Source organism: Asanoa iriomotensis (assembly GCF_016862515.1).
GTDB lineage: Bacteria > Actinomycetota > Actinomycetes > Mycobacteriales > Micromonosporaceae > Asanoa > Asanoa iriomotensis.
The window spans coordinates 1-56,305 of the sequence record NZ_BONC01000029.1 but is presented as its reverse complement, the minus strand read 5'-3'; the positions used below and the strand labels follow the sequence as shown (position 1 = coordinate 56,305).

Below are 56,305 nucleotides of genomic sequence, written 5' to 3'. Positions count from 1 at the left end.
GGGCGCAGAGCTTGCGCGGACGGACGTGGCGCAGCGCGCAGCACTGGACGGCACGGACGCAGCGCAACGCGGGGGCGGGTTGGTTGGCACGGACTGAGCGGGGGCGGCGCAGGGCGGGACAAGGCCGAGATGCCGAGAGCAGGCACGCGCCGCCGCGGGCGGCGAGGCAATGACGGAGCACCCGGGCTCTGCCTCACCGCCGCCGGAAGGAAGCGGCACAGATGGCTCGACGTGGGCAGCCAAGCGCCAGGGCGACCGGGAGCTCGCCGGACCAGCATTGCGGAAGGTCAGAGATGGCGGAACAGTCCCCGGCAGGCCCGACCGTCCACGACCGGAGCACGCTCTGGCCTGGCCCCAGTCGGAGCGCTCGCTCGTGGCCAGTCGCCGACCCAGGCAGCGCGACCAACCGCGGGCGAACCCCCAACGAAGCCCAGCCAATGGACTGTGACCCACGACCAGGCACCGGAGTAAACCCGGGCCGAACTGAGTCAGGGCGGGGGAGGATGTTGTGAGTGCCGACTATAAGGGGCGCGCTCTTTGCGACCGGTCGGCACTCACAACATCCTCCCCCGCCCTAGACCGCAACCAAAGACAAGGGAGACAACCTCAGACCCGAGCCCGCCGAGCCAACCTCTCCGGATCAAGGATGATGATCGACTTCCCGTCCAACCGCAGCCAACCGCGCGAGGCGAAGTCGGCCAGTGCCTTGTTCACGGTCTCCCGCGACGCACCGACCAGCTGAGCGATCTCTTCCTGCGTCAGGTCGTGGGTGACCCGCAACACCCCGCCGTCCCGGGTCCCGAAGCGACCGGCCATCTGCAGCAGGTTCTTGGCAACGCGGCCCGGCACGTCGGTGAAGATCAGGTCGGCCAAGGCGTCGTTGGTGCGCCGCAGTCGGCGCGCCAGCACCCGCAGTAGCTGCTCGGCGATTTCCGGCCTGTTGTTGAGCCACGGCCGCAGCGCCTGCTTGCGGAGGCGGGCCAGGCGGGTGTCGGTGACCGCCGTGGCGGTCGCCGTGCGGGGGCCCGGGTCGAACAGCGACAGCTCGCCCACCATGTCGGATGGGCCCATCACCGCGATCAGGTTCTGACGTCCGTCGGCCGCACGCCGGCCAACCTTGATCTTCCCGCTCAGCACGATGTAAAGGCTGTCGCCGGGTTCGCCCTCGTTGAAGACGATCTCGCCCTTGCGGGCCTCGATGGTCTCCATGTCCTTGGCGAGCGCTTCGGCTGCCTCCGGGTCGACACCCTGGAAGATGCCGCTACGGGCCAGAACCTCATCCATCGCGCACCTCAGTTCCACGAATGGCGCGGAAACCGCGCGCAGTCAGTCTAGGCGTACGCATCGGCGAACCGGCCCGGCAACCCCCGGATCGTGATCAAGCCCGACCCCCGGTGGCCACCTGCCTTATCGTCAGCGCGTGCCGTTCAAGCCCATTCTTACCGCGCGTCAGGAGGACGGCGAAAGCATCCCCCTGCTGCTCTGGCGCCTACCCACCCCGATGCGCGGTATCAGCTCCGGCCCGCTGGGCGGCGGGATCGGCGACCGCGAATGGGTCATCAACGCGACCGTGCCCATGTCGTACGCCCGGAATGACCCACACACGCACCTGCGAGAACTTGCGAGCGAGTTGACCCTGACCGGGCCCGGTGTCGGTTTGTTGACCGGCGTCGACGTGACGGAACGGGTTGCCGCAACCGATGGTGCGGTCGAGGTGTGGGCCACCGTCGGCCTCGGCAAGCCCATCCTGGCCGCCGCGACACCGGCCAGCGAGATACCCCGCCAGCCCACCCCCGGCACGATCAATATCGTCGCCTTCCTCCCGGTCAGGCACAGCGACGCCGCCCTGGTCAACGCTGTCGCGACCATCACAGAAGCGAAGGCACAGGCCCTCTGGGAAATCGGCCTCGCCGCCACCGGCACCGCCACCGACGCGGTCACGGTGCTCTGCCCACGGGAAGGCCCCGAGGAGCCTTACGGCGGCCCGCTGTCGCGCTGGGGCTCGCACGCCGCCCGGGCCGCGCACCGAGCGATCAAGGAGGGCGCCACCAGGCCCAAGATCCCCTGGTCGGAGCGCTAGCCCATCCTACTCACGGAGGTATCCACGAGTGGCGCGAGAACGGTATGTTCCCCCGCGTGTATCCCCTCGACACGCCGAACAAACGCACCTGGCGTCCGGCCATCGTGGCCGGTGTCGCCGTCGCGGCGCTGCTCGGCGTGGCAGGCGCCGCCGTTGCCGCCGTCGCCAGAGGCGAGACCAGCCAGCCCGCCGTGTGGGTCGCGCCAACCCAGTCGACCCCGGCCGAGCAGGAGTCCCCGACCCAGGAGGCCGCCGAGGAGGAGGAAGCGATCTCGCTGTCCGCCACAGGCGACATCGTGATGGGCAACGCACCGAGCAGCCTCCCGTCCAACGGCGGCAAGGGCTTCTTCGACGGCGTCAAGCGCGACCTCGCCGCCGACCTCGTGATGGGCAACCTCGAGGAGCCGCTCACCGAGGACACCGGCCGGTCCAAGTGCGGGCCCGACTCGACCGGCTGCCACCAGTTCCGGGCGCCGCCGGGCTACGCCAAGCACCTCAAGGACGCCGGCTTCCAGTTGCTCAACCAGGCCAACAACCACGGCAACGACTACGGCGCGGACGGCTACAAGAACACACAGGACGCACTGGAGAAATACGGGCTGAAGCACACCGGCGCCGTCGACCAGATCACCGTGGTCGACGTCAAGGGCATCAAGGTCGCCGTCGTCGGCTTCTCCTCGTACCCCTGGAACAACAGCCTGATCGACATCGAGGCTGGCAAGAAGCTCATCGCCAAGGCCGCGAAGCAGGCCGACCTCGTCGTCGTCCAGGTGCACATGGGTGCGGAGGGTTCGGGCAAGACCCGGGTCAAGCCGGGCACCGAGATGTTCCTCGGCGAGAACCGCGGCGACCCGGTCAAGTTCGCCCGCTCCATGATCGACGCTGGCGCGGACCTGATCGTCGGTCACGGCCCGCACGTGTTGCGGGCGATGGAGTTCTACAAGGGTCGGTTGATCGCCTACAGCCTGGGCAACTTCGCTGGCGGCGGCGGCACGCTCCGCCGCGACGGGCCGCTCGGGCTCGGCGCGGTCCTCAAGGTCGAGCTGACCAAGGACGGCACCTGGGTCGACGGCGAGGTGGTCTCCACCTCGATGAACGCCGCCGGCAAGCCGATCACGGACACCGACGGCGACAGCCTGGCCATGATCAAAGACCTGAGCAACAAAGACTTCCCGCGTACGGGTCCGAAGTTCGACAACGCCGGCAAGATCACCCCACCGGACGCATAGGAACAGGCAGAAACAAGCAGGCTTGACTGTTTGTTTCAGCGCAGCCATGCTCAGGAAATGCGGACCCCGCAGCAGGAACGCAGCCGGGCCACCCAGGCGCGCCTCCTCGACGCGGCCGTCGACAGCCTGGTCGAGCTGGGCTGGGCCGGCACCACCACCACGGTGATAGCCGAGCGCGCCGGTGTCTCCCGGGGCGCCCAGCTGCACCACTACCCCACCAAGGCCGCCCTGGTCATGGCCGCCGTCGAGCACCTCGCCGACCGCCGGGCCGCCGAGATCCGAGCCGAGGCGGCCAGCCTGCCGACCGGAGCGCAACGGGTCGACCGGGTCATCGACATGCTGGCCGCCGCGTTCACCGGCCCGCTCTACGCCGCAGCCCTGGAGGTCTGGGTCGCCGCCCGCACCGATCCCGAGCTGCGCACCGCGCTGGTGCCCGTCGAGGCCCGGGTCGGCCGCGAGCTGCACCGTCTCACCGTCGAGCTGCTCGGCGCCGACGAGCGCCGCCCCGGCGTACGCGAATCGGTCCAGGCCACCCTCGACCTCATGCGCGGCCTCGGCGTCGCCAACCTGCTCTCCGACGACGCCGCCCGCCGCGCCGCCCTGCTGCGCGAGTGGAAACGCCACCTCGCCGCCGTGATCCGCGCCTGAAGGAGGCCCACGTGGTGGAGCTCGCCGACCTGCTCACCGATCTCGACGCGGAGACGGCCGCGGTCGACACCCTGTTGGCCGACCGGCCCGACGAAGACTGGGCGCGGCCGACCCCGAGCCCCGGCTGGACCGTCGCGCACCAGATCGCCCACCTCGCCTGGACCGACCGGGCCGCCCTGCTCGCCACGACCGACGACGCCCAGTTCGTCGCGCTGCTCGCACCGCTCGCCGACGACCCGGACCACCTCGTCGACAAGGGAGCCGAAGGTTTCCTGGCCCCGCCCGACGAGTTGCGGCAACGCTGGATCGCCGGCCACCGCGAGCTCGTCGAAGCGTTGCGGTCGACGCCGGCCGGCAAGCGGATCCCCTGGTTCGGCAACCTGCTCACGCCGCAGTCCATGGCCACCGCCCGCCTGATGGAGACCTGGGCACACGGCCTCGACATCGCCGAGGCGCTCGGAGCGCACAGCACACCGACCGATCGACTAAGGCACGTCGCGTTCCTCGGCTTCCGTACCCTCGGCCACTCGTTCCTGGCACACGGCCGGCCCGCACCGCAGACACCCGTCCGGGTCGAGCTGATCGCGCCGGACGGCAGCGTGTGGGCGTTCGGCCCGGACACGGCGACCGACCGGGTGACCGGCCCCGCCCAGGACTTCTGCCTCCTGGTCACCCAGCGCCGCAACCCCGCCGACCTGGCCCTGGTCGCCACCGGCCCGGTCGCGACCGAATGGCTCCAGGTGGCGCAGGCGTTCGCCGGCCCGCCCGGGGTCAAGCGGGTGGCGGGGGCCGGCCGATGATCCGCATCGGCAACGCCTCCGGCTTCTACGGCGACCGCTTCTCCGCCTGGCGCGAGATGCTCGACGGCGGCGACCTCGACGTGTTGACCGGCGACTACCTGGCCGAGCTGACCATGCTGATCCTTGGCCGCGACCGGGCCCGGGACCCCGCGCTCGGCTATGCCCGCACGTTCCTCCGCCAGCTCGAGACCACCCTCGGCACCGCCCTCGACAAGGGCGTCAAGCTGGTCACGAACGCGGGCGGCCTCCATCCGGCCGGGCTGGCGCAGGCGATCGAGACACTGGCGGAGAAGCACGGCCTGCACCCCCGCATCGGGTACGTCGAGGGCGACGCGATCCCGCACCCCGACGCGCTGACCGCCAACGCCTACCTCGGCGCGTTCGGCATCGCGGCCTGCCTGGACGCCGGGGCCGACATCGTGGTCACCGGCCGGGTCACCGACGCCGCGCTGGTGGTCGGCCCCGCGGCGGCGCGCTACGGCTGGTCCCGCGACGACTTCGACGCCCTGGCCGGCGCGACCGTCGCCGGCCACGTGATCGAGTGCGGCGCACAGGCGACCGGTGGCAACTTCAGCTTCTTCACCGAGTTGCCCGACGGCGCGCGCCGCCCCGGCTTCCCGATCGCGGAGGTCGCCGAGGACGGCAGCTGTGTGATCACCAAGCACCCGGGCACCGGCGGCGCGGTCACGGTCGAGACGGTCACGGCGCAGCTCCTGTACGAGATCGACGCCCCCGGCTACCTCGGCCCCGACGTGGTCACCCGGCTGGACACGGCCGTCCTGCGCCAGTTGGGCCCCGATCGGGTCGCGATCACCGGCGTCAAGGGCACACCGCCGCCACCCACCCTCAAGGTCGGCGTCGCCAACCTCGGCGGCTTCCGCAACTCGATGACCTTCGTCCTCTGCGGGCTGGCCATCGAGGAGAAGGCGGCCCTGGTCCGGGCACAGCTCGAGGACGAGGTCGGCAAGGAGGGCCTGGGGTTCACGCTCGCCCGCACCGACCACCCCGACGCGGTCGACACCGAGGCGGCCAGCGCCCTGCTGCACGTACACCTGAAGGACCAGGACCCGAAGCGGGCCGGGCGGGCGTTCTCGGCCGCCGCGGTCGAGCTCGCTCTGGCCTCTTATCCGGGTTGCACCTTGACCACCCCGCCGGGTGACGCCGCCCCGTTCGGGGTGTTCAGCGCCGACACGATGCCGCAGGACGGCGTCAACCACACCGCCGTGCTGCCCGACGGCAAGCGGGTCACGATCCGCCCGCCGATCCGGACGGCGGAATATCACGCGACCCCGCAACACCAGGCAAAGCTCAAGGACCTGGGCAAGACCACCAGGATCTCCCTGGGCGCGATCCTCGGCGCCCGCTCCGGCGACAAGGGCGGCGACGCCAACCTCGGCGTCTGGGCGCGCACCGACTCGGCCGCCGACTGGCTGCTCGGCTGGCTGACTGTCGACCGGCTCAAGGAGTTGCTGCCCGAGACGGCGCCGTTGACCGTCGAGCGGCACGAGTTGCCCAACCTGCGCGCGGTCAACTTCGTGATCCGCGGCCTGCTCGGCGCCGGCGTGGCCGCGTCGACCCGGTTCGACCCGCAGGCCAAGGCGCTGGGCGAGCTGTTCCGCGCCCGCGTCGCCGAGGTGCCGGCGAAGCTGCTGGACGCCACGTGACGTGCGACATGCGTGTCGCGCCCACCGAGACGCTCGTTACGGAGGTGGCAATGGCCAAGGACGTCTGTGAGGGGTGCGCGTGACTGTCATGGAGACCTCGGTCGACCCGCGCAACCCGTCCTATCTGGAAAATCGCTCGGCGATGCTGGAGCGCCTCCACGAGTACGAGGACGCGCTGGACGACGCGCGGGCCGGCGGCGGCGACAAGTACGTGTCCCGCCATCACGCCCGCGGCAAGCTGCTCCCCCGCGAACGGATCGAGCTGCTGCTCGACCAGGACGCCCCGTTCCTGGAGCTGTCACCGACGGCGGCCTGGGGCACCGACTTCCCGGTCGGCGCGAGCGTGGTCAGCGGCATCGGCGTGATCGAGGGCGTCGAGTGCGTGATCATCGCCAACGACCCGACCGTGCGCGGCGGCGCGATCAACCCGTACGCGTTGAAGAAGACCCAGCGGGCCGGCGAGATCGCCCTGGCCAACCGGTTGCCCCTGGTCAACCTGGTCGAGTCCGGCGGCGCCGACCTGCCAACCCAGGCCGAGATCTTCATTCCGGGCGGCGGTGTCTTCCGCGACCTGACCCGGCTCTCCGCGGCCGGCATCCCGACCATCTCGGTGGTCTTCGGCAACGCCACCGCCGGCGGCGCCTACGTGCCCGGAATGTCCGACTACACGATCATGGTGCGGCACCAGGCGAAGGTCTTCCTCGCCGGCCCGCCCCTGGTCCGGATGGCCACCGGCGAGATCACCGACGACGAGTCGCTCGGCGGCGCCGCGATGCACGCGGGCACGAGCGGGCTCGCCGACTACCTCGCCGAGGACGAGCGCGACGGCCTGCGCCTGGCCCGCCAGGTGGTCAGCAGGCTCAACTGGCGCAAGCTCGGCCCGAGGCCCCGAAACCCGCAGCCGGCGCCGCCGAAGCTCGACACCGAAGACCTGCTCGCCATCGCCTCCGCGGACCAGCGCACCCCGTTCGACCCCCGCGAGGTGCTGGCCCGGATCCTCGACGGCAGCGAGTTCGACGAGTTCAAGCCCGGCTACGGCGCCGCGCTGGTGACCGGCTGGGGCGAGCTGCACGGCTACCCGGTCGGTGTGCTGGCCAACGCCCGCGGCGTGCTGTTCTCCGCGGAGTCGCAGAAGGCCGCCCAGTTCATCCAGCTCGCCAACGCGACCGACACGCCGCTGCTGTTCCTGCAGAACACGACGGGCTACATGGTCGGCGCCGAGTACGAGCAGCGCGGCATCATCAAGCACGGCGCCCTGATGATCAACGCGGTGTCCAACTCGCGGGTCCCGCACATCACGGTCAACCTGGGCGCCTCGTACGGTGCCGGCAACTACGGCATGTGCGGCCGCGCCTACGAACCGCGGTTCCTGTTCACCTGGCCCAACGCGAAGTCCGCGGTGATGGGCCCGACCCAGCTCGCCGGCGTGCTCTCGATCGTGGCGCGGCAGGCCGCCGAGGCCAAGGGCCAGCACTATGACGAGGACTCCGACCAGGCCATGCGGATGATGGTCGAGCAGCAGATCGAGAGCCAGTCGACCGCGCTGTTCCTCTCCGGCCGGCTCTACGACGACGGGATCATCGACCCCCGCGACACCCGTACCGTCCTCGGACTCTGCCTCTCGGCAATCCACAACGGACCGATCAAGGGCGCCGAGGGCTTCGGCGTCTTCCGGATGTGAGGGCTTCGCCAATGATCCGCAGACTGCTCGTGGCCAACCGGGGTGAGATCGCCCGCCGGATCTTCGCCTCGTGCCGGCTGGTCGGCATCGAGACGGTCGCCGTCTACTCCGACGCCGACGGCGACTCGCCGCACGTGGCCGAGGCGGACTACGCCGTCCACCTGCCCGGCAACGCGCCGACCGCGACCTACCTGCGCGGCGACCTGATGATCGGCGCCGCGCGGAAGACCGGTGCGGACGCGATCCATCCGGGGTACGGGTTCCTGTCGGAGAACGCCGACTTCGCCGCGGCCGTCATCGACTCGGGGCTGACCTGGGTCGGGCCGCCGGCGAAGGTGATCGCCACGATGGGCTCGAAGATCGAGGCGAAGCAGTTGCTGGCCGACGCCGGCATCCCGATGCTGCCGACCTGGTTCGACCCGGACCGCGTCACCGAGTTCCCGGTGCTGGTCAAGGCGTCGGCCGGCGGCGGCGGCCGGGGCATGCGGATCGTGCACGACCGCGAGTCGCTGCCCGACGCGATCGCGTCCGCGCGGCGCGAGGCGGCGCTCGCGTTCGGCGACGGCACCGTGTTCCTGGAGCGTTACGTCGAGAGCGCGCGCCACATCGAGGTGCAGATCTTCGCCGACAACCACGGCACCGTGGTGCCGTTCGGCGAGCGGGAGTGCTCGATCCAGCGCCGCTACCAGAAGGTCCTCGAGGAGGCACCCTCGCCGGTGGTCACCGCCCAGTTGCGCGAGCAACTCTGCGCGGCGGCGGCGACCGCGGCCCGGGCGGTCGGCTACGTCGGCGCCGGCACCGTCGAGTTCCTGGTCGACGCGGTCGGCGGCGGCTTCTACTTCCTGGAGATGAACACCCGGCTGCAGGTCGAGCACGCCGTCACCGAGCTGATCACGGGCTTTGACCTGGTCCAGCTGCAGCTCATGGTGGCCGAGGGCAACCCGTTGCCGCTCAACGCCCCGCCGCCGATGCGCGGCCACGCCATCGAGGTGCGGATCTGCGCCGAGGACCCGGCCGCCAACTGGCTGCCGTCCACGGGCACCATGCACCGTTTCCACATCCCGGGGGTGGCCGCCGAGTTCAAGCCGCTCTCCGTGCCCGGTCTGCGGCTCGACGCGGGCGTGCGCGACGGTTCCGTGGTCGGCGTGCACTACGACTCGATGCTGGCCAAGCTGATCGCGTGGGCGCCGACCCGCGCGGATGCGGCCCGGTTGCTCGCCGGTGCGCTGGCCCGCGCCGAGATCCACGGCGTGACGACCAACCGCGACCTGCTCGTGCGTACGCTGCGGCACCCGTCCTACCGCGCCGGCGACACCGACACCGCGTTCCTCGAACGGCATCCCGAGGTGTTCGCGCCGCTGCTCTCCTCGGTCGACGCGGTGCGGGTGTCCTGCCTGGCCGCCGCGCTGGCGGGCGCGGCGGAACGACGCGGTGGCACGACGGTGCTCGGCACGCTGCCGTCCGGTTGGCGCAACGTGCCGTCACGATCACAGACCACCGTGTACGACGGCCCGGCCGGCCCGGTCGAGGTCGGCTACCGGCTCGACCGCTCCGGCGACCTCGTCAACTGGTGGGTCCGCGCGGTCGACCCGGACGACCCGGATCTCGGCGGGCTCGGCCAGCCACCGGCCACCGACGACCACCCGCCGGCGCAGGTCGTCTCGGCCACACCGGATGCCGTCGCCCTCGACGTCAACGGCATCCGGCTGATGTTCACCGTCCGCCGGGTCGGCGACGTGTCCTACGTCGACAGTCCGGAGGGCTCCGTCGCCCTGCACGAGCTGCCCCGGTTCCCGCTTCCGTCCGCCCGGCTGGCCGAGGGCTCGCTCGTGGCACCGCTGCCCGGCCACGTCAGCCGGGTCATGGTGGTGCCCGGCCAGCGGGTCCGCCCGGGCGAGCTGCTGATGACGCTCGAGGCGATGAAGCTCGAGCACCCCGTGTACGCGCCATCCGCCGGCTACGTGTCCGCGCTGCCGGTCGGCCCCGGCTCGCAAGTGGAAACCGGTGCCGTGCTGGCGGTACTTAGTCCCGAGTAACCCGCACCCGAGAGTCGGAGGCCACCCCTCATGAACTTCGACCTGACCCCCGAGCAGAGCGACCTGCGCGACGCCGTGTCGGCGCTCGGCCGCCGCTACGGCCACGAGTACTTCATCGGCAAAGCCAAGGCCGGCGAGCACACCACCGAGCTGTGGGCCGAGGCCGGCAAGCTGGGCTACCTCGGCGTCAACATCCCCGTCGAGTACGGCGGCGGTGGTGGCGGCATCACCGAGCTGACCATCGTCTGCGAGGAGCTGTCCGCGACCGGCTCGCCGCTGCTGCTGCTCGTGGTCTCCCCCGCGATCGTCGCGACGATCATCGCCAAGCACGGCACCGAGGCACAGCGCGTCGAGTTCCTGCCCCGGCTGGCCGACGGCTCGCTGCTCATCGCGTTCGCGATCACCGAACCCGAGGCGGGCTCCAACTTCCACCGGCTCGGCACGGTCGCCCGGCGCGACGGCGACGACTGGGTGCTCAACGGCCGCAAGTGCTTCATCTCCGGCGTCGACCACGCCGACTACGTGCTCGTGGTGGCCCGCACACAGGACGCCGCGAGCGGCCGGTTGATGCCGGCGCTGTTCCTCGTGCCCACCGACGCACCCGGCCTGACGAAGTCGCAGCTCGACATGGAGATCGTGTCCCCGGAGAAGCAGTTCCTGCTCTACCTCGACGACGTCCGGCTGCCGGCTTCCGCCCTCGTCGGCGGTTCCGCGGACGCGGGGTTGCCGGCGCTGTTCGCGGGCCTGAACCCGGAGCGGATCACGGTCGCGGCGATGAGCGCCGGCACTGGGCGCTACGCGCTGGAGCGGGCTTCGAAATACACCGCGACCCGGCAGGTCTGGGGTCGGTCGATCGGGGCGCACCAGGGCGTCGCGCACCCGCTGGCGCACGCGGCGATCCAGGTCGAACTGGCCCGGCTGATGGTCTACAAGGCGGCCGCGCTCTACGACGCGGGTCGGGACCTGGAGGCGGGGGTGGCGGCCAACATGGCCAAGTACGCGACCGCCGATGCCGCGGCGCTGGCGGTCGACACGGCCATCCAGGTGCACGGCGGCAACGGCATGACAACGGAGTACGGGGTGGCAACCCTGCTCGGTGCCGTGCGCGCCGGCCGGATCGCGCCGGTCAGCCGGGAGATGATCCTCAACTTCGTCTCGCAGCACGTACTCGGCCAGGAGAAGTCTTATTGACGGTGCCGCTAGTCTCGTCGGAAAGCGCCCGTAGCTCAGAGGTAGAGCATTGGCCTTCGGAGCCAAAGGTCGGAGCGTTCAAATCCTCCCGGGCGCGCTCATCGTCGCAGCAGCAGTCGCAACAGGTCCATGGCGCGCCGGCGCCGGCCCGCGTCTCCTGACCAGAGGTGCACCGCGGCCAGCGCGGTGACGACGATGCTCAGCGGGACCAGGCCGATAATCAGAGAACGCATCGCCTTTTCCTCTCGGTGGTGGCGGGATGCGTCCACATTGCCTGTCGGATCGCGTCAGAGTCCCGTGGCCGAAACGAGGTCTGACAGCTGACAACGACTCCTGACAACGGGCTCGTTTCCGCGTTCCTTGACACCCTTGCGATCCTTGTTCGTATGCCACCCGGATTGCCGGCCCCCCAGGCCGAGGATCCGAGCGCCCGACTGGCTGAGCTGCGCGATCGCCTGGCCGAGCTGCGGCGTGACTATCAGGGCCACACCTCGCTGCGGGAGATCGCGAAACGCACCGGCCCGGACGGCATCACCTACACCACTGTCGACGCGGTGCTGAAATGCGAGCGGTTGCCTCAGTTGGAGTCGTTGCGGAAAGTGGTGGCGGCGCTCGGCGGCGACAAGGCCATGTTCGAGGCTCTGCACACCGCGGCGGGTCAGCGCAGACCCGAGGTTCCGGCCAAGGCGCGCCCCGCCCACGTCCGGGTCAACACAGAGGCCTGGTTTCCGGTCCTCGCGCGCACGGGCGTCTCCGAGGGCCTGCTGCGCGGCTTGCCGGCCGGCGACGTCGAGCCGGACCTCGCGGAGCTCGACGCGTTCGTCCGCGGTTCACTGCCGGCGATCCAGCTCGACGTGCAGACCGCCTTTCAGTCCCGGGTGTTCAGGGTCGACTCGGCCGCCATGTTCTGGATCGTCATGCTGGTCGACTCGATCCTCACCGGCGACCGCGTCGGTGAGCGGCGGTGGCTGCTCAGCACGACCGACGAGGTCAAACGCCGGCACCCGGAGGAGTTCGAGCGCGTACGCGAAGTCTGGCAATGGACGTTCGACACGTACCTGCGCTCGAGCGCCGACGGCCTGCTGGAATGGTTCGTCGACGAGGCGATAGGTGCGGCCGGCGACGACCACAACCGGTTGTACCGCGGCCTTTCGTTGCTGCTCGACGTGGCCAAGAAGGACCCGCCCTCGGTGCAGCTCATCCGCGCGGCGCTGCAACGCCGCGACGACGAGCTGCGGGCCGACGGGGCTGGCCCCAAGATGCTCGGAAAGCTGCGGGTGCTCATCGTCGGCGCCGACCACGACCACTACACCGAGGGCGAGCTGGCGTTCCGCGACAAGCTCGTGCCCTTCCCGCCGACAGAGGTCCGTCCCTACGAGTTCCGCGCGATGCGGTATCCGCTGCGCGTCGCCGACGTCGAGGCGATCCTGGGTCGCCCGCTCGACGGCGGTCCGGCGCTGCCGTTCGTGCTCGACCAACCGCCGGGCGACGACGCCTTCCGCGGGCTGTCGCAGGAGCTGACCCGGATCATCAGCTCGGTGCCGCCCTTCGAGGACGAAGGGAAATGGCGCTGGGACATCCCGACCGTCGCCGAGTGGCTGACCCTCGCCGACTGCGTCGACCAGCCGTACCCGTGGGGTTGGGAACCGCCGACGCCGAAGCACGCCAATCTCAAGTGGACCGTCGAGAGCCGGCTGAGCCCGGTGGAGACGTTCCTCGAGGGGAAGACCAAGGCCGGCGTCTACGACTGCTGCGGTGGCGTGCACGAGATCGTCCGGGAGCTTCCGCACGAGCGCTTCGAGACCGACCAGCGGTTCGAGGCCGCCTTCCGGATCGCCGGTGGCTCGTACTGGACGCCACCCGCGTGGGTCGACTGTCAAGGTTTCCGGCGTCTGTCCAGACAGGTCCGTGGTGGGCCCCGCAGCACCGTCGGGATCCGCCTGATCGTCTATCGCGAAGCGGACGAAGAGCCGCGCTGGCGGTCGTTGAAGGCGTTTCGCGTCGCCCGTCAGTTCAGAGATCATTGATCATCATGGGTGGAGATGCTTGGATCCTCGAATATGAGGCTTCCTCGCTCTCCGGCCGGCTGGACCATGGCCGTCTTCGGCGTCCTCGCGATCATCATGGGCGTGGTCGGCCTGCTCAGCCCCGACACTCTGCTGAAGAGCCTGGGCTTCGAGGTGCTCGGCTCGCGACCGCCGGGTGACTACACGAAGACGTTCATGGCGGCGTCGTCGATGGCGTCGTTCAACATGGGCGTCTACTACCTGGTCGCCGTCGCCACCGAGTGGCGGCCGTTCTACCTGTTCACGGTCGTCTTCCGGCTGGTGACCTGCACGGTGTTCACGGGCCTGGTGGTCACCGAAGCCGCCCCGGCCCGGTTCTTCGGAGTCGCGGCATGGGAAGGACTCGGCGCGGTCGCCACGGGTGTCGCATTGTGGTTCGAACGAAAGCGGAAGACTTCGGTACCTTCTAACCCGTGAACGGCACATCACCTGGCGCACTTCCTCTGCCAGTTGTGCCTGGATTAACCGATTTGTCGGTGTTCGCGCGGGGCGGTTACGCGACCGTCTACCGGGCGACGCAGGCATCGGTCGGCCGCGAGGTGGCCGTCAAGGTCGAAAATCGCACGCTCGACACCGAGCGCGACCAACGGCGCTTCCTCCGCGAGGCGCGCGCCGCCGGCCGCATGTCGTCGCACCCGCACGTCGTCGACCTCTTCGACGCCGGCATGACCGAGGACCGCCACCCGTACCTGATCATGGAGCTCTGCGACGGCTCGTACGCCGAACGGATGAAGAGCTCCCCGCTGTCGGCAGCCGAATCCCGCGACGTCGGCGTCAAGATCGCTGATGCGCTGGCCGACGCGCACCAACTGGGCGTTCTGCACCGCGACGTCAAGCCGGCCAACATCCTCTACTCGCGGTTCAACGAGCCGGCGCTGGCCGACTTCGGGCTGGCGGTGCTCGCCGAGGTGCGCGACTCCTCGGTGACGCTGGAGGTGCTGACTCCCGCGTACGCCGCGCCCGAGATGTTCCGGCACAGCGAGCCGTCGCCGGCGGTCGACGTCTACGCCCTCTGCGCGACCCTCTACGCGATCATGCGCGGCAAGCCGCCGCGCTGGCGCGAGGACCGGGACCCGAGCCTGGTCACGCTGATGGAGATGTTCACGGAGCGGGTTCCGGACCTGCCGGGCGTGCCGCCGGCCTACCTGGAGTTGCTGCGGCAGGGCATGGCCAACGACCCGGCTGCCCGCCCGTCGGCCGAGGAACTGCGCGACCGGCTGGCCGGCCTGCAGATGGACGCCTTCGGCGCGCCGCGGCCGGTGTCAGGGGCCCCGGTCTCCGGCGGGCCGTCGCCGTCGCAGCCGGTCTCGGGTGGGCCGTCCGTCTACGTCGCGCGCTCCTACACGCCGCCGCCGGGCCCCGGCGATCATCCGACCGTGCCGGGCGCGAGCCGGCGCGGCCGCCGCCGCTGGTGGCTCGGCGGTCTCGGGATGGTCGCCGTGCTGGCGATCGGCGGCTTGACCATGTGGTACGCCAACAGGGCGCCGGACACGGACCCGACCGGCTCCCCGGAGCGGACCCAGAGCGTCACGCTCGGGAGCGAGCCGCTGAACGGGTGCATCGCGCTCCCGGCCGGCGGGCGGTGCCCGGAAGGCCTCGAGTGCTACAGCGGCGACGCCCGGCTGGTCGACTGCGCCGGCACGCACACCTGGGAGGCCTTCGCCGTCGGTGACGTGCCCACATCCCTGACCACTGTCAACCGGGCGACCCTGCGCGCGGACCCCTCGGTCCGCCAGCTGTGTGGCCAATCCAGCTTCGCGGCGGTGACGCTGCTGATGAACCCGCAGGGCTGGACGTTCGACGTGCTCCCACCCTCCGCCGCGGCCCTGGCAGCCGGCGACCGCACGTACCGCTGCCTGGCCGGTCGTGGCCCTGATGCCCTCGACGGACCCGCCCTGTCGCGTTAGGCGCCTAGCTGGCGGCGGACCTCGGCGGCGACGCGGCCGCCCTCGGCCCGACCGGCCACCGCGCCCTGGGCGGCCTTCATCGCCGGACCCATCTGTGCTTTGCCGTTGAACCCTTCCAGGGCCTTGCCGACCACGTCGGCGAGCTCGGCGTCGGAGAGCTGCTTGGGCAGGTAGCGGTCCAGCACCTCACCCTCGGCGGTCTCCTTGGCGGCCTGCTCTGCCCGCCCGGCGTCGGCGAACGCGGTCGCGGCCTCGCGGCGCTTCTTGGACTCGCGGGTGAGCACGGCGAGGATCTCGTCGTCGCTCAGCTCGCGCTTCTCCTTGCCGGCCACCTCGGCGTTGCCGATCGCGGCCAGCGCCATCCGCAGCGTCGACGTCGTCATCTCGTCGCGGGCCTTGAGCGCGGCCCGCATGTCGGTGGTGAGGACGTCCTTCAGCGTGCTCATGAAGCCACAAACTACCCTGGTGGCCATGCGAAAGCGCACGGTATACCGACTGGCGGCCGGCACGGCGATGGCCGGCGCGGCGACGTTCGCCTATGCGGCGCTCGTCGAACGCAACCTGTTCACCCTCCGGCGGTACGAGGTGCCGGTGCTGGCCACGGACGCCGAGCCGCTGCGCATCCTGCACCTCTCCGACCTGCACATGATGCCGGACCAGCGCCGCAAGCAGCGGTGGGTGGCCGCGCTCGCGGGCACCGACCCGGACCTGGTCGTGGTGACGGGCGACAACATGGCCAACCCGGGCGCCGTGCCTGGTGTGATGCGCGCGCTGCAGCCGCTCCTCGACGTGCCGGGCGCGTTCGTCTTCGGCTCCAACGACTACCGCGGGCCGGTCTTCAAGAACCCGTTCACCTACTTCGACAAGGACCGCGAATACGTACAGGGCGTGGAGCTGCCGAGCGAGGAGCTCCGCGAGGTCCTGGTCGGCGCGGGCTGGGCGGACCTGAACAACGCCCGCACGACGCTGAAGGCGGGCGGCCGCCTGCTGGAACTGGTCGGGGTCGACGACCCACACGTGGAACGCGACGACTACCCGTCGGTGGCGGGCCCGGCGTCACCGGCGGCAGACCTGCGGGTGGCCCTGACACACACCCCGGAGCCGCGCGTCCTGGACGCGATGGCCGAGGACGGCTTCGACCTGCTCCTGGCTGGCCACACGCACGGAGGCCAGGTCTGCGTCCCGTTCGTGGGCGCCCTGGTGACCAACTGCGGCCTGCCCCGCTCGATGGCCCGCGGCCTGCACCACTGGCCGGGCAGCAGCGCGTGGCTCCACGTCTCGGCGGGCCTCGGCACACACCCCACGGCTCCCATCCGATTCGCCTGCCGCCCGGAAGCGACTCTGCTCACGCTCATCCCCCGGTAGCCCGGGGATACCGAATTTGACCCGGGTGGGCGGTGGGCTAGTATTGCTCGGCACGCTCGGGGTGTGGCGCAGTTTGGTAGCGCGCTTCGTTCGGGACGAAGAGGTCGTCGGTTCAAATCCGGCCACCCCGACCATGTAAGACACCAGCTCAGGGCCGGTTTCCTCACCAGAGGGACCGGTCCTGAACTGCTTCCATGACCCTTCTGGGGAGAATTCTGGGAGACGATCTTTCCTCGTCATCTCCCCACCTCTCCCCGCCGGGCTTCCAGCAAGCGATCCAGGGCAGCGACCGGCGAACCTGGAGCGAACGTCAGCCGGGCGTCCAGCGCGCCAAGCCAGGCCGCCGTGAGGCCGTCGAGAAGCCTGACCCGCATCCCGGCGGTGACGTGCGAGTACCGAGCCTGAACCGATCCGTCCTCGTGCCCCATCCGCTCATCCATCAGCTTGGGCGGGGTGCCCAGCTCCTCCATCAGGGTCTTGTGGGTGTGACGGAGCCCGTGTGGAGTCAGCCCCGCCGCTATCGACACCCAGCAGGCGTCAGCTCGCCCGGACGCGTTCCGACCACGCACAGGGATACCCGGCCACGGCTCGGCGAGCACTGGGACAGGCCGCGCGACTTGTGGCGCCTTCCTCGGGTAGCGGCCCGACGCGGCCGGCTGAAACAACCAGGTCGCGAAGCCGTTACGCCGCCAATGCGCCGCCGGGTCTCCGGCCGGACCACCATGCACGTAGCCGAGATCGGCAGCAGCCGCTTCCACCCGCGCCCGGGTCGCCTCCGGCAGAGACTCCGGCCGATTCAACGCCGCCGAGACCGTCCCCACCGACACACCAGCCCGGCGAGCCACATCGACCAACCGCACGCCCGAGCGCCTGGCCGTCGAGTTGGCGACGCCGTAGCCACGGAAGGCGTAGGTCAGCCCATGGCAGGCGCAGGGCTTGGGAGCGACCTTGGCGACGTGGTCGGCGATGAGGCCGCTCAGCCACCCAGGCAGGTCGATCGTGCGGTGTGAGTCATCTTTCGGTGGGCAGCGGCGCAGCTCGCCCGTGTCGAGTTCATATAGCTGCCATTCGACGCGAACCCCGGCCGGGCGGAGGTACCTAGTTTCCAGTCCCACCAGCTCACCCCAACGCATCCCGGTGAACCCCTTAGTGATGATCGCGGCGAACTCGTCATCCCGACCGGAGAGCAGGGCTGCGCGTTCCGCGATGAGCAGGACGCCCAGTGCCGTTGTCACGACCTTCTCCGGACCCCGAGTGCGCGACCGACCCGCCCGCTTCCCCCGGCCGCGACGGCGCGACGCCGGGTTGGAGTCGCGCAGCCCTTCCTCAACCGCGTCAGCAAGGATCAGGTGCAGAGTCGACCGCCAGGTCTTGATGCTCGACTCGGCGTAGCCGGCGGCCCGCTCACGCTTCTCCCAAGCGGCCACGTCGAACGGCAGGATATCGGCCACCGCCACCCTTTCGAAGGTGGGCAGCAAGTGCTCCTCGATGTGACGCCGGTAGTTCTGCATGGTCGAGGCCGCCAGATCCAGCGCCGCATACCAGCGGTTCACGTACTCACCGAACGACACGCGGCGCGCCGCCGGGTCGCGCCGACGGGTGCCGGCCCGGACCTTGGCCTCAGCGTCGTTGGCCGCCTGCTCGGCCTCCCGGCGAGTGCGGAAGCGGAGCGTGGCGCCGGACGAGTCCTTGACGGTGTCGTACTTGCCAGGACCGACCTTGTACCGGCCACGCCAGTAGTCTCCGCGTTTTTCGGCGTACCCCATTGGTAGCTGCCTCCTTTCTTCGGTCACGCCGCCGCGTGCGGCGTACTGGTGCGGGCGCGACGTGGGATGCGTGCATTGAGCTGCACGACCGGCTCACCGTTCGTAGGAGTCGCCGGTCTGACCGTCTGTGGGCGGCGTGGGACCGAGGTAGATACGTCGAGCGGTTCGACTTCGAAGAGGCGGGCGATCTCGCTGATGTGCTCTTCGGTGAACCTGTAGCTGCCGCCGATCCAGCAGTACGGAATGCGCCGCCGCCTTGCCTGTTCCTTGACCCACCACACGGAGCAGCGCAACCGCTCAGCCACCTCGGCCGGGCGGTAAAACGTCGTCGGAGCCGACGTTTGCCTGTCCACGCTCGCTGGTTCCTCTCCGATCGGGTGTCAAGGCGGGTTTGACAGTGAATCGACTTACGCAGCCAGGGCTACTAGGTCCGTGCGGGCGAGTTGTTGATGTTCTCTAGCGAGCGCTGCGGATGTGTTGGCCATCAGGGCGTCAGCGGTCGTATGCCACCCGGCACCAACGAACTGAAGGAAGTTGACGACTAGGGTCGTCGGTTCCTCGCCGGGTTCGGTGACCTCGGGGCCGCTGTTTTGGACGCGTTGCCAGGTGGCGCGTTCGGCGCGTAGGACGGTGAAGGTGACCGAGTAGCGGCGGGACTTGGTGAGGAAGTGGCCGCCGAAGCCGAGCATGTGTGCCCAGCGTCGTAGGCGTCGCCAGTCGCTGGGCCGGCCGAGGATCCAGCACGCTTCTACGAGGCGTTCGGTGTGGGTGCCGTCCGGGTCGGCGTAGACGCCGATCGTGTCGTCGTTCAGGCGGCTGGAGGCGTGACCCGTGATCTCCGTCGACTTGGTGGCGTACTTCGCGAGGTACGCAGCGACCATGCCATCGGTGACCTCACCGTCGGCCGCGACGGTGATCAGTTTGGTGAGGGTCTGCGGACCCCAGGCGATCGGCCAACCTTCGGGTCGTGCCGGGTGGTCGCCGGTCGTGAACCCCACCGTCCCCGCTGCGTGGTCCACCGCCGCTTTCAGGTCGCCCGCGTCGAGTCCGGCCGGAGGCGGGAGGATCGCGTCTCGGTCGTCGGGGTCGAAGCCGTCAAGACGGATGATGGCGTGGAAGTGAACCGCGGCTCGGCGCTGCATCTCGGCGGCTTTGCCGAACGAGAGCCGGAACGGCGCCACACTGCGGACCCGGACCTTCCCGTCCCGCACGGTGACGACCTGGACGTCAGGAATCCCCCGCTCGCGGGCCAGCCGCCGCATGTACCGGTTGATCGCGATGGTGGTCCGGCGCCAGAGTTCCCCAGCCTGCAGGTTCCACACGACCTGGGCATCGTGGTCGTAGCAGTCCAGACACAACGGCGTACCTAGGGCGCGGTCACTGTCTGCGTGGCGGGCGAAGCAGACCAGCCGCCGGCCGTGTTCACACCACGCGGCGTCGCGGCGGGGGTGGCAGGGTTCCGGGCGGCAGTCGCAAGATGCCCGCCGCCCGCAGGTGTGGCGTTTGATGTGGCGGGTGTGGACCGGCCCGAACGACGGCGCGGTGAAGGTCGGGAACACGGCCGGGTGGGTGGCGACCTGCTCCGGCACGCCCTTGCCGCCGATCAGCCCGGACCGCACGACCTGGTACGCGTCGCCCTTGTACCGCTGCGAGCAGGCGGGGCAGACCGTCTCCCGCCGGTTCCCGCACGCCTTGTAGATCACCCCGTCCGGCATCGTCGCCGTCGACACCGTGGACAGGATCCGGCCGGTGTCGGCTTCCACCGTCGCGATGGCGCCGGCGAGGCGGACCGGGCGCACGCACGCCGCCGCCGAGCGAACGTGGTCAAGCCAGTCCGGGTAGTCGTCACGGACCGCCCGAGCGATGGCCTGCAAACGGACGTCGGTGGAGCGCACGTACCACGGCGGCGCCATGGTGGTTGGCTCGGCGCATGGGGCCGTACCCGAGACGTGAGTCTCGGGTACGACGGTCAGCGTCGAGACGGTCACCGGGCCGCCCGTGCGGGACGGTTGCCGTTGACGGTCGGAGCAGGTTCGGTCGGGCTATCGGGCAGCAGGTCCATCTGTGCGATGGCTTGAGCCGCTTCCTTCGATGTGATCCGAAGCTCGACGGCGAGCTTGCCAGCAGTGATCGGCGTGCCGTGTTCGGAGCGGTACGCGCGTGCCGCCTCGGTGGCCCTGTTGAACACGTCCGGTGATACGACCGGCAAGGTGAGCTGTGCAGCGTCGGGCGCGGAGACACGAGTGTCAGTGGCGGACGGTGCCAGCGCAGGTGCCGGGGTACCAGGACGTGCCTTGTGGGGTCGGGGTGGCGCGGTGCGCCGCTCGTCAACGGTCGCCGGCCGGATGGCCGTGCCAGCCGTCGGTGTCGGGGTGATCCGGGAAGCGACCTCGGCCGGAGTCGGAACCTGCGGCCGGGCCTCCGTCACCGTTGCCGGGACCGGGGTCGGTTCCGGGGTGGGCACCGGTTGCGGTGCCTGCCGGACCGGCGGTACCGGGTCGGTGACGGTTGGGGTCAGGGCCGGTCCGGCGTCGGTGACGGCGGGTGCGGCGGGTACGGATGTGGTCGGTGCCGGGGTCGGCGTATTGGCGCCTTCCCGGCGGATCAGGGCGCGCATGTGCACGGCCAGGGCAGCGACGGCAGGCGGTAGAGCGCCGACGATCGCGGCCAGGACCACGCGCCAGAGTTGGTCGGTCGTGGATGCGGTGTGCAGCAGGTGGTACGCCGACTGAGCGGCGATCCCGATACCAGCCGCACCGTAGGTGTTCTTCTTCGCGAACGCTGCGACCTTCGGCGGGACAGGGGACATCCACAGCACCAGCGCGACGACGACATAGCCGTCAACCGCGACGGGCATCAGCCACGCCAGCCGCAACACGAGATCGGCAATCGAGAGGGTTGCGGTGAAGCCGGCCAGTTCGGCCAGGGCGACCCAGGTGGTAGCGGACAGCCCGAACGAGGCCGCCAGCACCGCCCACGACGCCACCGACGCCAGACGCGGCTCACCGTGATTGTTTGTCGTTGTCATGCCGTGCCTCCGTTTCGGAGGTAGGCCATGACGCGGTCGTCGGTCGCAGCGGCTTCCTCAGGCGAGGTGAACCAGTTGCCGCAATCGTCGAACCAGCACTGATAGACGAAGGAGTCCGGAACGTTCGTGTAGTGGTGTAGGTGATCTGCGTGTCGGTGTGACGGTTCCGGCTTGGGTACCTGGTCGCCGACCGCGACGAACGCGGCGTTGTCCGGGCGCACCAAACCGGGCGGAATCTCGCCTTGGTGCCACAGGTTGTGGGTGACGATCTCCGTGCCGTCGACACGGCGGATGAGGAACCCGGTGCCGTAGCAGCCGTATCCCTTCGGGAAGACGGCGAGTTTCTCGCCGGGTGGCTCCGCACCGATGCGGTAATGGTGGCCATCGATGATCAGCCCGCCAGGGTTGGCGAACTGCTCCTGCCAGAACTCGCACGTGTAGCAGACACCAGCGGCGATCAGGTCCGGCCGCGTCGACCCGCACACCGGACATCCGATGACGGTCGCGGACGGCTCGACATGAGGATTCGTCGTCATGACGGCACCGCCAGCGTGTGGAGCAGGCCCTTAACCACCGCTGCGAGGTGTCGGAAGTTCCAGCGGTAGCCGCCGACGGTGACGGTCACCGAGTCGGCCGGGTCGTCATCGAGGTCCGCGAAGGCGATCTCGACGGCGGCCGGGGTGAAACGGACCGTGACCGGTCCAGCGGTGATGACGCGGTCGCCGTCATAGACGAACGCGCATGGCTGGACGTGAGGGTCGGCGAGCAGCAGCTCGTAGAGGGTTCTCGCGTTCTCTGCGAGCGCGGCCCGCAGGGCTGGCGACATGGTCATGCCGCACCCCCACCCGGCTTGCCGCCGCTGGTTGCGTCCAGCGGGCAGAACGACAGGACCGTCGGGTTGTTGAGCCCCTGCCGGTCAAGGAATGCGGTCAGTTCACGGACATCTGTCATGGAGGTGATCGGCTTGGGCCAGGTCACCTCGCAGTTCCCGACGCCGAGACCGGCGCCGGCCTGGTACATGTAGGAGACGAAGTAGCGGGTCTGGGTCATCGGTTTCCCCTTCCGTTCGACGGGTGGTGCACAGGTGTCGGGCGGAAGGGGGTCGATCCCCTGGCCGCCCGGGTGGTTGCCGCAGCAGTGGCGGCACGGGTGGCAGGGGTGATCCCGCATAGCGGGCAGCGACGCGACGCGCCGCCTTGTCGTTTGAGAGCCCGCTCCAGTGAGCGGGTGCCGGGCCAGGTCCGCGCGAGGGTGAACCCGATGCCGGCTGCGCTGATGACTGCCATGAGGCGGGCACCGCGACCGGATGCGTGGTCGGCCAGGCGTGCGGTCAGGTTCGTGGTCCAGCCGGTGTAGTGACCGGCGTGGCCGTACGGACGGTCGAAGTGGAGCAGATACACGGTCCCGGTAGCGGCCATCACGCACCGCCGGGAACGCTGATCGGGAACAGGGACGGTGGCCCCTGCTCAGGCGGACGGTTCGGGTTGAAGGTGCGGCGTGCGGTCGCCCCAGGTTTGCGGGCCGACCGGGTGCCGATGAGGTAGTCGAGCTGGTCACCGGTCAGCCGGCCGATGGCTTTCTGGTCTTCGGCGCGCCGCCGGTAGAGCAGCGGCCGGGCGGTGGCCAGGGTTGGGCATTCGGTGATGTTGTCGGTGTAGCGGAACCCGCAGCCGGGGCACACGGATCGTGCCGGGCGGCCCGGGTGATGGTCGGCGAACACCTCGGCCAACGTCGCGACCGTGACGAGCTGCCCGGCCTGGACCAAACGCGCGTCCATGGCGCCGGGCCGGTCAGGACGCTCGCCGAAGCGGGCTTGTGCGGCCTGCCGGGTGACGCCGAGTCGTTGGCCGATCTCGTCCCACGAGTAGCGGTAGGGCGGCTTGCGGAGGCTCACCACGGCGAGCCGGGTAACCGCGTCCACCTCGGAAGCGAGGTCTGCCAGTGACTGCAATGCTTCGACGTCGCCGGCAGAGACACGGCGGCCGTAGGCCCGCAGGATCCGCCGCGCGAACGCGTCGAACTCCGTCGTTTCCGTGAACTGCTTGGCCCGCTTGCGGGTGCTCCGCGGCTTGCTGGTCCGGTCGGTCATCGTGCACCGCCTGGGTCAACGTCGCCGTTGAGGGCCTGCCCGAACAGCCGGTCAGCTTCGTCGGGGTCGGTGACCTCGACGGCCTTCCACTTGTCGCACAGGCCGCATCGGTAGACCCGTTCCACCCGAACGCCGTCGCCAGGGAAGCACGACGCCGACGGCGACAGAGCGTTGTCTTCCGCCATCGGGGCACCGCAGCAGACCGGTACCGACCGCTTCCGCTGGATACGGTCCCACTCGTCAGCGGCGCCGTAGAAGGCGGCGATGACGTGCGAGACGTTGCGGGCCGGGTCGTCGTTCCAGCCGCCGACGAGTTCCTCGAGGTCCTCGCCGTAGCCGGCCGCCAGAGCGTCCGACGGGTCGGGGACGTCGAGGTGCATCACCAGGTAGTCCGCCAAAACGCACACCGTGGCCTCGAACGCCTCGGCACCCTTAGGCGCGTCAGCGTCGATGACCGAGGTGCCGTAGACGGCCATGCGGATCGCGCCGAGGGCGCAGGCCGCCGGGTACGGCGCGTCCGGGTCGGCGAACATGTCGCCCTGGTGCCAGCCGTGCCGGCGCAAGTAGCACGCCGCAGTACGCAGCCGGATCGCCGGGGTGGCCGTGGCCGGGTCGGGGTCGACCTCAGTGAACTCCTGGACGGCGTAGCCGTCCTGGTCGATCCAGCCCAGGTAGCCGGCCTCGCGCAGGTCGAAGAACCTGCTGTCCGAGGGGGTCTCCGGTGCCCTGTCCCAGCGGCGGAACGGGGTGGCCGAGGTCTGCTCGGCCTGGTTTTGGGTAGGCTGCATCGCAGCTACCTCCCTTCCAATTTGTGGGGAATCGGTGGCTGTTAGGCCGGACGGTCGGCGACTTCTTGGCGGAGGTGGGCTGGCCGTCCGGGCGGGATCAGTGCCAGTGCTGGACGATGGTCACGCAGCGGTGACCGCCGACCGCCAGGCCCGCGAGCGCGAGGATCGCGACGGGGATGCTGAGCAGGCCGAGGCCGAGGGCTGCGGTCATGTTGAACAGGAACCACACGACGCCGCCGATGACGGCCAGGGCGCCGAGCCCGAACACGATCCCGAAGCCGAGCCAAAACCGGCGGACCTTACGGTCCCGCTCCGCGATCACGGCGCGGCGCTGGAGCCAGCGGGCGTAGACGATCTGGTCCCGCTGACGCTTCGCGATCAGCTCCCGCTCAGTCAGCGTCTGGAGGTCGCCGCCGCCCGTGGCTGGGTCGATGTAGTGGATGATCCGGACTGCCGCCGGCTGCTGTACCGGCAGTTGCTTGGCCATGAGTGGCCCTCCCTATGGGTTGGTTGGTCAGGCAGCGTCTGCCGCGCCCGGCTGCTGGCCGGTGTCGGTGGCAGCCTGGCGGTTGACGGTGGTGCGGAGAGTGGCCGCGTAGCGGGCGATCGCCGCGCAAGTGGCGTCGTCCAGGTACGCGGTCTTGACGAGCTGTGGGGTGCCGCCCTCGGCGATCAGCAGACCAACACCCGGGTTGGTGGGGCTGATGCTGTTGGCTGTCCAGCCCTGTTGCGCCCAGCCGTGTCCGAGGACAATGTCGGAGCTTGAGTGGCTGGTGCACCGGCCCGCGAACCGCCACGCGAACAGATCCCGCAACGAGGTGGGGATGATGTCCGAGGACGGTCGCTGCGTCGCCGCGATCACGATGATCCCGACCGCACGACCCCGGGCGACCAAGTCCCGCAGCAGCGCCGCGAACTCTTCGCGATCCTGCTTCTTACCGACCGTGGCCGAGAAGTAGGCGATCTCATCGATCGCGACCACGTACGGCATGAACGCATCGCCTGCGGCGACTTTGCGTCGTTCGCAGTCGACTAGGTACGCGTACCGGCGGTCCATCATGATCTGAAGCCGCTTCAACAGCTTGTTCGCGGCGTCCAGGTCAGGGCCGACGAACCCGCCCGGTTCGGCGCAAGCCCGCCATTGCCCGAGCTCGACCAGCTTGCCGTCGAGCAGGACTAGCCGGCAGTCCAACGACAGCGCCGCGTGCGCGACGACCGCGTTCAACAACGCCGACTTGCCCGCGCCCGGCTCGCCGCCGATGAGCATGTTCCGGTAGATCAGCGGCACCCGGACCGGCTGCCCGAACTCATCGATCCCGATATGCACCGGGTCGAAGATCGACAGGACCGGGCCAAGAGTGACCGGCTGGCTTCCCGGTCCGGTGTCAGCGACGAGCGTGGGCATGGCGGTCACGCCGCCGGCCGGGACTCAGCCGCCGAACCCGCCGTGTTGGCCGGGGTGGCGGTGTTCCAAGGGTCGTCCGGCACCTGATCCGGGGTGAACCCGTCGGAGGCCCGTGCCCGGTTCATCTTGGTGACCTTCGCCTGAGCGAACTTCAGTGACGGGCCGATCTCGTCCACGTCGAGTTGGAACATCGACCGCTTCTCGCCGGTGTCCTTGTCCTCCCAGCGGGACAGGCGCAGCCGCCCGTAGACGACCACCCGCGTGCCCCGGGTGAGGGACTCGGCCACGTGTTCGGCCATGTCCCGCCACGCCGTGCAGGTCAGGAACAGCGGCTCGCCGTCCTTCCACTGCCCCGACTCGCGGTCCATGAACCGAGGCGTGGACGCCACCCGGAACTTCGCGACGGCGGCCCCTGCCGGGGTGAACCGCAACTCCGGGTCATCGGTCAGGTTCCCGATCACCGTGATCGTGGTGTCTCCTGCTGCCATTACTGGCTCTCCTTGTCTCGAAACAGATCGGGTCCGGTGGAAGCGGTTCGGGTGGTCACCGTCGACCTGCCCGCGGCTGCTCCACCGGTTCGGGGACGTCGGCCAGGTCCAGGCCGACCGGGGACACCACCGCAGACAGCGATGGCCGGGGCTCGCGCACCTGCGCGAGCAGCGCCGCCAACGGAGACGGCACCAAGTTGGCCAGCGGGTCACGACGAGTCAGGTCCACACGGACCAGCGCCGCGAACCGTGCCGAGGCCCGGACCACGCGGGCTTCACCGGCCCAACAGGTCACAGCGACCTTGCCGGCCTTGCCCTCCAGGTCAGACAGATCCAGACCCGGGCGAAGCCACACCCAGACCCGCTCGCCGGCCGGAGTAGGCCGCGCCCACAGGATCAGCGGCAACGCACCCGATGACCGCGAAGCCGAATGCACGAGCTGCGCGAACACGACCCGCAGCCGGTGCCGAACAACCAGACACCACGACCAGGCCGACAACCGACGCCGGACCGGCCGCACCGCGAACGCGAGGACCAACACCGCCAGCACGATCGTGAGCGCAGACCACACGTTGACGGCCCTGACCAGCAGAGCCGGACCCACCGTCAGTACCGTCAGCGCCGCTAGCTCGAACGACCAGCGCCATAGCGCCCGCAGCACCGGCCAAACGAAGACCAGCGCCGCAGCCGCACAGCCACAGGCCAGGCCAGCAGCCAGGCCCAAGACCACCGCCAACAGTGGATGCCAGAACAACGCCGACACTGCGCCGGTCAGCACCGCCACCAACAGCGACACGCCAACGAAAGCCAGGCGTGCCCGCCTTGCGTACGCCGCAGACACCGGCGCCTCAACGACCGCGACCGTGCCCGGCCGGTCGAAGAGGTTCGCTCCTGCCACTTGCATCACCTCCAGTGTGACTCATGAGTCCCTTGATGGGACTAGATAGTCCGATGATATGGGGACTGTTGAGTCCCAGTCAAGGACCAATGAGTCCCGATGTGACCAAGGGGTCCCTTGGCTAGGACTGATACGTCCTACACAATGGGCAGGTGGAAATGGCGGAAGTCCTGCGTCGACGCAGGTCAGAACTTGGAATGTCACAGGCCGAGCTAGCCGACGCGGCCGGCGTCGACCGCCGGCAAATCCGGCGATATGAGGCCGGCGAACAGCAGCCCGTCCTGTCGGTCGCGGTCGCGATCGCTAACGCCCTGGACATCTCCGTAGGTGAGCTAGCGGGACTCGCGAGTCACCGCATCCACCTGTCGGGGGACTGGTGGGCTTCATGGCAGACCTTCAAGGACGGCGAGGAAATCGTCACGCTTCAAGAGGTGCGATTCCGGCAGGAAGGCGAGCGGATCGACGTCGAGACGACCACGCGGGGCCTCGACGTCGAAGAGGGCGGCTACCACTGGCGAGGCGAACTGCGGCTGTGGGACAACGAGATCGTCATGGGCTGGTATGCAGCCACCGACGGCGCCGTCCGGTCGAAGGGCACGATGTATTTCGTGCTGCACCCGCACGGTCAGTACATGTCCGGCCGGTGGGTCGGTCTCAGCTACGACGGCAGCGTGGTCACCGGTTGGGGCGCCATGGCTCGTGATCAGGAAACAGCGACTGCGACGATCGAGGAACTCAAGGCGTCGGAGGTGGCGCGTGCCTGAACAGGTCTGCGAGGTTGTGATTACGGCACCGGACCCAAACTGGCTCGCTTCGTTCGCTCGCGAGTTGGTCGACCTGCGGTTGTGTGCAGGCGGCCACACGATCAACGAGATCAGCTCTGTCTTTCGGTGGCGTGGCGAGGTCAACGAGGTGCAAGAGGCGAGGGTCGCACTGCACACAAGGACCGCCCACGTCTCCGAGATCGTGCGCCTGACGAACGAGCGGCATCCCTACGAAGTCCCCTGCGTCGTCGCATGGCCGATCGAGAGCGGCAACCCGACGTACATCTCGTGGATCATCTCGGAGACCAGAGAGCCGGGGTCGCAGTCATGACCGCCCATAAGAGTCGCGTGTGTCATTTCGTGATCGACTGCGACGACCTGGACGGAGCTGTTCAGTTCTGGTCGGCGGCGCTCGACGCCACGGAGGAACCCGTGGCGGACCAAAGCCGCCACATCTACCGACGGCTACGCCTACCGGACTCAGAGATCCGGGTCCTACTTCAGCACACGGCCGACGCCAAGTTGTCGAAGGAGCGCATGCACCTGGACCTGGAGGTGGAGGACGTCGAGGCTGAGGTGCAGCGACTTGAGACCCTCGGCGCGCGCCGCTACGACCACCAGCAGGCACGCGGGTTCGACTTCTGGGTGATGCGCGACCCGTGGGGCAACGAGATCTGCGTCTTGGAGCCTGTCTTCCCAGAACTACTCGACCGCAGGCAAGAACGGTAAGAAGCTCGCTGCCAACCAACCTTTGGGGTCAGTCCTCGCCCAACTCGGGCCGGTATTCCTTGATCCACGCTTCGACGTCATCCGTCGCCCAGATCTTCCCCGCAGCCAACTCGGCGACCGGGTCCGGGAAGTTCTTGTGACTCGTAATCGCATAGACGCGCTGGCGGCTGATCCCACCAAGCCGCATGCGGATCTCGTGCGACATCATCAGCCGCTCGCGCTTCCGCTTCGGTGCCATGACCCTGACCGTAGGCAGCCGTCACGAGGGCGTACGTCATCATGGCGAACGTCAACGCGACGTCTGCTCTTGACCTATGCTGTGGTCGTCCGTCAACGTAATGCCATGACATCGCAGCCTAACTGGGCACGTCGCGCCTCGGCGCCTCCGGCGTGGTCGCCGTGGCCGCTTCTGCATCAGCCGAGCCCCAGCCAGCCGCGGGCGCATCTGCCAGCACGCCCGATCTGGCTCTGCCAGGAGGACGGTCAGGAATGGCCCTGTAGAGACGCCAGGGCAACCCTGCTCACGGAGTACGGCGATGATCGCCCGGCCCTCTCTGTATATCTCGCAGGCCAGCTCTTCGAGGCGATGGCCGATCTCCACCGGCTGCGTCCCCACAAGCTGCCAGAACCCGCCGCAATCTTCGACCGCTTCCTGCGATGGGCTGACCCCCCGCCAGCAGACGCAGACGCTGAGTAGGCCGACGCCGAAACGCCCATTCCGGCGAACCAGAGCGTTCAAGGTGACACCGCGCCGTTGTGGACTTTGCGTGCTCTCGCGGCGGGAGCGTGACACTGGGTGAGCGCATCGGTACTCTGGGAGGCCCATCGCCCCCCGGTCGGAGTTTGTCATGCACCTGCGGAGTCGTCGCAGTCAGATGCAACAAACGATCTACCCAAGTGACCCATACACATTTATCAAGCACCGCTCGTATGCCCATTACTTAAACTGCTGGCTTCCCGTCTTTCTTCAGACGCGCGACACCGCCACGGTAGTCGACGCGTTTGCGGGCGCCGGAATATACAGCCAAGGCGACCCAGGTTCATCTGTGGTCGTGGCTAAAACTCTTCTTGGTCATTCACGACTCCAACGCTTTCGGGGAACCCTTCGTCTCCTCTCACTGGAGGAGCGACCCGATCGAGCCGCCGAACTGGAACGGCAGCGACAAAAGGTGCCGTCCGCTGCGCAACTCAAATGGCGGGTGCTGCCGCCCGGATCATTCGCCGAGAATGCCCAGAAGCTTCGTGACTACACCCATCGAGAAAATGACGGGGACCCGGTTCTTTGGTTGCTGGACCCATACGGCCCTGCAGACCTCGCGGCGGAGAGTGTGAGAGCGTGCCTAGATAGCGGGCCACGCGACGAGGCAATAATCTCGTTCTTCAGTAAAGAGATGCACCAGCGCAAGACTGTAAGCACGTGGCAAACCGCGATGCAGCGTCACTTCGGAACGAACTCATGGCGAACGGTGTTAGACCACCAATCCCAACCGGAGGGGATGACGGCCCTTGTCGAGGCGTACTGTTCCGACTGGCGTTCCACAGGCCTCTACGCTAGCTACTTCGCGATAAGAGTGCCGAATGAAACTGCGCGATACCATCTCGTCTTTCTCACGCACGCGGAACGGGGCCTTGAGTGCTGGACCAAGATGCAGCGCAGGATCGACCCAGTCTTAGGACGGGGCGCATCTCCGGCTTCCATCGATGCACCAACCCTCTTCGACGGCATTGCGATAACGTCGACAATGGTTGAGATACTCCGTGGCTATGCCGGGCAAGAGAAGACGTGGCAGCAAATGCGGATCGATGCAATGCAGGCGGGCCAATCCGATAGGCTCCTGCGGGCAGGCCTCCAGGAACTTCGCATGACGGGCTTGGCTTTCAGAGTCGAGCCGCTCGAAGCGACGACTCCGTGGCCCGAAGGATGCACCGTCAGATTCTACTCTGAAGCTGACCTCCGCGATGCGGACCAGGCCGAGTTCAACTAAACAGCTACTCGGGCAGGCATCTCATCCCAGGTACGCCCGTCCAGATTGCGACCAGCTTCCTTCGGCGTCCGACCGCCCCATTGCTTAAAAAAGAAGGGAACATGTCCCTGAGTGCACCTATCGCGCAGTTCCGCAACCCAGCGCACATCGACCGGGCGATAGTTGGGTCCGCTTTCGCCGCCGGCAATCACCCATCCAATACCGCTCAAGTCGATCTGACCGAGCGATGCCAAGAGGGGCTCGCAAGAGAGGAACCGGACCGCCGCCGGCACGCCACGCAACTCGTCAATCCGGTGCGCCTCACGGCTGGACTCGACCGAAACGCCCATCCACACGTTCTTTGGCCAAGGCAAATTGGGGGCGAGTCGGCGTAGGCGCCGAGCGCGCTTCGTCAGAACCTGAAAGGTGTGCTGCGGGCAGGCCTCCATGGTCTCAAAAACCTCCCGAATGAACGGCAGGGGCACTTTGCCGTGAAAGAGATCGCTCATAGAATTCACGAACACCAGGCGCGGTGCGCGCCACTTGCGGGGAATGTCAAGCGCATCCCGGTGCACCGTCAGACCGAAGCCCGGCCCGGAGGTTCGCGCATCCCCGTCGTTCTGATACTTCGCCTGACCCATCGCCTTGAGGCGCTTGGACAAGGTCAAAGCGTAACAATTGTCGCATCCAGCCGATATCCGATCACATCCCGTGGTCGGGTTCCAGGTGGCCTGAGTCCACTCAATTGCCGACCCGTCTGCCATTCCCGCCTCCGATGTCTTGTGTCGGTCGGGCGTAGGTTACCGAAGGCGGGCAGGGCGTCACACACAGGCGCGCCGATAGCGAATTCATCTCATCTGCGCGAGCGCACGGCCACCCGATTGTCTAGTCCCACCTGATGTCGAGTCCCACCTGATGCCGGTGAGAACTTTCTATACGTCTTCAAGGCGGCCGCAAGCGGCCGCTCGCGCCCTAGCCGGACACGGCACGCCTTGCCGCTTCGCTCGCGGCGCGCCGGCCCGGCGGGGCGCGTAACCGACAGCGGGCACGCCGAAGCCCGGCGACTACGAACCATCGCAGTCACCGGGCGGCCGGCCATCACCGGGGCGCGGTTACGGCGGACGCCGGCCACCTTGCGCGGCTCGCGGTCGCGCGTCGACCAGGGTCACGCCTCCGGCGGGTAGGGCCTCCGGCCCTACGACCCGGAGATGGCCTCCGGCGGCCGGGGCTACTCGCCCCTGGACCCTCGGCGGCTCTGGGATGGCCGGCACGATCGGTGCGCCCGTCGCACACCACAGGCAGCCAGACCGCGCCCACCTGGTCCAGGTCGTTCGTCCAGTGGGGCGCTCCACCTGGACCAGGTGGGCGCGGCCCGGTTGGGCGAAGCCTGCGCGACGGGATGCCATACAGGCCCAGACCTCGGGCACTCTTAATGGACAGCGGCGTACCGTCACGTCGTGAATACGCCAAGGCGACGCAGCCAAGAACACGGATGCCGACTGTGTGGCTCGTCCGGCCAGGTGTCGAAGGAAGATGCGTTGCCCAATTGGGTACGCAACCACGCCGCCGCGCAAGTCGCCGAGCAGTTCACCGGGTGGGATCGAGGCACGCCATACGCTGGGAAGCGACCACCGGCCTCCGTGACGCGAGCCGTCTGCAAGACATGCAATGGGTGGATGAACAGCCAGTACGAGAACCCGGCCAAGCCCATCCTCATCCCGTTGATCGCCGGGCAGGCGCATACCATGCCCGCGACGGCCGTAGACCTCATCGCGCGTTGGATCGCTAAAACGGTCTTGATGCGCGCGCTGGTAGACCGAACGCCGACAGCGCTGATACCTGTGGCCGAGTACCGGCGGTTTCGAGTCGAGGGCACCCCGTCCGCGCGGTGCTGGATCTACATTGGAGCGCTGGACGAGTCCGCTGCCGGCCAACACCTTCCTGTCGGTCCGCAACCGGGAACCCCGCCCGCGAAGTCGGGAGGCACTCGTGGGACGTGGCTGGCGTACACGGCCACGCTGGTGATCGGACGACTCGCGGCCCAGTACGTCCACAGCTTTGACGGTGCGAGGTACATACCAGCCGCTGAGCGTGCTGGACTCGTCGGAGCAATTTGGCCGCCGACAAACCGGGCGCTTGCATGGCCGCCACCGGCAACAATCACCGTGGAGAACGCACGCCTGCTCGACCTCATGACCGCGCGGCCGGAGACCGGATAGCCCCCGGAACGCGAATCGCCAGGTTGGGAGAAGTCTGGGAGACGATCTTGTCGTTCGCTGCCACGCCAGCCTTCGTAGACTTACAGGAACAACGAGGCCGACCAGTATGTATAGCCAGATGCCCATGTAATGGGCCGGGCCTGACCTAGTTCGGGACGAAGAGGTCGTCGGTTCAAATCCGGCCACCCCGACCACATAGCACCGCCACAGGGTCGGTTTCCTCACGAGAGGGACCGGCCCTGACTCGTTTCCGTCGAGCGGGTCGCGGTCGGGACCGCGAGTGTCGGTGGGTGTCCCTATGCTCCGAGTCCTGGCGGCACTCGACGGGAGGGACTTCATGAAGACCTTCGACCGGTCCGATGACCTGCGGAAAGCCGAATTCCGCGGCGTCACCCTAAACGGCGCGCGGTTCGTCGAGTCAGACCTGTCCGGCGTGGTGATGCGCGGTGTCGACATCGCGGGTGCCGACATCGACGCACCCTGGCTCTTCGAGGATGGGAGCGGTCTGCGGGTCAACGGTGTCGACGTGGCACCCTTCGTCGATGCCGAGCTGAACCTGCGCTTCCCCGGTCGTGCCCAACGGCGGGCCGAAGATCCCGACGGCCTGCGAGCGGCCTGGGCAGCGCTCGAGAAAACCTGGGCGGCCACCCTCGCCCGCGCGGCGGCGGCGCCCGCCGGCACCGTTGACATCCGAGTCGCAGGCGAGTGGTCCTTCGCCCAGACGCTCCGGCATCTGGTGCACGCGACGGACGTGTGGCTGGGGCGGGCGATCATGAAGTTGGAGCAGCCGTTCCACCCATTAGGGCTGGCGGACGGGGGCGACGGGTCGGAAACGCCGACCTACGCCGAAGTGCTCGCGGTCCGGGCCGGCCGCGTCGCCATGGTGCGCGACTTCCTGGCCGCGGTCACGCCGGAGGATCTCGTCGCGGTGCGCGAGAACCCGCACAACCCGGAGCATCCGGAAACCGTCCGCTCGTGCCTGCACGTGATCCTCGAAGAGGAGTGGGAACACCACCGGTTCGCCGTCCGAGACCTCGATGCGAGCTCCGGCGGCTGAGCCGTCACGTGTCAGCCGTCGCCGACGCGGGGGCCAGGCGGGCACCGTCGCGGCCGTCGCGTTTGACCGCGTACATGGCCGCGTCCGCTCGGCGCAGGGTGCGTTCCGGTGGTTCCTCGTCGGCCACCAGCGCGACCCCGATGCTCACCGTGCGCCCGATCGCCCGGGCCGCGTCCGTCAGCCGGTCCGCGATCGTCATCGCCTCGCTCGGGTGGCGCACGTCCAGCACCGCCACGAACTCGTCGCCGCCCAGGCGGAACAGTTCGTCCACCCGGCGCAGGGCGCCTTGCAGCGCGCGGGCCAGTGACACCAGGACCGCGTCGCCTTCCTGGTGGCCGTACGTGTCGTTGATGTACTTGAACTGGTCGATGTCGATTGCCAGCAGCGCCGTGCGGCCCGGCACCGCGTTGCGGATGCGTTCGCCGAACGGGCCCTGGTGCCGCAACCCCGTCAGCGGGTCCGACATCGCCAGCTCGCGGAGCGCCGCCAGCGTGCGCAGGCGGTCCAGGCACGCCCAGGCCTGCGCCGCCAGCAACTCCATCAGGTTGACCGTCGACGAGTCCGGCTCGAGGGTGCGGTCGTCGGCGATCAGCATCACGCCGCCTTCGCCGGGTGGGCCGACCGGCACCGTGATCAGTGTTGCCACGCCCGCGTCCAGCAGTGGGCGGTAGACCGGCGGCACCGTGTGGCCCGTCTCGCCGAGGGTGTGCGACGAGCCGTGCCGGTGTGCCAGCGTGACCAGTTCCAGCAGCGCCGACTCGGGCACCGTGGTCAGCACGTCGCGCAGGTTCGCCTCGAACTCGTCCGGCAGCGCCGTCGGCATGCCGACCCGGATCCGTTGGCCTTCGCTGACCACGAGCACTGCGGCGCACAGGCCCGAGACGTCGCGGGCCGCGTCGTTGGCTGCCGCCATCAGTTCCCACTCGGTGGCCGCGGCGGTCAGCGCGCCGGCGTGCCGGAGCAGCTTCTCGCTGCTGTTCTCGGCCGGTGGCCCGCCGAGGCGGGTGATCCGGTCGCCGAGGCACGCCGCGACCTCCTCGATGCAGGCCCGGGCGGCGGCGACGTCGGTGGGGTCACACCACTCGACGTCGAACACGCCGATCGGCTGGCCGTCGGTGTCGACGAGGGGCGCGCAAACCTCGAGCGTCACGTCGGCGATGCCGACCGGGATGTAGTCGGGGTCCTCGCGGACGGCCGTGACGGTCTGTGTCCGCCCGGTGCGGAAGGCCCGGCCGGAGACACCACGACCGGTCTGCACGGCGGTGAAGACGTGCCAGGAGCCGGCGGCGGCGACGCACCGGAGATGATCTCGTACGGGCAGCAGCGCGGCCGCCATCGCGCCCGTCTCGGCGCTGATCGTGTTGACCGCGACCCGGCAGGCTTCTTCGGCGGACGATGCCCGGGTCAGGCGCGCCGTCACGGCGCTGACGATGCGTTCGTGATCCAGTCGCACGGCAACTTTCTGGGCAGGAATCGGGTTGCTGCGACGAAGAAGAAAAATCTTCGGCAGCCTACCGACTGTATCCGGATCGTTGCCGTCGGCATCGGGACGAACCCGGCCATCCCGGATGCTGGGTGAGCGGTGTCACCCCTGTTGCGCAGACGGCAACGGGCCCGCCGGGCAACTGCCGGCGGACCCGTTGACCTGCTGCTTTGTCAGCCGCTCCCGCGACTCGAGCCGTTCGTCAGCCCCCGCCGCGACCGGGGCCGCGGCCTGGCCCGTTGCCCGGCTGGTTGCCACCGGGGCCCGCCGGAGCGCCGCCCTTGCCGTTGCTGACCTGGATGACGACCACGCCACCCTTGATCGTGCGACCCTCCGGCGACGTGCCGGCCACGGAGCCCGCCGGGCACTTGGAGTCGACCGGCAGGTTGTCGACCTCGACGTCGAAGCCGGCCGCGCTGATCCGGGACCGGGCCGTGTCGACCGACGCGCACTCGACGTTCGGGATCGAGCGCTGGTCACCGTTGATCATCTTGCCGGTGCTCGGCGCCGTGAACTCCTTCTTCGGCGCCTTCATCGCCTTCATGCCGTCGCGCAGGGTCTCGTACACCGCCGGGTTGACGATGTCGTGCTCCATGTCGTGCGGCGTTTCGGCGTAGTCCGGGTCGGCCAGGATGCCGGCGACCGAGAGCTGCTTGGTCATCGTCACCAGCGACGCGGTCTTCTCGCCGTCGGTGGTGCCGGACTTGCCGGCCACCGGGTAGCCGACGGTGCCGCGCACCCCGCCCGCGGTGGCGCCGGTGCAGCGGGAGGTCGAGGACCGGTCGCCAAGCGGGCAGCGGGCCGCGTCGACGGCCGCGCGGGCGACCTGGACGTCGAGCACCTTCTTGCACCGGGAGTCGGCGACGTCGAGCTTGGCGCCGTCGGGAGCGATGATCTCCTGCACGGGGTTGGGCTCGCAGAAGGTGCCGTCGGCTGCCAGGGTCGCGTACGCGTTGGCCAGGTCGAGCGGCGTCGTGGCCGAGACGCCCAGCGTGAAGGCGCCCCACCCGTCGGCGTAGTCCTTGTTGTTGGCGAACCGGGCGTCGCTCTTGGAGCGGAACTTGATGCCCATCCGCTTGGCCGCGTCAACGACGTTGGCCGCGCCGGCCCGCTCTTCGAGCGGGACGAAGTAGGTGTTGACCGAGCGACCGAACGCGCCCCACATCGTGTGGACGCCGGCCATGCTCTTGTTGGCGTTCTCGGGACAGTATTTGTTGGTGCCCGGGCAGGCACTCGGTCCGTTGAACTCGACGATGTACTTCGAGGTGTATTTTTCCTCGGCCTTGATCGTGTAGCCGAGCGGATAGCCCTTCTCCAGGGCCGCGACCAGCGTGAAGATCTTGAACGTCGAGCCGGCCTGGTAACCCGTGATGTCGCCGCCGCCGGTCAGCAGCGGGTTGGTCGTGTTGGGGTAGGTGCCCCGGACCTTGCGCTTCTTCTTGGCCGGGTCGGTGGAGATGCCGTTCTGCGGTTTGTCGGTCGAGTCGAGCTTGTAGTTGCGGTTGACCGCGAGCGCCCGGACGTAGCCGGTGCCCGGCTCGATCGCGGCGACCATCAGCGCGTTGGGATGGTTCTTGGCGGTCTTGTAGTACTGCTCGACGTTGGCCTTCGCGGCGTCCTGGACTCCCGGGTCGAGCGAGGTGACGATCTTGTAGCCGCCGCTCTTGAGCCGCCGCTCACGGTCGTACGACGTGGCTCCGAACGCCTCCTGGTCCATCCACCAGCGGTAGAAGAAGTCGCAGAAGAAGCCCCAGCTGTTCTTGGTGGTGGCCACACAGCCGTTGGGCGCGCGCTTGCCCTTGACGGTCAGCTTGACCGCCTTGGCCTTGTCGCGCTGCTCGGCGGTGATCTGCCCGATCTTGAACATGTTGTCGATGACGTAGTCGCGCCGGGCCACGGCCTGCGGGTAACCGGTGTCGGTGGTCGGGTCGAACTCCGACGGCGCCTTCACCATGCCGGCGAGCATCGCGGACTCGTCGATCGTGAGGTCCTTGGGCAGCTTGGCGAAGTAGACCTGGGCCGCGGCGTAGACGCCGTAGGCACCGTTGCCGAACGGCGCGGTGTTGAGGTAGCGCTCGAGGATCTCGTCCTTGCCCAGCTCTTTGTCGATCTGGAGCGCGTACCGCATCTCCCGGACCTTGCGCTGCGGGGTGTCCTCGGTTGCGGCAACCACGTCCTGCGGGTCGGTCGCGGAGTAGGCGATGGCCAGCCGCACGTATTGCATCGTCAGCGTCGAGGCACCCTGGGTGGTCTCGCCGGCCTGGTTGTTGGCGACGAACGCCCGGCCGATGCCCTTGATGTCGACGCCGTTGTGCTTGTAGAAGTCGTGGTCCTCGGCGGCGATCATCGCCTGCTGCATCGTCTTGGAGACGTCTTTGAGCGGGACGTCGCGCCGGTTCTCGTCGTACATCGTCGCCAGCGGCGTCTTGCCGTTGCGGGCGTAGATGTAGCTGATCTGCGGCGGGCGCTTGAGGGTCAGCTCCGTGGGCAGCTTGTCGAAGGTCTCGACGCCGGCCTTCGCGGCGAGGCCGGACATCGCGACGGCCGGGAACGCGGCAGCCGCGACCACCACGCCGGCGAGCACGCCACAGATCACCAGCGATGCGGCGTTGGCGAAGATGTTGTGATCACGTCGCCGCATCCAGCTCTTTTTGCGCGGCTTCACAGCCTTCGCAGTCCGCTCACTCACCACGCCAGGGTACGGGAATGCACAACAATCTCGCGTCCCGCGTTGGTGGCGGTAAGGGCACGAGACCGGACGCGCGGTGATCCGGCTGAGGACAACGCGAAAGACGACGCGCCCGCGAGCACGTCCTTCCGGAGCCGGTGTCGTTGATGTGTTATGCGCACGCTCCGGCAGCCGATGCGTATCGGCATCGAGAATTCTGCCGGACTGCTGTGGTTCGTGTTGGCTTTTGACCGAATCCAACCAAGATTTTCCGCGTACGAGGCATCTTCAACCGCCTGTTATGGGGTAGGCGAAGAGTGTCCCAGTTGTGATGTATTTATCTGACAACGTTGCGTAATCAGACGACTACGGAGCATGATGGTCCGGCGAGTATCGCGCGCCACCCGCCGTCTCCCGGGGGACACGGATCGGTGGGTGACCGGGGGCAACACCTGCCGATTCGAGGTCGGGAGTCCGACTGATGTGGGGGGTTCGGCAGCGGACTGCAAGGGGGGACGTGGACTGATGGGCATGATCACAGACTGGCCGACATTGGCGGCATGCCAGAACGGAGACCCGGACGCGCTTTTCGTACAGGGCGCCGAGCAGAACGTCGCGAAGCGGATCTGCCGAAGCTGCCCTGTGCGATACGAGTGCCTGGCCGACGCGCTGGACAACCGCATCGAGTTCGGCGTCTGGGGTGGCATGACCGAGCGCGAGCGGCGCGCCCTGCTGCGCCGCCATCCGCAGGTGGCGAGCTGGCGCAAGATGTTCGAGGCCGCACTGCGAAACAAGGACAAGTCGCCGGTCATGGCCGGCTGATGGCCGAGCCGATCATCCGCAGCCCGTCGATGTCGTGCACATCGGCGGGCTGCGCCGCTACGGCCACCGTCGGCACGTGGGGGAACTCCGCGGCAAAGCCGGCCGTCACGGCCCGCTCCCGGTCGGCGAGGGCCGCCAGCGCCGCGTGAATGCGCAACGCGTCGGCGGTGGGCACCTGCTCGCCCGCCTCGTCGAGCCCGGCCGCGCCGGAGAGGCTGGCATCGGCGGTCAACCCCGGCACCTTGACCGTGTGGACCCGGTTGACCACGAGCCCGGCCAGCGGCATGCGCTCCTCGCCGAGCCGCCGGGCGAAATAGGACGCCTCGCGGATCGCGTCCGGCTCCGGGGTCGCCACCACCAGGAACGCGGTCTCGTCGGCCTGGAGGATCTGGAAGGTCTGCTCGGCCCGCTGCCGGAAGCCGCCGAACATGGAATCGAGCGCGGCGACAAAACCTGACAAATCAGTCAAGAGCTGCGCGCCGAGCACTTTTTGTACGACCCGGGAGAAGACCCCGAACGACGCGGTGACCAGGCCGAACACGCTGCGCCCGCCGGCCCGCGCGGGTGCCAGCAGCAGCCGCAGCATCTTGCCGTCCAGAAACCGGCCCAACCGGGCGGGCGCGTCGAGGAAGTCCAGCGCCGAGCGGGACGGCGGCGTGTCGACCACGATCAGGTCCCACTCGCCCTGCGCGTGCAGGTGGCCGAGCTTCTCCATCGCCATGTATTCCTGCGTGCCGGAGAAGGTCGAGCTCATCGCCTGGTAGAAGGGGTTCGCGAAGATCTCCGCGGCCTTCGCCGGGTCGGTGTGCGCCAGCACGACCTCGTCGAAGGTCCGTTTCATATCGAGCATCATCGCGTGCAGCGAGCCGTCGCTGCCCTCGCCGACGCCCTTGACGGGGCGGGGGGTGTTGTCGAGCTCGGTCAGGCCGAGCGACTGGGCGAGGCGGCGGGCGGGGTCGATGGTGAGCACGACGGTGCGCCGGCCGTGCTGCTCGGCGGCCCGCAGCGCGAGCGCCGCGGCCGTCGTGGTCTTGCCAACCCCACCCGACCCGCAACAGACCACGATCCGGACGCCCGGATCACTCAGGATCCGGTCGACGTCCAGCCGCGGCGGGTGCTGATCCGAAGACACATGGCCGAGTTTATGGGGTCGGAGCAGCCAACAGAGCGGCGGCGAGAAGGTCGAGGCCGGTCCGGTCGACTCCACCGCTCAACAGAGGCAGCTCCAGCACCGGCCGGCCGAGCTCGGCGAGGTCGCCGCGGAGGGAATCCTCCAGCTCCTGGCGGGTCCGGTGATCGCGGACCTCGGCGTACAGGCCGGTGACCGTCGCCTTGTCGGTGGGCAGGCCCGCGGCGGCCAGCCCGCGCCGCAACTCGGCCTGTGTGACCTTGCCGACCGAGGTCAGCGGCTCCTGTGCCTCGTTGACGATCACGTGCCCGACCGGGATGCGCAGCCGGGCCAGCTCCTCGATCGCGTCGACCGTCTCCTGGACCGGCATCTCCTCGAGCAGCGTGACCACGTGCACAGCGGTCATCGGCGAGCGGAGCAGGGCCTGGACGCCGTCACTCTGGGTCTTGATCGGCCCGACCTTGGCCAGCTTGGCGGTCTCGGCGGTGACGTTGAGGAACCGCCCGATGCGGCCGGTCGGTGGTGCGTCGAGCACGACGGCGTCGTACACCCGATGGCCGTTGGAGGTCCTGGTCGTCGCCTCCTTGACCTTGCCGGTGAGCAGCACGTCGCGCAGGCCCGGGGCGATGGTGGTGGCGAAGTCGATCGCGCCCAGCCGGCGCAGGGCCCGACCGGCGGCGCCGAGCCGGTAGAACATCTCGAGGTATTCGAGCAGCGCTTCCTCGGCGTCGATGGCCAGCACGCGCACCTCGCCGCCGCCGGCCGCGGCCGTGATCCGCCGCTCCTCGTAGGGCAGCGGCGGCGTGCCGAAGAGCTGGGCGACGCCCTGGCGTCCCTCGACCTCGACCAGCAGCGTGCGGCGTCCGCCGGCGGCCAGCGCCAGGGCGAGCGCGGCGGCCACGGTCGTCTTGCCGGTGCCGCCCTTGCCGGTCACGACATGGAGCCGCGCCGGCCAGAGATCGGCACGTCGGCCCGTCGCAGTCGTCACGCTCCCAGACTAGGGGCAGGCGTCAGCCCACGTCACAGACCCACCAGCCGGTCTGGTGCACGAGCGTGAAGCGGAGCTGCTGCTCGGCGCTGCGGTCGTCGGCGGTCAACACGGTCACCTTCGTCGAGACGACGGCCTTATCGGCGTCCTGCTGCTCGACCTTGGGCGGGTCCCAGCGGTACCGCGGGTTCGGGTAGGTGCGCGCGTACCGCTGCACCTCCTCGACCTTGTCCTGGATGGCGCGCTGGTCGCGGGACGCGGTGCAGACCAGGCCGGTGGCCGCGGCGGCGTTCTGGTCGACGTAGATCGCCTTCAGGAAGCTCTCGACGGCGGCCACCGGATCGGCGGCGCCCTCGCCCGTCTCCACGTCCCGCACGATCAGGAAGGCGGCCAGGCCACCACCGCCACAGAGCAGGACCGCGGCGAGGACGATCGCGAGAACGAGCGGTCCGCGTCTCTTTTTTGGGGGTACGCGCGGCGGGGCGGGCCACGGCACGACGGAATCCTGCTGGCCGGGGCCGGGCATCGGGGGCACCGGGGCCCACGGCGGTGCGGCGTCCTGGGGCGACGGGGCAGTTGTCGCCCAGCTCTGCGTGTCCGGCGGCACCGGCGGGGCACTTGGCGGCGGCGCTCCGGGGCTCCACGCTGGCGGCGTCCACAGGGGCGGCGCCGCTGGTGTCGGGGGTGCCGGGGGTGCGCTGATGGGCCGTGGTGCCGGTGCGGCGCTTGTTATCTCCTGGGTCCGGTCGGGCTCGACCGCGGGCGCCTCCTCGGCGGCCTCCGGTGGGGGCGGCGCGGGCAGATCCCGCGGCGGGGGCAGCGGCGGCACAGGCGGCTTGTCGGAGCCCTCGTCGCCAGGCTCGGAGGCGTCGGCCGGACGGCTCTCCTCGCGGTCGGGCGGCACGGTCATCGTCTCCCCAGGCTTTGTCCGTTCGAGCCGTCGCCGAGCAGGGTAGCCGACCTCGGGCCGCGCGGATCGGCACCGGTAACCTCAGCCGCATGCAGAAATGGGAGTACGCGACCGTGCCGCTGTTGGTCCACGCGACCAAGCAGATTCTGGACAACTGGGGCGAAGACGGCTGGGAGCTGGTCTCCGTGATCCCGGGCCCGAACCCGGAACAGCTGGTCGCCTACATGAAGCGGCCGAAGTCGTGACGACTCCGCACGAGCGCCTGGCCGAGCTCGGCCTCACCCTGCCCGAGGTGGTCCCGCCGGTCGCCGCGTACGTGCCGGCCGTGCAGTCGGGCGTCTACGTCTACGTCTCCGGCCAGCTCCCGATCGCCGGCGGCGAACTGCTCGCCAAGGGCAAGGTCGGTGCCGACGTCACCGCCGAGGAGGCCCGCGACCTGGCCCGCCAGTGCGGCCTCAACGTGCTGGCCGCGATCGACGCCCTGGTCGGCCTCGAGTACGTCGTCAAGGTCGTCAAGGTGGTCGGCTTCGTCGCGTCGGCGCCCGGCTTCACCGGCCAGCCCACCGTCGTCAACGGCGCGTCGGAGCTGTTCGGCGAGGTGTTCGGCGAGGCCGGCCGGCACGCCCGCAGCGCCGTCGGCGTCGCCGAGCTGCCGCTGAACGCCCCGGTCGAGGTCGAGGCGATCGTCGAGGTCGCCACCGCGTAACGGCGGTGTGAATGTTCTGTCGCACCTCGGTCGTACGATCGCACCCATGACGGCCCACGTGACCACTCCGGCGGCGGCCCTGGCGGAACGCCTGCCGGAGTGGGCCACGCTGGTCCGGGCGCCCAACCCGGGCCCGATGACCCTCGACGGCACCAACACCTGGGTCCTGCGCGCCACACCCGGTGCGCCGGCCGTGGTCGTCGACCCGGGGCCCCTCGACGAGGGGCACCTGCGGGCCATCGCCGAGCACGGCCCCATCGGCACCGTGCTCGCCACCCACGGCCACCACGACCACGTCGAGGGCCTCGACCGGTTCGCCGAGCTGACCGGTGCGACCGTTGCCCGCGACCTCGGCGAGCGCGAGCTGGCCGGCGTCCTGGTCGACACGCTCCCCACGCCGGGCCACACCGCCGACTCGGTGTGTTTCGTGGTCTCGGCGGCCGGCGAGCGGGCGGTCCTCACCGGCGACACCATCCTCGGCCGGGGCACGACCGTCGTGGCGCATCCCGACGGCGATCTCGGCGACTACCTCGCCAGCCTGGAGCTGCTCACGGCCTACCCAGGCCACCTCGTGCTGCCCGGCCACGGCCCGGCGCTGGCCGACTGCGCGGTCGCGGCCCGGTTCTACCTGACCCACCGCCAGGCGCGGCTCGAGCAGGTTCGGCAGGCTGTCGCAAATGGCGCCAAAACGGCCGAAGAAGTCGTTGCCGCCGTCTACGCCGACGTCGACCGGAGCCTCTGGCCGGCGGCCGAGTGGTCGGTCCGCGCCCAACTCGCATATCTCGGTGTGCCATCCGGGGAATCGCGACGGGGGTCACAACGGTTGGATGGACCGTGACGTGTCCCGTGTGCGGCACGGTCGCCATACCCGGCGCCCGTTTCTGCCACAACTGCGGCGCGGCCCTGCCAGCGGCCGCGAGCCTCCCGGCAGCCGAGCGCCGGGTGGTTACCGTCCTCTTCGGCGATCTGTCTGATTTCACCTCGTGGTCGGAAAATGTCGACCCCGAGCGGGTCGGCGCGGTCACCGACCGTGTGCTGGCCGCGCTCGCGGGCGCGGTGAAGACCTTCGGCGGCCACGTCGACAAGCTCACCGGCGACGGCATCATGGCCGTCTTCGGTGCACCGGTCGCGCACGAGGACGACGCCGAGCGCGCCGTCCGGGCCGCGCTGTCCATGCAGCGGGCGGTCCGCCGGGTGCTCGACGACGAGCGCGGCGGCGGTGCGCCGCTGGGCCTGCGGGTCGGGCTCAACACCGGCGACGTGGTCGCCGGCATCCAGGCCGCGATCGAATACACGGTCATCGGCGACACGGTCAACACCGCCGCCCGGCTGGCCGACGCCGCCGCGGTCGGCGCGGTCTACGCCGGTGCCAGCACGTTCTCCGCCACGCGCCGCGTCGCGTCCTGGCGGCAGCTCCGCCCGCTGCGGCTCAAGGGCAAGCGCGACCCGGTGGAGGCCTACGAGCTGCTGGGCCTGCACGACGCCCCGGGCACGCGGTCGGGCCTCGGCGACGAGGCGCCGTTCGTCGGTCGCGAGGCCGAGCTCGGCCGGATCGCCGGCCGGCTGGCCGAGGTCATCGACCAGGGCCAGCCGACGGTCATGCTGATGACCGCCGAGGCCGGCATCGGCAAGACCCGGTTCGCCGGCGAGGCCGAGCGGCTGGCCGCCGGCTACGACGTCGGCGCCGGCCGGTTCGCCACCCGCACCGGGGCCCGGGTGCTCTCCGTGCGCTGTGCCGCGTTCGGTGAGCGCCGCCGGCTCGCGCCCCTCGCCGACCTGGTCCGGGCCGCGATCGGCGCACCCGCCGACAACGGCACCCCACCCAGCCGCGCGGTGGTCGAGGAGCGCCTGCGCCGGTTGACGACCCGCCTCGCCCGGCTCCCCGACGCGCCGCCGGTCGCGTCCGACCTGCTGCTGGCCCTGATGGGCTACGGCGAGCTGCCGACCGCGGTGCAGCCCGTCCCCGGTGAATGGTCCGGCGACATTCCGGGCGCCGACGCCGCCGCCGTGCCCGGCGCGGTCGCCGCGCTGCTGAGCGGCCTGGCCGCCGAGACGCCGCTGCTGATGGTCGTCGACGACCTCCACGACGCCACGCCGGAGACCGTCGAGGCGCTCGGCGTGATGCTGTCCCGCCTCGCCGGGCCCGTCCTCGTGCTCCTGCTCGGCCGCCCCGAGCTTGTGCGCACCGCCGGCGCGCTGACCCGCCTGGCCGACGCCGAGGTGGTCAACCTGCCACCGCTGCGCGGCGCCGACGCGTCCCGCCTGCTCTCCTCCTACCTGAGCGGCGGCAAGTTGCCGCAACCCGACACCGACGGCCTGCTGGCAACGGCGCAGGGCAACCCGTTCTACCTCGCCGAGCTGATCACGCTGCTGATCGAGCGCGGCGCGCTGACCAAGGTCAGCGTCGACGGAGAGCCCGGCGAGAAGCGTTGGCGCCTGGCACCCGGCTCGCTGACCAGCCGGTTGCTCTCGCGCGACCTGGCGGCGGTGCTGGCCGCCCGCATCGACGCCCTGCCGGGCGACGCCCGCGCGGTGCTTCGCGACGCGGCGGTCATCGGCGACCAGGTGCCGCGCGGCACGCTGGAAGCGCTGCGCGAGCACTACGCCGGCCGCGCGGGCCGACCGGCCGCGGTGGTCGCGGTCGAGTTGGAGCGTGCGGTCGACGAGCTGCTGCAGCGGCGCATGCTGCAGCGCACCCGGGCGGGCTACGCGTTCAGCACGCCGCTGATGCACGAGGCGGCCTATTCGGGCATCGGCAAGGCCGACCTGGCCGAGCGGCACGCGTTCCTGGCCCAGTGGGCGGCGCCGACCAACACGGGCGAGGTGGTCGTCGGCCGGCGAGCGGTGTCGGTCGACAGCGCCGCGGCCGACCCGGGCAGCTGGTCCGACGGCGACCGCGACGAGTTCATCGCCCACCATTCGGAGCGGGCCGTCGCCCTCGCCGACGTCGTCGGCCTGCGCCCAGACGCGGCCGCCCGCAACGTCGTGCCGCTTGGCATAGCGGCCCTGAGCCGTTCGGCCCGCCGTGCGGCCGCGGCCGGCGAGCCCACGACGGCGGTCGAATACGCGGAACGCGAAGCGGCCATGGCCGGCGACGCGCTCCCGACGGCCGACCGCCTGGTGCACGCCCGCGCGCTGCAGCAGACGGGCCGGGTCGCCGACGCCCTCGCGTACGCGGAAAAGATCGCCGCGAATTCGGCCGAACCCAGCGCCCGAGCCGGCGCCCTGTTGCTGGCGGGCCGCGCCCACCGCTCGCTGGGCGACTTCGCCAGAGCTCAAGTCATGTGGCGCGACGCGCTACAGGTAGCGACGGACGCCAACCTGCCGGGCCCGCGCGCGGAGGCGATGCGCCGCCTGGGCATGGCCGATTTCCTGCAGGGCAAGCTGGCCCAGGCCAGCAGCCGCTTCGCGGCGGCCTACCAGGTCAACGTCGCCGCGGGCGACGAACGCGGCCAGGCGTGGTCCCTGCAAAACCTGGCGTGGGTGACGACCACCCGCGGCGACTTCTCGGGCGCGGACGCGGTCCTGGCCCGAGCGGCACGCCTGTTCGCCCAGCTCGGCGACCCGGTGGGCCGAGCGTGGCTACGCGGCACGACGGCCTATGCCCGCCTGCTGGCCGGTCGACTCTCGGAGGCCCGCCGCCTGGCGCGCATCTTCCTACCGTTCGGCGAACGCGTGGGCGAAGCCTGGGCGGTGGGCACGCTCCGCGCGGTCGAGGCCTTCGCGGCGGCGGAGCTGGGCGACCTGGCCGAGGCCGACCGCGAGGCCCGGCGGGCCTACCGCGACTTCGCCGCGGCGTCCGACGACTGGGGCCGGGGCTTCGCCCTGGTGGTCCGTGGAGTCGTCGCCCGCGGCCTGGGCGAGCCCCAACACGCGACGGACCTGCTGACGGACGCGGTCACCTACGCGCACCGCATCGGCCACCCGTTGCTGATGGGCATGGCGGGCACGCTGCGAGGTTTCGTGGCCCTGGACCGAGGCGACAACGACGCAGCGGAAGCGGACGCCCGAGCGGTGATGACAGCGGTGGAGCCGCACAACCCGCTGGCACCGGCCCAGGTCGGCCCGCGGGTGCTGCTCTCCGCGGCCCGCACCCGAGCCGGCGACACCACCACCGCGATCGGCCTGCTGGCCCCGATCGCGTCAGCCAGCGGAGCGCCATCGCTGCTGTTCTCGCGCCAGCAGGCGCTAGCGACCTACGCATCGGCGCTGCTGGCCGCAGGCCGCTGCGAGCAGGCGCTTGACTGGGCCCAACGAGCCGCAACGGTCCCGGCGGAAGACGTCCGCAGCCGAGTGATCGGCGCGGAGGTCCTGGCCCGCACACTGGACACGGCAGGCCGCCACACGGAGGCAATGGCCGCGGCCGAGCGGGCGGTCGACCTGTCGTTCTCAACGGAACAAACCAGCGAACGCCCCCGCGCGAACGCCCTACAGGCGTCCCTGCACCCAACCGCCCCACGCCGCTCTGTCGCCTAGGACGAGCGGGTTTGATTTCGGTCCGCTGCCAAAGCAGCGGACGTCGTTGTCCCGGTTTCATCAAATCGCGAAATGGACCGGACGGCCCATCAAACCTGGTGGCCGCGTAGCCGATCGAAACTCGGACGAAATCCAGTTACCACGGGATCCTTTACATCAAAAGGTCGGCTGGTCATGGTGGGGTTGGATCCGCGACGAGCGAACATCTCTCACGAACAGCGCAACCGATCCACACAGAACCGCTAACCAGACAAGAATACTGGGGAGTCCAAACCAGGCGAAGCCATCGGCCGCGAGAACGATCGCTTGAATGAGTAGGGGAAATGCCAAGGAGATTGCAAGGCAATATACCCCTTGCATCGGCCTTCTACTGACCAACCAAACCAGGAGATACAGCAAAGCGCCGAGAAAACCCAAGGCAAAAAGGGCGGCCCACACCGGATTGGTGGACTTGGAGTAACCGATCAATTCAGCCACTGTCTCAGTCGAACCAGCGCTGATAATGGCACCCACAAAAACGGCCAACACCCAAAGAGTGACATTTCCAACAATTGCGGGACCTCGTCCCCACATACCGCGCCGAGGCCCCGCCGACTTCGGATCGGACACGAATTGGTGGGGAGAGTTCGGGGGTCGCCATCCAGGAGCAGCGGGCTGGGGTATCCCCAATGCGGGCCGTGGTCCTCCGACTACGGGTGGAACCACCTGCGGGTAGTGCCGCGCGGGAGCAGAATAGCCCGACGAGACCACGATTCCGTGGAAAGACGTCGGAGTCTCCGCGCCGCTAACGCGAGGGCTCGACATGGTTGCGGAAGGCTCGTGCGGCCGGGGTTGCTCTGGCTGGACGCCGTTTCGTTGCTTCGCGATGAACGGGCTCTGTGAATCGTCGCCGGCGCGCCCGCCGCTGCGTTGGGCCGAGCTGAACGACGACCCCTCAATCGAGTGCGCAACATTCGCGATCACAAGAGAGCCCTCGCCCATGCCGAGCTTGCGCGGTCGCTGCGGAGACGGTCCATTCACGACGTATCCGTAAACGAATTCGTAGAGTTCGTCGACAGTGATTCGTCCGTCCCGATTCATGTCGGCGTCACCGGTCGAGATTCCAGCGATCACGGCAGCGGTGAAGTAGGAACAGCTGACTGCGGACGGATCTTCCTCTTCAAAGCTCACCTCCATCTCGCCGGACGCCGTCAATATAGCCACTCCGCTACCTTGAGGCAGGTCCTGGACCAGTGCGCCTAAATTAGGTCCAGCAACGGAGCGCGCCCGCATGCCCCTGATGAACACGCCGCTGAAGCAACAGTCGACAAGAACCACCGTTGCCCTAGACCGACTCTCGTTGATGCGGTCACGAACCCAGTCCGCAGATACTGCCGTAGACCGCAGATATGACTTCTCGGTGTCGGAGAAGGCGAAATAGAGCTTACCCGCAGCGTCCTGCACACCATGACACGAAAGGTAGATGAGGTTCACGCTATCCGAGACTCGCGCTTGAGATAGGAATTCCTCGATTGACCGCTGCACCGAACGGCTTGTACGGTCGACCTCGACAGAAACCTCATATTCAGATCCAGGCTGACGTAACACGCGCGCAAGTTCATCAACATCACGGCGCGGAGATCTCAACGGCGCGAGGGCGGGGTCGCCATACGTCCCGCAGCCAAGTAGCAGCGCTCGTCGGCGCTGCGGCATCGCGCTCACGACGGTACGGCCCGCCAGCTAAACCGCCCAATGGCGATCTTGTTCTGGCGTCGGTATTCATACGAAGTTTGTCCAGACGAGAACAGGCCAATCGGCACCCACGAACGCTAGCAGTCGCGGCGTCTCCACAAAACCCATCGAGTACAAGTTGCTCGATCGCATGCATGACGCCACCGGAAGAAGCTCGGTCAAACTCAAGAGAGCCAGCGCTTCCTTGGTCAACTTGCGCGGAAGTCACTCGTTCGAGACAACTGACTAGGCGGCAATAGCCCGCTGACAGTCTCATCGAGGCAGGCGCTGGCAAGATCGAGATCTAGTTTGCCTTACTCCGGATCTCCGGCCGAGGCCACGACTACTTCGCCGTTAGCTCCGCAGCGACGAGTTCCGCGATCTGGGCCGTGTTCAAAGCCGCACCCTTACGCAAGTTGTCACCAGTGACGAACAGGTCCAACGCCCGCGGGTCGTCCATCGCCCGTCGAATGCGCCCCACCCACGACGGATCGGTGCCCACCGCGTCGATCGGCATCGGGAACTCGCCCGCCGCCGGGTCGTCGACCAGGATCACGCTCGGTGCGTTGCGCAGCGCCTCACGGGCGCCCTCCGAGGTCACCTCGGCGCCGAAGACCGCGTGGATCGCTACCGAGTGGCCCGTCACCACCGGGACCCGGACGCACGTCGCCGAGACCTTCAGATCGGGCAAGCCCAGGATCTTGCGGGACTCGTTGCGGAGCTTCAGCTCCTCCGACGACCAACCCGCGTCCTTCAGCGAACCCGCCCATGGCACGACATTCAAAGCCAACGGCGCCGGGAAAGGACCCAGGTCGTCGCCCACCGCCTGGCGGACGTTGCCCGAGCGTGAACCCAGCACCCGGTCTCCGGCGATCTTGCTCAGCTGGTCGTGCAGCGTGTCGACGCCGACCTGGCCCGCGCCCGACACCGCCTGGTAGGACGCCAGCACCAGCTCGCGCAAACCGTATTCGCGATGCAGCGGGGCGATCGCCACGATCATCGTCAGTGTCGTGCAGTTCGCGTTGGCGATGATGCCCTTCGGGCGGTTGCGGACCTGCTCCGGGTTGATCTCCGGGACCACCAGCGGCACGTCGCGGTCCATCCGGAACGCGGCCGAGTTGTCGACCGCGACCGCGCCCAGGGCCGCCGCGCGCGGTGCCCACTCCGCCGACACCTCGTCGGGCACGTCGAACATCGCGACGTCGACGCCGGCCAGCGACTCCTCCGACAGGGGCTGGACCGTCAGCTCCTCGCCGCGGCAGTAGACCTTCTTGCCCGCCGACCGCGGCGAGGCCAGCAGGCGGATCTCGCCCCACACGTTCTTGCGCGCCGACAGCAGCTCGCACATGACCGTGCCGACGGCTCCGGTCGCGCCGACAACCGCGAGGGAAGGCAGACCGGACACCGGGCTCACCTCCCGGTCCCCGCGTAGACCACGGCCTCCTCGGAGCCACCAAGATCGAAGGCATCGTGGACGGCGCGGACCGCGTCGTCGAGGTCGGTGTCGCGGCAGACGACCGAGACGCGGATCTCCGAGGTGGAGATCATCTCGATGTTGACGCCCGCCTCGGCGAGGGCGCCGAAGAACTTGGCCGCGACGCCCGGGTGCGAGCGCATGCCGGCGCCGATGAGGGAGACCTTGCCGACGTGGTCGTCGAAGAGCAGCGTCTCGAAGCCGATCTCGGCCTGGACCCGGTTGAGGGCCGCCATCGCCACCGGGCCGTCGGCCCGCGGCAGCGTGAAGGAGATGTCGGTGCGGCCGGTCTGGTGTGCGCCGGGCTGGCCGGTCGAGACGTTCTGCACGATCATGTCGATGTCGATCTCGGCACCCGCGACGGTCTCGAAGATCTTGGCGGCCGCGCCGGGCTCGTCCGGGACCGAGACAATCGTGATCTTGGCTTCGCTCCGGTCGTGAGCGACTCCGGTGATCAGTGCCTGCTCCACGGGAAGATCCTCCATCGATCCGGTGACGATTGTGCCGGTGTTGTGCGAGTACGACGAGCGGACATGGATCGGCACCTTGAAGCGCCGCGCGTATTCGACGCACCGCAGCATCAGCACCTTGGCGCCGCAGGCGGCCAGCTCCAGCATCTCTTCGTAGGTGATCTGCTTGATGTGGCGTGCGTTCGGCACGATACGCGGGTCGGCCGTGAAGACGCCGTCAACATCGGTGTAAATCTCGCACACGTCCGCCGACAGCGCAGCCGCGAGCGCGACCGCGGTGGTGTCGGACCCGCCACGGCCGAGGGTCGTGATGTCCTTGGTGTCCTGCGACACGCCCTGGAAGCCGGCCACGATCGCGATCGCGCCCTCGTCGAGCGCACCGCGCAACCGGCCCGGCGTCACATCGATGATCCGCGCCCGCCCGTGCACCGAGGTGGTCAACACGCCCGCCTGCGAGCCCGTGTAGGACCGCGCCTCGTAGCCGAGGTTCTGGATCGCCATCGCGAGCAGCGCCATCGAGATGCGCTCGCCGGCGGTCAGCAGCATGTCGAGCTCGCGCCCGGCCGGCAGCGGGCTGACCTGGTGGGCCAGGTCGAGCAGCTCATCGGTGGTGTCGCCCATCGCCGACACGACGACCACGACGTCGTTGCCCGCCTTGCGCGCGTCGACGATCCGCTCGGCCACCCGCTTGATTCGCTCGGCGTCGGCGACTGACGAGCCGCCGTATTTCTGCACAACAAGCGCCACCGCGGGTCGCTCCCTCTCACAGCAAACGTGCCGAGCGCCGCCGGGTTGGCCGCCGGCGGCGCGCGATTTTCCCTTTGCAGGGTACCGGCGGCCTGGGTGTGAGGGGAGTCGCGATCCCACCATCTGACGGACCGTCACGCACCGTTCACATTCAGAAGTTCGACACGACCGAAGACACGCCGGTACGCATGGACCGGTCTACATGCCAACACCGCCACAATGAGACCCGTGTGGGCGTACGGGGTGAGCCCGCGTCGGCGGTTCGCCGGCGCGCTGGCCGCCGTGCTCCTGCTCACCGGCTGTGGCGGCGACCTGCCCCCGGACACCCCCGGCCCGACCACGGCGCCCCCCACCACGACCGCCGACGCCCGCGACCAGCTCGCCGCCCTCGCCGCCGCCGCGCAGGACCGCACGCTGACGGCGATCTACACGTACCAGGCCGGCAACCACGAGCGCAGCGTCTCCGTGACGATCGCCAAGGACGGGAGCTGGCGGGTCGACGTGCCCGACCTGGCCCTCGGCGGCACCGTCGACATCTCGATCGTGCGCAACGAGATCGGCCTGTTCCAGTGCGCCCTGCCCTCGGCCGACCAGGCGGTCACGCCGAACTGCGTCAAGATCGGTGGCCCGGACGCCGACGTGCCCGGCGCCATCGACCCCGATGTGCAGCGGGCCCTGGTCACGGTCCGCCAGGTGTTGACCGACCCGGACGCGCCGCTGGACGTGTCGACGACCGCCCGGATCGCCGGTGCCAAGGGCCAGTGCTTCGCCGTGGAGACCACGACGGCCTCGGTCAACGCCGCTCTGGACGTCGGCATCTACTGCTACGACCAGGACGGCACGCTGACCGCGGCCCGCCTCGACTACGGCGACCTGGTGCTCGCCGGCCCGCCCGGCCCGGCGCCCACCAGCGTCGCGTTGCCGGGCCCGGTCACCGACGACAAGCCCCTCGGCATGGCGGCCCCGCCGACCCCCACCCCGACGGTCACCGGGAGTGCGCACCCGGCAACTTGACGAGACGTGCGTCTCAGAGTCCGGAAGGTCCTTGGCAAAATCACGGCGGGGTCACGTAGGGTGATCGTTGTCATGTGGCACCGGCAGCTCCTGCTTCGCTGCCGCGACGGGGCCCTCTAAGGCCGGCACCCCGTCGCGGAGCTGAATCGCGCCGTCCGCTCGCTGCACCGCACCTGAAATCACCCAGCCGCCCGGCGGCGCCCATGACTTCCTTTCTTCAGGAGCTTCTCCGCGATGTCTGACGTATCGGCCGAAAATCCCATCGCCCGCCAACGTGCCAGCCGCATGCCGTTCCAGCGGTACGCGTCGTACCACGAGCAGTTCGGCGTCGACCTCTCCGACCGCACCTGGCCCACCCGTCGCACCGAGACCGCGCCCCGTTGGTGCGCCGTCGACCTCCGCGACGGCAACCAGGCCCTGATCGACCCGATGTCGCCGGAGCGCAAGCGCCGGATGTTCCACCTGCTGGTGGAGCTGGGCTACAAGGAGATCGAGGTCGGCTTCCCGTCGGCCAGCCAGACCGACTTCGACTTCGTCCGCCAGCTCATCGAAGACGACATGATCCCGGACGACGTGACGATCCAGGTGCTGACCCAGTGCCGCGAGCACCTGATCGACCGCACGTTCGAGTCGATCCGCGGCGCCAAGCGGGCGATCGTCCACTTCTACAACTCGACCTCGACGCTGCAGCGCCGAGTGGTGTTCGGCCTCGACAAGGACGGCATCACCGACATCGCCACGAGCGGTGCGCGGCTCTGCCAGAAGTACGCGGAGATCCACACCCCGGACACCGAGATCTTCTACGAGTACTCGCCGGAGTCCTACACAGGCACCGAGCTGGAGTACGCGCTCGAGGTCTGCTCCGCGGTCATCGACGTGATCGACCCGACGCCGGACCGCCCGCTGATCATCAACCTGCCGGCGACCGTCGAGATGGCAACGCCCAACGTGTACGCAGACTCGATCGAGTGGATGCACCGCAACCTGCCTCGCCGGGACAGCGTCGTGCTGAGCCTGCACCCGCACAACGACCGCGGCACCGCCGTCGCCGCCGCCGAGCTGGGCGTGTTGGCCGGCGCCGACCGGGTCGAGGGTTGCCTGTTCGGCAACGGTGAGCGCACCGGCAACGTCGACCTGGTCACGCTGGGCCTCAACCTGTTCTCGCAGGGCGTCGACCCGCAGATCGACTTCGGCCGGATCGACGAGATCAAGCGCACCGTCGAATACTGCAACCAGCTTCCCGTGCACGAGCGCCACCCGTACGCCGGTGACCTGGTCTACACCGCCTTCTCCGGCTCGCACCAGGACGCGATCAAGAAGGGCTTCGACGCCCTGGCCAAGGACGCCAAGGACGCCGGCGTGCCGATCGACGACTTCACCTGGGGCGTGCCGTACCTGCCGATCGACCCGCGCGACGTGGGCCGCACCTACGAGGCGGTCATCCGGGTCAACTCGCAGTCCGGCAAGGGCGGCGTGGCGTACATCATGAAGGAGGAGCACAACCTCGACCTGCCGCGCCGGCTGCAGATCGAGTTCTCCGGCGTCGTGCAGGCGCGCACCGACAGCGAGGGCGGCGAGGTCGAGCCCGACCGCATGTGGGACATCTTCGCGGCGGAGTACCTCACACCCCGAAGCAGCGACATCCAGCTCAACGGGTACGCGACGGCGACGGTCGACGACAAGGTCGAGATCGAGGCAACGGTCGAGTACGCCGGCGAGCGGCGGGTGTTGACCGCGGTCGGCAACGGCCCGATCGACGCCTACGTCAACGCGATCCAGACCATGGGCATTCGGGTACGCCTCCTCGACTACGCCGAGCACGCCATGTCCTCGGGCGGCGACGCCCGGGCGGCTGCCTACGTCGAGTGCGATGTGGACGGCAGCACGGTGTGGGGCGTCGGCCTCGACCCCAACATCGTCAACGCCTCGATGCGGGCCATCACCAGCGCGGTCAACCGCGCCCGTAAGTAACCGGCGATCCCGGAAAAGACCGGAGCCCGGCACCCGAACACGGGGTGCCGGGCTCCGGCCTGTTCAGGACGTCGGCTCGGAGGTGGTCTCGCGCACCGGGTGCACCGAATGGCTGGCCGTCGTCATCGTGGTCACCGCGCGGTGCCAGGCGATCTTGGGCAGCCGGCCGCAGAAGACGACCGCCAGGCCCGAGCCGGCCACCATCAGGCCGGCGCACCAGAGCATCGCCTCCCGGAACGACGCGGTCAGTTGCGCCGGCACCTCGTACGCCGCGCCGGTCAGCCCGACCAGCAGCGGCAACGCGGCGATGGCGACCAGCGCACCGGCCCGGGCCGCGGCGTTGTTGACCCCGCTGGCGATGCCGGAGTGCCGCATCTCGACGGCGCCGAGCACCGCGGTGGTCAACGGCGCCACGAGGGTGACCAGGCCGAGGCCGAAGAGCAGCACACCGGGCAGCACGTCGGTGAGGTAGTTGGCGTGCGGGCCGATCCGGCGCAGCAGGAGCACCCCGACGGCGGCGACGATCGGGCCGACGGCGAGTTGCCAGCGCGGGCCGATCCGGGTGGCCAGGTCACCGGAGCGGGCGGAGAGCAACAGCATCAGCACGGTCGCGGGCAACGTGGCCAGGCCGGTCTGGAAGGCGTCGTAGCCCGCGACGTTCTGGAGGGTCACGGCGACGAAGAAGCTCTGGCCGCTGAGGGCCGCGTACACGACGACGGTGTAGATGTTGAGGATCGAGAAGACCCGGCTGCGGAACAGCGCGGGCGGGGTCATCGCGGCGTCGCCCTTGTGGCGCTCGACCAGCACGAAGCCGACGGCACTGGCGACGCCGATGCCGAGTGCGCCGATCACCAGCGGTGAGCCCCAGCCGCGGTTCGGCGACTCGATCAGCGCGTACGTGATGCCGGCCAGGGCGAGCGCGGCGAGCGCGGCACCGGACACGTCGAACCGGGTCGCCTCCTTGGGCGCGCGGCTCTCCGGCACCCAACGCAGCGCCGCCAGGACGGCGACGACGCCGAGCGGCAGGTTGATCAGGAACGCCCAGCGCCAGGAGAGCGCGTCGATCAGGAACCCGCCGACGAACGGGCCGAGGGCGGTGGAGATGCCGGAGAAGCCGGACCACAGGCCGATCGTCTTGCCGCGCTCGTCGGCCTGGAACGAGGCCTGGATGATCGCCAACGAACCCGGGGTGAGCAACGCGGCGCCGGCGCCCTGCAGGAAGCGGGCGCCGATCAGCATGCCGATCGTGGGCGAGATGGCACACAGCAGCGACGCCACGGTGAACCACACGATGCCGAGAATGAAGATCTTGCGCCGGCCGACGCGGTCGCCGAGCGACCCGCCGAGCAGCACGAACGCGGCCAGGGTGAGCAGGTAGCCGTTGACGGTCCACTGCAGACCGGCAACGCTCGAGTTCAGGTCGGCGCCGATGTGCGGCAGCGCGACGTTGACGATGGTGCCGTCGAGGAAGGCCATCCCGGAGGCGAGGATGGTCGCGAACAGCACGCCACGACCGGCGGACGACTTCAGCCGCAGGGGCGTGGGGGTGGTCATGTGCCCAATCTGCCCCGCCCGGTCCCGGACTACCAACGAATCGCCGAGAGATGCGTGGTTCTGGCCTCGCTGGCGCGCGTCGCGCACGCTGAAGAGGTGCGTACCCCCCGCATCATCGTCAATGTCCTTGCCAGCGCGTTGCTCCTCGTCGGAGTGGCCGGGTGTGTCCCGGTTGAGCCCGGTTCGCTCGGCCCGTCGGGCACACCGCGAAGCACCACAGGAGCCCCGACAGCGACTGAATCGACCCGCCTGCTCGACCAGTTGGCCGTCGCGCGGGCCGCCTCGATGAGCGGGTACACCCGCGACCGTTTCCCGCACTGG

At 69.3% G+C, this 56,305-nt stretch carries 52 protein-coding genes, 2 tRNA genes and 1 pseudogene; 28 read left to right on the top strand and 27 right to left on the bottom strand.

The genetic code is table 11. The features are described 5' to 3' along the window. Window positions 1–606 precede the first annotated feature (606 nt). The gene (locus Air01nite_RS20950; RefSeq protein WP_089254691.1) at window positions 607–1,284 is read right to left on the bottom strand and encodes a Crp/Fnr family transcriptional regulator; all 678 of its coding nucleotides are present in this window, start codon (window positions 1,282–1,284) and stop codon (window positions 607–609) included. Between the two features lie 136 nt (window positions 1,285–1,420). Between Air01nite_RS20950 and Air01nite_RS20945 the strand changes: the two genes are divergently transcribed. The 9 genes from Air01nite_RS20945 (at window position 1,421) to Air01nite_RS20905 (ending at window position 11,426) form a co-directional block, all read left to right on the top strand. After that, the gene (locus Air01nite_RS20945) at window positions 1,421–2,080 is read left to right on the top strand and encodes an adenosylcobinamide amidohydrolase (RefSeq protein WP_203704434.1); all 660 of its coding nucleotides are present in this window, start codon (window positions 1,421–1,423) and stop codon (window positions 2,078–2,080) included. A 44-nt stretch (window positions 2,081–2,124) separates the two neighbouring features. Then, on the top strand, window positions 2,125–3,309 hold the full coding sequence (locus tag Air01nite_RS20940; protein ID WP_203704433.1) for a CapA family protein: 1,185 nt from the start codon (window positions 2,125–2,127) through the stop codon (window positions 3,307–3,309). A gap of 57 nt (window positions 3,310–3,366) precedes the next feature. Next, window positions 3,367–3,957: a TetR/AcrR family transcriptional regulator gene (locus Air01nite_RS20935; RefSeq protein ID WP_203704431.1), complete on the top strand. Its 591-nt coding sequence runs from the start codon at window positions 3,367–3,369 to the stop codon at window positions 3,955–3,957. Between the two features lie 11 nt (window positions 3,958–3,968). Next, window positions 3,969–4,757, top strand: a complete 789-nt coding sequence (locus Air01nite_RS20930) for a TIGR03084 family metal-binding protein (protein ID WP_203704429.1) — start codon at window positions 3,969–3,971, stop codon at window positions 4,755–4,757. Next, entirely contained in the window at window positions 4,754–6,421 is a 1,668-nt protein-coding gene (locus Air01nite_RS20925; protein ID WP_239090844.1) for an acyclic terpene utilization AtuA family protein, read from the top strand. The genes Air01nite_RS20930 and Air01nite_RS20925 overlap by 4 nt, the downstream gene beginning before the upstream one ends. A gap of 88 nt (window positions 6,422–6,509) precedes the next feature. After that, a complete protein-coding gene (locus tag Air01nite_RS20920; protein WP_373310439.1) occupies window positions 6,510–8,102 on the top strand; it encodes an acyl-CoA carboxylase subunit beta in 1,593 nt (530 codons plus the stop codon). Between the two features lie 11 nt (window positions 8,103–8,113). Beyond that, window positions 8,114–10,138, top strand: coding sequence for an ATP-binding protein (locus tag Air01nite_RS20915; RefSeq protein ID WP_203704423.1), 2,025 nt, complete (start codon window positions 8,114–8,116; stop codon window positions 10,136–10,138). A 30-nt stretch (window positions 10,139–10,168) separates the two neighbouring features. Next, complete coding sequence (locus Air01nite_RS20910) at window positions 10,169–11,329, top strand: acyl-CoA dehydrogenase family protein (RefSeq protein WP_203704422.1); 1,161 nt, start codon at window positions 10,169–10,171, stop codon at window positions 11,327–11,329. Between the two features lie 24 nt (window positions 11,330–11,353). Further along, window positions 11,354–11,426: transfer RNA gene (locus tag Air01nite_RS20905), tRNA-Arg, on the top strand. A gap of 1 nt (window position 11,427) precedes the next feature. Here the strand turns inward: Air01nite_RS20905 and Air01nite_RS41605 are convergent. Beyond that, window positions 11,428–11,562, bottom strand: coding sequence for a hypothetical protein (locus Air01nite_RS41605; RefSeq protein WP_275408299.1), 135 nt, complete (start codon window positions 11,560–11,562; stop codon window positions 11,428–11,430). A 153-nt stretch (window positions 11,563–11,715) separates the two neighbouring features. Between Air01nite_RS41605 and Air01nite_RS20900 the strand changes: the two genes are divergently transcribed. The 3 genes from Air01nite_RS20900 to Air01nite_RS20890 are packed head-to-tail and all read left to right on the top strand — an operon-like array spanning window position 11,716 to window position 15,302. Continuing rightward, window positions 11,716–13,356, top strand: a complete 1,641-nt coding sequence (locus Air01nite_RS20900) for an SUMF1/EgtB/PvdO family nonheme iron enzyme (protein WP_203704421.1) — start codon at window positions 11,716–11,718, stop codon at window positions 13,354–13,356. A 33-nt stretch (window positions 13,357–13,389) separates the two neighbouring features. Next, window positions 13,390–13,812 carry a hypothetical protein gene (locus tag Air01nite_RS20895; protein ID WP_203704420.1) on the top strand — a complete coding sequence of 141 codons (423 nt, stop codon included), beginning with the start codon at window positions 13,390–13,392 and terminating at the stop codon, window positions 13,810–13,812. Then, window positions 13,809–15,302 carry a serine/threonine-protein kinase gene (locus Air01nite_RS20890; protein ID WP_203704419.1) on the top strand — a complete coding sequence of 498 codons (1,494 nt, stop codon included), beginning with the start codon at window positions 13,809–13,811 and terminating at the stop codon, window positions 15,300–15,302. The genes Air01nite_RS20895 and Air01nite_RS20890 overlap by 4 nt, the downstream gene beginning before the upstream one ends. Here the strand turns inward: Air01nite_RS20890 and Air01nite_RS20885 are convergent. Then, window positions 15,299–15,748: a GatB/YqeY domain-containing protein gene (locus Air01nite_RS20885; RefSeq protein ID WP_203704418.1), complete on the bottom strand. Its 450-nt coding sequence runs from the start codon at window positions 15,746–15,748 to the stop codon at window positions 15,299–15,301. The two genes, Air01nite_RS20890 and Air01nite_RS20885, sit on opposite strands and share 4 nt — an antisense overlap. A 25-nt stretch (window positions 15,749–15,773) precedes the next feature. Here Air01nite_RS20885 and Air01nite_RS20880 point away from each other — a divergent pair, with 25 nt between their 5' ends. Together Air01nite_RS20880 and Air01nite_RS20875 are read left to right on the top strand one after the other, a co-directional pair. Next, on the top strand, window positions 15,774–16,667 hold the full coding sequence (locus tag Air01nite_RS20880) for a metallophosphoesterase (RefSeq protein ID WP_203704417.1): 894 nt from the start codon (window positions 15,774–15,776) through the stop codon (window positions 16,665–16,667). Window positions 16,668–16,724: 57 nt separating this feature from the next. Then, window positions 16,725–16,801 (top strand) — tRNA-Pro (locus Air01nite_RS20875). Window positions 16,802–16,903: 102 nt separating this feature from the next. On the opposite strand, the gene Air01nite_RS20870 is transcribed toward Air01nite_RS20875, so the two are convergent. The 13 genes from Air01nite_RS20870 to Air01nite_RS20810 form a co-directional block, all read right to left on the bottom strand. Then, window positions 16,904–18,433 (bottom strand): site-specific integrase, encoded by a 1,530-nt coding sequence (locus tag Air01nite_RS20870; protein WP_203704415.1) that lies wholly within the window; start codon window positions 18,431–18,433, stop codon window positions 16,904–16,906. Window positions 18,434–18,456: 23 nt separating this feature from the next. Then, on the bottom strand, window positions 18,457–18,786 hold the full coding sequence (locus tag Air01nite_RS20865; protein ID WP_239090843.1) for a helix-turn-helix domain-containing protein: 330 nt from the start codon (window positions 18,784–18,786) through the stop codon (window positions 18,457–18,459). A gap of 54 nt (window positions 18,787–18,840) precedes the next feature. Next, complete coding sequence (locus Air01nite_RS20860) at window positions 18,841–20,346, bottom strand: replication initiator (protein ID WP_203704413.1); 1,506 nt, start codon at window positions 20,344–20,346, stop codon at window positions 18,841–18,843. A gap of 71 nt (window positions 20,347–20,417) precedes the next feature. Next, complete coding sequence (locus Air01nite_RS20855) at window positions 20,418–21,419, bottom strand: hypothetical protein (protein ID WP_203704411.1); 1,002 nt, start codon at window positions 21,417–21,419, stop codon at window positions 20,418–20,420. Between the two features lie 38 nt (window positions 21,420–21,457). Then, window positions 21,458–21,997 (bottom strand): hypothetical protein, encoded by a 540-nt coding sequence (locus Air01nite_RS20850; RefSeq protein ID WP_203704410.1) that lies wholly within the window; start codon window positions 21,995–21,997, stop codon window positions 21,458–21,460. Continuing rightward, window positions 21,994–22,293 (bottom strand): hypothetical protein, encoded by a 300-nt coding sequence (locus tag Air01nite_RS20845; protein WP_203704408.1) that lies wholly within the window; start codon window positions 22,291–22,293, stop codon window positions 21,994–21,996. Before Air01nite_RS20845 ends, Air01nite_RS20850 begins: the two co-directional genes overlap by 4 nt. Beyond that, window positions 22,290–22,511, bottom strand: coding sequence for a hypothetical protein (locus Air01nite_RS20840; protein ID WP_203704406.1), 222 nt, complete (start codon window positions 22,509–22,511; stop codon window positions 22,290–22,292). The genes Air01nite_RS20845 and Air01nite_RS20840 overlap by 4 nt, the downstream gene beginning before the upstream one ends. A 367-nt stretch (window positions 22,512–22,878) precedes the next feature. Beyond that, complete coding sequence (locus tag Air01nite_RS41195; protein ID WP_239090842.1) at window positions 22,879–23,550, bottom strand: hypothetical protein; 672 nt, start codon at window positions 23,548–23,550, stop codon at window positions 22,879–22,881. After that, complete coding sequence (locus tag Air01nite_RS20830) at window positions 23,547–24,338, bottom strand: DUF6197 family protein (protein WP_203704404.1); 792 nt, start codon at window positions 24,336–24,338, stop codon at window positions 23,547–23,549. Before Air01nite_RS20830 ends, Air01nite_RS41195 begins: the two co-directional genes overlap by 4 nt. A gap of 97 nt (window positions 24,339–24,435) precedes the next feature. Continuing rightward, a complete protein-coding gene (locus tag Air01nite_RS20825; protein ID WP_203704402.1) occupies window positions 24,436–24,825 on the bottom strand; it encodes a hypothetical protein in 390 nt (129 codons plus the stop codon). A 27-nt stretch (window positions 24,826–24,852) separates the two neighbouring features. After that, complete coding sequence (locus tag Air01nite_RS20820; RefSeq protein WP_203704401.1) at window positions 24,853–25,743, bottom strand: FtsK/SpoIIIE domain-containing protein; 891 nt, start codon at window positions 25,741–25,743, stop codon at window positions 24,853–24,855. Window positions 25,744–25,748: 5 nt separating this feature from the next. Beyond that, on the bottom strand, window positions 25,749–26,231 hold the full coding sequence (locus Air01nite_RS20815) for a single-stranded DNA-binding protein (protein ID WP_203704400.1): 483 nt from the start codon (window positions 26,229–26,231) through the stop codon (window positions 25,749–25,751). A 55-nt stretch (window positions 26,232–26,286) separates the two neighbouring features. Next, complete coding sequence (locus tag Air01nite_RS20810) at window positions 26,287–27,015, bottom strand: hypothetical protein (RefSeq protein WP_203704399.1); 729 nt, start codon at window positions 27,013–27,015, stop codon at window positions 26,287–26,289. A gap of 272 nt (window positions 27,016–27,287) precedes the next feature. Here Air01nite_RS20810 and Air01nite_RS20805 point away from each other — a divergent pair, with 272 nt between their 5' ends. From Air01nite_RS20805 to Air01nite_RS20795, 3 genes are read left to right on the top strand one after another with little or no spacing between them, the layout of a single operon-like run. Further along, complete coding sequence (locus Air01nite_RS20805; protein WP_239090852.1) at window positions 27,288–27,893, top strand: helix-turn-helix transcriptional regulator; 606 nt, start codon at window positions 27,288–27,290, stop codon at window positions 27,891–27,893. Beyond that, window positions 27,886–28,224, top strand: a complete 339-nt coding sequence (cutA, locus tag Air01nite_RS20800; protein ID WP_203704397.1) for a divalent-cation tolerance protein CutA — start codon at window positions 27,886–27,888, stop codon at window positions 28,222–28,224. The genes Air01nite_RS20805 and cutA overlap by 8 nt, the downstream gene beginning before the upstream one ends. Next, window positions 28,221–28,622: a VOC family protein gene (locus Air01nite_RS20795; RefSeq protein WP_203704396.1), complete on the top strand. Its 402-nt coding sequence runs from the start codon at window positions 28,221–28,223 to the stop codon at window positions 28,620–28,622. Before cutA ends, Air01nite_RS20795 begins: the two co-directional genes overlap by 4 nt. A gap of 28 nt (window positions 28,623–28,650) precedes the next feature. On the opposite strand, the gene Air01nite_RS20790 is transcribed toward Air01nite_RS20795, so the two are convergent. Then, on the bottom strand, window positions 28,651–28,860 hold the full coding sequence (locus Air01nite_RS20790) for a hypothetical protein (RefSeq protein WP_239090841.1): 210 nt from the start codon (window positions 28,858–28,860) through the stop codon (window positions 28,651–28,653). A 610-nt stretch (window positions 28,861–29,470) separates the two neighbouring features. Here Air01nite_RS20790 and tcmP point away from each other — a divergent pair. Continuing rightward, window positions 29,471–30,607 (top strand): three-Cys-motif partner protein TcmP, encoded by a 1,137-nt coding sequence (gene tcmP / locus Air01nite_RS41950; protein WP_373310438.1) that lies wholly within the window; start codon window positions 29,471–29,473, stop codon window positions 30,605–30,607. On the opposite strand, the gene Air01nite_RS20780 is transcribed toward tcmP, so the two are convergent. Then, entirely contained in the window at window positions 30,604–31,350 is a 747-nt protein-coding gene (locus tag Air01nite_RS20780) for a DUF5131 family protein (RefSeq protein WP_203704392.1), read from the bottom strand. The genes tcmP and Air01nite_RS20780 overlap by 4 nt on opposite strands. Window positions 31,351–32,262: 912 nt before the next feature. Between Air01nite_RS20780 and Air01nite_RS20775 the strand changes: the two genes are divergently transcribed. After that, on the top strand, window positions 32,263–32,805 hold the full coding sequence (locus Air01nite_RS20775) for a hypothetical protein (RefSeq protein ID WP_203704390.1): 543 nt from the start codon (window positions 32,263–32,265) through the stop codon (window positions 32,803–32,805). 298 nt (window positions 32,806–33,103) lie between these two features. Then, window positions 33,104–33,862 (top strand): DinB family protein, encoded by a 759-nt coding sequence (locus Air01nite_RS20770; RefSeq protein WP_239090840.1) that lies wholly within the window; start codon window positions 33,104–33,106, stop codon window positions 33,860–33,862. Between the two features lie 4 nt (window positions 33,863–33,866). On the opposite strand, the gene Air01nite_RS20765 is transcribed toward Air01nite_RS20770, so the two are convergent. Next, a complete protein-coding gene (locus Air01nite_RS20765) occupies window positions 33,867–35,309 on the bottom strand; it encodes a sensor domain-containing diguanylate cyclase (protein ID WP_203704484.1) in 1,443 nt (480 codons plus the stop codon). Window positions 35,310–35,547: 238 nt separating this feature from the next. Beyond that, the gene (locus tag Air01nite_RS20760) at window positions 35,548–37,986 is read right to left on the bottom strand and encodes a penicillin-binding protein (RefSeq protein ID WP_203704388.1); all 2,439 of its coding nucleotides are present in this window, start codon (window positions 37,984–37,986) and stop codon (window positions 35,548–35,550) included. Window positions 37,987–38,538: 552 nt separating this feature from the next. Here Air01nite_RS20760 and Air01nite_RS20755 point away from each other — a divergent pair. Continuing rightward, complete coding sequence (locus Air01nite_RS20755; protein ID WP_203704386.1) at window positions 38,539–38,835, top strand: WhiB family transcriptional regulator; 297 nt, start codon at window positions 38,539–38,541, stop codon at window positions 38,833–38,835. On the opposite strand, the gene bagB is transcribed toward Air01nite_RS20755, so the two are convergent. The 3 genes from bagB to Air01nite_RS20740 are packed head-to-tail and all read right to left on the bottom strand — an operon-like array spanning window position 38,822 to window position 41,862. Then, window positions 38,822–39,967 carry an ArsA family ATPase gene (gene bagB, locus Air01nite_RS20750; RefSeq protein ID WP_203704385.1) on the bottom strand — a complete coding sequence of 382 codons (1,146 nt, stop codon included), beginning with the start codon at window positions 39,965–39,967 and terminating at the stop codon, window positions 38,822–38,824. The genes Air01nite_RS20755 and bagB overlap by 14 nt on opposite strands. Window positions 39,968–39,977: 10 nt before the next feature. After that, complete coding sequence (gene bagA / locus Air01nite_RS20745) at window positions 39,978–40,952, bottom strand: ATPase BagA (protein WP_203704383.1); 975 nt, start codon at window positions 40,950–40,952, stop codon at window positions 39,978–39,980. Between the two features lie 22 nt (window positions 40,953–40,974). Then, window positions 40,975–41,862 carry an Rv0361 family membrane protein gene (locus Air01nite_RS20740; protein ID WP_239090856.1) on the bottom strand — a complete coding sequence of 296 codons (888 nt, stop codon included), beginning with the start codon at window positions 41,860–41,862 and terminating at the stop codon, window positions 40,975–40,977. An 89-nt stretch (window positions 41,863–41,951) separates the two neighbouring features. Between Air01nite_RS20740 and sp36 the strand changes: the two genes are divergently transcribed. The 4 genes from sp36 to Air01nite_RS20720 are packed head-to-tail and all read left to right on the top strand — an operon-like array spanning window position 41,952 to window position 47,044. Beyond that, the gene (sp36, locus tag Air01nite_RS20735) at window positions 41,952–42,107 is read left to right on the top strand and encodes a Sp36 family protein (RefSeq protein ID WP_203704381.1); all 156 of its coding nucleotides are present in this window, start codon (window positions 41,952–41,954) and stop codon (window positions 42,105–42,107) included. Then, window positions 42,104–42,568: a RidA family protein gene (locus Air01nite_RS20730; protein ID WP_203704380.1), complete on the top strand. Its 465-nt coding sequence runs from the start codon at window positions 42,104–42,106 to the stop codon at window positions 42,566–42,568. Before sp36 ends, Air01nite_RS20730 begins: the two co-directional genes overlap by 4 nt. 46 nt (window positions 42,569–42,614) lie before the next feature. Continuing rightward, window positions 42,615–43,406 carry an MBL fold metallo-hydrolase gene (locus Air01nite_RS20725; protein ID WP_203704379.1) on the top strand — a complete coding sequence of 264 codons (792 nt, stop codon included), beginning with the start codon at window positions 42,615–42,617 and terminating at the stop codon, window positions 43,404–43,406. After that, the gene (locus Air01nite_RS20720; protein WP_203704377.1) at window positions 43,403–47,044 is read left to right on the top strand and encodes an adenylate/guanylate cyclase domain-containing protein; all 3,642 of its coding nucleotides are present in this window, start codon (window positions 43,403–43,405) and stop codon (window positions 47,042–47,044) included. The genes Air01nite_RS20725 and Air01nite_RS20720 overlap by 4 nt, the downstream gene beginning before the upstream one ends. A 156-nt stretch (window positions 47,045–47,200) precedes the next feature. On the opposite strand, the gene Air01nite_RS20715 is transcribed toward Air01nite_RS20720, so the two are convergent. From Air01nite_RS20715 to Air01nite_RS20705, 3 genes are all read right to left on the bottom strand, one after another. Continuing rightward, on the bottom strand, window positions 47,201–48,736 hold the full coding sequence (locus Air01nite_RS20715; RefSeq protein WP_239090850.1) for a caspase, EACC1-associated type: 1,536 nt from the start codon (window positions 48,734–48,736) through the stop codon (window positions 47,201–47,203). A 361-nt stretch (window positions 48,737–49,097) separates the two neighbouring features. After that, window positions 49,098–50,159 carry an aspartate-semialdehyde dehydrogenase gene (locus Air01nite_RS20710; RefSeq protein ID WP_203704375.1) on the bottom strand — a complete coding sequence of 354 codons (1,062 nt, stop codon included), beginning with the start codon at window positions 50,157–50,159 and terminating at the stop codon, window positions 49,098–49,100. A gap of 5 nt (window positions 50,160–50,164) precedes the next feature. Next, window positions 50,165–51,445 (bottom strand): aspartate kinase, encoded by a 1,281-nt coding sequence (locus Air01nite_RS20705; protein WP_203704374.1) that lies wholly within the window; start codon window positions 51,443–51,445, stop codon window positions 50,165–50,167. Window positions 51,446–51,673: 228 nt separating this feature from the next. Between Air01nite_RS20705 and Air01nite_RS20700 the strand changes: the two genes are divergently transcribed. Continuing rightward, complete coding sequence (locus Air01nite_RS20700; protein ID WP_203704372.1) at window positions 51,674–52,459, top strand: hypothetical protein; 786 nt, start codon at window positions 51,674–51,676, stop codon at window positions 52,457–52,459. 234 nt (window positions 52,460–52,693) lie between these two features. Beyond that, complete coding sequence (gene leuA / locus Air01nite_RS20695) at window positions 52,694–54,430, top strand: 2-isopropylmalate synthase (RefSeq protein ID WP_203704371.1); 1,737 nt, start codon at window positions 52,694–52,696, stop codon at window positions 54,428–54,430. A gap of 63 nt (window positions 54,431–54,493) precedes the next feature. Here leuA and Air01nite_RS20690 read toward each other — a convergent pair whose 3' ends face one another. Then, a complete protein-coding gene (locus Air01nite_RS20690) occupies window positions 54,494–55,984 on the bottom strand; it encodes an MFS transporter (RefSeq protein WP_203704370.1) in 1,491 nt (496 codons plus the stop codon). Here Air01nite_RS20690 and Air01nite_RS20685 point away from each other — a divergent pair. Then, window positions 55,985–56,305, top strand: a pseudogene (locus Air01nite_RS20685) (hypothetical protein); the annotation flags it as partial.

Excerpts from the sequence above, each read along its gene's own strand:
- Air01nite_RS20935 (WP_203704431.1), top strand. The coding sequence starts at position 3,367 with ATGCGGACCCCGCAGCAGGAACGCAGCCGGGCCACCCAGGCGCGCCTC.
- Air01nite_RS20850 (WP_203704410.1), bottom strand. The coding sequence starts at position 21,997 with ATGACGACGAATCCTCATGTCGAGCCGTCCGCGACCGTCATCGGATGT.
- Air01nite_RS20830 (WP_203704404.1), bottom strand. The coding sequence starts at position 24,338 with ATGCAGCCTACCCAAAACCAGGCCGAGCAGACCTCGGCCACCCCGTTC.
- Air01nite_RS20920 (WP_373310439.1), top strand. The coding sequence starts at position 6,510 with ATGGAGACCTCGGTCGACCCGCGCAACCCGTCCTATCTGGAAAATCGC.
- Air01nite_RS20790 (WP_239090841.1), bottom strand. The coding sequence starts at position 28,860 with ATGGCACCGAAGCGGAAGCGCGAGCGGCTGATGATGTCGCACGAGATC.
- Air01nite_RS20775 (WP_203704390.1), top strand. The coding sequence starts at position 32,263 with ATGAACAGCCAGTACGAGAACCCGGCCAAGCCCATCCTCATCCCGTTG.
- Air01nite_RS20895 (WP_203704420.1), top strand. The coding sequence starts at position 13,390 with ATGAGGCTTCCTCGCTCTCCGGCCGGCTGGACCATGGCCGTCTTCGGC.
- Air01nite_RS20950 (WP_089254691.1), bottom strand. The coding sequence starts at position 1,284 with ATGGATGAGGTTCTGGCCCGTAGCGGCATCTTCCAGGGTGTCGACCCG.
- Air01nite_RS20690 (WP_203704370.1), bottom strand. The coding sequence starts at position 55,984 with ATGACCACCCCCACGCCCCTGCGGCTGAAGTCGTCCGCCGGTCGTGGC.
- Air01nite_RS20940 (WP_203704433.1), top strand. The coding sequence starts at position 2,125 with ATGTTCCCCCGCGTGTATCCCCTCGACACGCCGAACAAACGCACCTGG.
- Air01nite_RS20885 (WP_203704418.1), bottom strand. The coding sequence starts at position 15,748 with ATGAGCACGCTGAAGGACGTCCTCACCACCGACATGCGGGCCGCGCTC.
- Air01nite_RS20825 (WP_203704402.1), bottom strand. The coding sequence starts at position 24,825 with ATGGCCAAGCAACTGCCGGTACAGCAGCCGGCGGCAGTCCGGATCATC.
- leuA (WP_203704371.1), top strand. The coding sequence starts at position 52,694 with ATGTCTGACGTATCGGCCGAAAATCCCATCGCCCGCCAACGTGCCAGC.
- Air01nite_RS20915 (WP_203704423.1), top strand. The coding sequence starts at position 8,114 with ATGATCCGCAGACTGCTCGTGGCCAACCGGGGTGAGATCGCCCGCCGG.
- Air01nite_RS20880 (WP_203704417.1), top strand. The coding sequence starts at position 15,774 with ATGCGAAAGCGCACGGTATACCGACTGGCGGCCGGCACGGCGATGGCC.
- sp36 (WP_203704381.1), top strand. The coding sequence starts at position 41,952 with ATGCAGAAATGGGAGTACGCGACCGTGCCGCTGTTGGTCCACGCGACC.
- Air01nite_RS20860 (WP_203704413.1), bottom strand. The coding sequence starts at position 20,346 with ATGGCGCCGCCGTGGTACGTGCGCTCCACCGACGTCCGTTTGCAGGCC.
- Air01nite_RS20755 (WP_203704386.1), top strand. The coding sequence starts at position 38,539 with ATGGGCATGATCACAGACTGGCCGACATTGGCGGCATGCCAGAACGGA.
- Air01nite_RS20780 (WP_203704392.1), bottom strand. The coding sequence starts at position 31,350 with ATGGCAGACGGGTCGGCAATTGAGTGGACTCAGGCCACCTGGAACCCG.
- Air01nite_RS20840 (WP_203704406.1), bottom strand. The coding sequence starts at position 22,511 with ATGACCCAGACCCGCTACTTCGTCTCCTACATGTACCAGGCCGGCGCC.
- Air01nite_RS41195 (WP_239090842.1), bottom strand. The coding sequence starts at position 23,550 with ATGACCGACCGGACCAGCAAGCCGCGGAGCACCCGCAAGCGGGCCAAG.
- Air01nite_RS20760 (WP_203704388.1), bottom strand. The coding sequence starts at position 37,986 with ATGCGGCGACGTGATCACAACATCTTCGCCAACGCCGCATCGCTGGTG.
- Air01nite_RS20925 (WP_239090844.1), top strand. The coding sequence starts at position 4,754 with ATGATCCGCATCGGCAACGCCTCCGGCTTCTACGGCGACCGCTTCTCC.
- Air01nite_RS41605 (WP_275408299.1), bottom strand. The coding sequence starts at position 11,562 with ATGCGTTCTCTGATTATCGGCCTGGTCCCGCTGAGCATCGTCGTCACC.
- Air01nite_RS20770 (WP_239090840.1), top strand. The coding sequence starts at position 33,104 with ATGCTCCGAGTCCTGGCGGCACTCGACGGGAGGGACTTCATGAAGACC.
- Air01nite_RS20805 (WP_239090852.1), top strand. The coding sequence starts at position 27,288 with ATGGCGGAAGTCCTGCGTCGACGCAGGTCAGAACTTGGAATGTCACAG.
- Air01nite_RS20715 (WP_239090850.1), bottom strand. The coding sequence starts at position 48,736 with ATGCCGCAGCGCCGACGAGCGCTGCTACTTGGCTGCGGGACGTATGGC.
- tcmP (WP_373310438.1), top strand. The coding sequence starts at position 29,471 with ATGCACCTGCGGAGTCGTCGCAGTCAGATGCAACAAACGATCTACCCA.
- Air01nite_RS20870 (WP_203704415.1), bottom strand. The coding sequence starts at position 18,433 with ATGGGGTACGCCGAAAAACGCGGAGACTACTGGCGTGGCCGGTACAAG.
- Air01nite_RS20740 (WP_239090856.1), bottom strand. The coding sequence starts at position 41,862 with ATGACCGTGCCGCCCGACCGCGAGGAGAGCCGTCCGGCCGACGCCTCC.
- Air01nite_RS20725 (WP_203704379.1), top strand. The coding sequence starts at position 42,615 with ATGACGGCCCACGTGACCACTCCGGCGGCGGCCCTGGCGGAACGCCTG.
- Air01nite_RS20910 (WP_203704422.1), top strand. The coding sequence starts at position 10,169 with ATGAACTTCGACCTGACCCCCGAGCAGAGCGACCTGCGCGACGCCGTG.
- Air01nite_RS20900 (WP_203704421.1), top strand. The coding sequence starts at position 11,716 with ATGCCACCCGGATTGCCGGCCCCCCAGGCCGAGGATCCGAGCGCCCGA.
- Air01nite_RS20815 (WP_203704400.1), bottom strand. The coding sequence starts at position 26,231 with ATGGCAGCAGGAGACACCACGATCACGGTGATCGGGAACCTGACCGAT.
- Air01nite_RS20845 (WP_203704408.1), bottom strand. The coding sequence starts at position 22,293 with ATGACCATGTCGCCAGCCCTGCGGGCCGCGCTCGCAGAGAACGCGAGA.
- Air01nite_RS20820 (WP_203704401.1), bottom strand. The coding sequence starts at position 25,743 with ATGCCCACGCTCGTCGCTGACACCGGACCGGGAAGCCAGCCGGTCACT.
- Air01nite_RS20795 (WP_203704396.1), top strand. The coding sequence starts at position 28,221 with ATGACCGCCCATAAGAGTCGCGTGTGTCATTTCGTGATCGACTGCGAC.